At 34.6% G+C, this 45299-nt stretch carries 42 protein-coding genes; 12 read left to right on the top strand and 30 right to left on the bottom strand.

Translation table 11 applies throughout. The features are described 5' to 3' along the window. Positions 1–88 precede the first annotated feature (88 nt). The 4 genes from IJE13_RS07540 to IJE13_RS07525 all read left to right on the top strand — a co-directional run bounded on the left by IJE13_RS07540 (position 89) and on the right by IJE13_RS07525 (position 3888). Positions 89–565 carry a gamma carbonic anhydrase family protein gene (locus IJE13_RS07540; protein WP_292778896.1) on the top strand — a complete coding sequence of 159 codons (477 nt, stop codon included), beginning with the start codon at positions 89–91 and terminating at the stop codon, positions 563–565. Between the two features lie 106 nt (positions 566–671). Next, positions 672–1796: a histidinol-phosphate transaminase gene (gene hisC / locus IJE13_RS07535; protein WP_292778894.1), complete on the top strand. Its 1125-nt coding sequence runs from the start codon at positions 672–674 to the stop codon at positions 1794–1796. Between the two features lie 59 nt (positions 1797–1855). Beyond that, complete coding sequence (locus IJE13_RS07530) at positions 1856–2566, top strand: anaerobic ribonucleoside-triphosphate reductase activating protein (RefSeq protein ID WP_292778892.1); 711 nt, start codon at positions 1856–1858, stop codon at positions 2564–2566. Between the two features lie 185 nt (positions 2567–2751). After that, positions 2752–3888 (top strand): tetratricopeptide repeat protein, encoded by a 1137-nt coding sequence (locus tag IJE13_RS07525; RefSeq protein WP_292778889.1) that lies wholly within the window; start codon positions 2752–2754, stop codon positions 3886–3888. A gap of 289 nt (positions 3889–4177) precedes the next feature. Here the strand turns inward: IJE13_RS07525 and IJE13_RS07520 are convergent, their stop codons facing one another. The 5 genes from IJE13_RS07520 to thiC form a co-directional block, all read right to left on the bottom strand. After that, a complete protein-coding gene (locus IJE13_RS07520) occupies positions 4178–4975 on the bottom strand; it encodes an adhesin (protein WP_292778887.1) in 798 nt (265 codons plus the stop codon). A gap of 61 nt (positions 4976–5036) precedes the next feature. Then, complete coding sequence (gene glmM / locus IJE13_RS07515) at positions 5037–6398, bottom strand: phosphoglucosamine mutase (RefSeq protein ID WP_292778885.1); 1362 nt, start codon at positions 6396–6398, stop codon at positions 5037–5039. 126 nt (positions 6399–6524) lie between these two features. Next, entirely contained in the window at positions 6525–6923 is a 399-nt protein-coding gene (locus IJE13_RS07510) for an exodeoxyribonuclease VII large subunit (RefSeq protein WP_292778883.1), read from the bottom strand. 231 nt (positions 6924–7154) lie between these two features. Further along, positions 7155–8810: an ATP-dependent DNA ligase gene (locus IJE13_RS07505; protein WP_292778881.1), complete on the bottom strand. Its 1656-nt coding sequence runs from the start codon at positions 8808–8810 to the stop codon at positions 7155–7157. Between the two features lie 21 nt (positions 8811–8831). Beyond that, on the bottom strand, positions 8832–10106 hold the full coding sequence (gene thiC, locus IJE13_RS07500) for a phosphomethylpyrimidine synthase (protein WP_292778879.1): 1275 nt from the start codon (positions 10104–10106) through the stop codon (positions 8832–8834). 537 nt (positions 10107–10643) lie between these two features. On the opposite strand from thiC, the gene IJE13_RS07495 reads away from it, so the two are divergent. Continuing rightward, positions 10644–11414, top strand: a complete 771-nt coding sequence (locus IJE13_RS07495) for an SDR family oxidoreductase (protein WP_292778876.1) — start codon at positions 10644–10646, stop codon at positions 11412–11414. Between the two features lie 257 nt (positions 11415–11671). Here IJE13_RS07495 and IJE13_RS07490 read toward each other — a convergent pair whose 3' ends face one another. After that, a complete protein-coding gene (locus IJE13_RS07490) occupies positions 11672–12772 on the bottom strand; it encodes a cation diffusion facilitator family transporter (RefSeq protein WP_292778874.1) in 1101 nt (366 codons plus the stop codon). Positions 12773–12933: 161 nt separating this feature from the next. Between IJE13_RS07490 and IJE13_RS07485 the strand changes: the two genes are divergently transcribed. Further along, positions 12934–13386 carry a MarR family transcriptional regulator gene (locus IJE13_RS07485; RefSeq protein WP_292778872.1) on the top strand — a complete coding sequence of 151 codons (453 nt, stop codon included), beginning with the start codon at positions 12934–12936 and terminating at the stop codon, positions 13384–13386. 154 nt (positions 13387–13540) lie between these two features. On the opposite strand, the gene mtrA is transcribed toward IJE13_RS07485, so the two are convergent. The 10 genes from mtrA to IJE13_RS07435 all read right to left on the bottom strand — a co-directional run bounded on the left by mtrA (position 13541) and on the right by IJE13_RS07435 (position 24035). Then, positions 13541–14113 carry a tetrahydromethanopterin S-methyltransferase subunit A gene (gene mtrA, locus IJE13_RS07480; protein ID WP_292778870.1) on the bottom strand — a complete coding sequence of 191 codons (573 nt, stop codon included), beginning with the start codon at positions 14111–14113 and terminating at the stop codon, positions 13541–13543. Positions 14114–14515: 402 nt separating this feature from the next. Beyond that, a complete protein-coding gene (locus IJE13_RS07475; RefSeq protein ID WP_292778868.1) occupies positions 14516–14938 on the bottom strand; it encodes a universal stress protein in 423 nt (140 codons plus the stop codon). Between the two features lie 136 nt (positions 14939–15074). Continuing rightward, positions 15075–15683: a 7-carboxy-7-deazaguanine synthase QueE gene (locus IJE13_RS07470; protein ID WP_292778865.1), complete on the bottom strand. Its 609-nt coding sequence runs from the start codon at positions 15681–15683 to the stop codon at positions 15075–15077. 62 nt (positions 15684–15745) lie between these two features. After that, positions 15746–16105, bottom strand: coding sequence for a 6-carboxytetrahydropterin synthase (locus IJE13_RS07465; protein ID WP_292778863.1), 360 nt, complete (start codon positions 16103–16105; stop codon positions 15746–15748). Between the two features lie 57 nt (positions 16106–16162). Then, complete coding sequence (queC, locus tag IJE13_RS07460) at positions 16163–16804, bottom strand: 7-cyano-7-deazaguanine synthase QueC (RefSeq protein WP_292778861.1); 642 nt, start codon at positions 16802–16804, stop codon at positions 16163–16165. Positions 16805–17051: 247 nt separating this feature from the next. Further along, the gene (locus tag IJE13_RS07455) at positions 17052–17885 is read right to left on the bottom strand and encodes a methanogenesis marker 8 protein (RefSeq protein WP_292778859.1); all 834 of its coding nucleotides are present in this window, start codon (positions 17883–17885) and stop codon (positions 17052–17054) included. 372 nt (positions 17886–18257) lie between these two features. Further along, positions 18258–20468 (bottom strand): CDC48 family AAA ATPase, encoded by a 2211-nt coding sequence (locus tag IJE13_RS07450; protein WP_292778857.1) that lies wholly within the window; start codon positions 20466–20468, stop codon positions 18258–18260. An 884-nt stretch (positions 20469–21352) separates the two neighbouring features. Beyond that, complete coding sequence (locus IJE13_RS07445) at positions 21353–22042, bottom strand: phosphatidate cytidylyltransferase (protein ID WP_292778855.1); 690 nt, start codon at positions 22040–22042, stop codon at positions 21353–21355. Between the two features lie 155 nt (positions 22043–22197). Next, complete coding sequence (locus tag IJE13_RS07440; protein WP_292778853.1) at positions 22198–23346, bottom strand: tocopherol cyclase family protein; 1149 nt, start codon at positions 23344–23346, stop codon at positions 22198–22200. 389 nt (positions 23347–23735) lie between these two features. Further along, positions 23736–24035, bottom strand: coding sequence for a DNA-binding protein (locus IJE13_RS07435; RefSeq protein ID WP_292778850.1), 300 nt, complete (start codon positions 24033–24035; stop codon positions 23736–23738). A 236-nt stretch (positions 24036–24271) separates the two neighbouring features. Here IJE13_RS07435 and IJE13_RS07430 point away from each other — a divergent pair, with 236 nt between their 5' ends. After that, complete coding sequence (locus tag IJE13_RS07430) at positions 24272–24466, top strand: helix-turn-helix transcriptional regulator (RefSeq protein WP_292778848.1); 195 nt, start codon at positions 24272–24274, stop codon at positions 24464–24466. 53 nt (positions 24467–24519) lie between these two features. Here the strand turns inward: IJE13_RS07430 and IJE13_RS07425 are convergent, their stop codons facing one another. The 4 genes from IJE13_RS07425 to IJE13_RS07410 form a co-directional block, all read right to left on the bottom strand. Continuing rightward, a complete protein-coding gene (locus tag IJE13_RS07425) occupies positions 24520–25224 on the bottom strand; it encodes a hypothetical protein (RefSeq protein WP_292778846.1) in 705 nt (234 codons plus the stop codon). Positions 25225–25758: 534 nt separating this feature from the next. Continuing rightward, positions 25759–26529, bottom strand: a complete 771-nt coding sequence (gene mtnP, locus IJE13_RS07420; protein WP_292778844.1) for an S-methyl-5'-thioadenosine phosphorylase — start codon at positions 26527–26529, stop codon at positions 25759–25761. An 83-nt stretch (positions 26530–26612) separates the two neighbouring features. After that, a complete protein-coding gene (locus IJE13_RS07415; protein ID WP_292778842.1) occupies positions 26613–28061 on the bottom strand; it encodes an RtcB family protein in 1449 nt (482 codons plus the stop codon). A gap of 476 nt (positions 28062–28537) precedes the next feature. Continuing rightward, positions 28538–28726, bottom strand: a complete 189-nt coding sequence (locus tag IJE13_RS07410) for a hypothetical protein (RefSeq protein ID WP_292778840.1) — start codon at positions 28724–28726, stop codon at positions 28538–28540. Positions 28727–28950: 224 nt separating this feature from the next. Here IJE13_RS07410 and IJE13_RS07405 point away from each other — a divergent pair, with 224 nt between their 5' ends. Then, the gene (locus IJE13_RS07405) at positions 28951–29418 is read left to right on the top strand and encodes an archease (protein ID WP_292778838.1); all 468 of its coding nucleotides are present in this window, start codon (positions 28951–28953) and stop codon (positions 29416–29418) included. Positions 29419–29511: 93 nt separating this feature from the next. Here IJE13_RS07405 and IJE13_RS07400 read toward each other — a convergent pair whose 3' ends face one another. The 5 genes from IJE13_RS07400 to IJE13_RS07380 form a co-directional block, all read right to left on the bottom strand. Further along, a complete protein-coding gene (locus IJE13_RS07400; RefSeq protein ID WP_292778898.1) occupies positions 29512–30639 on the bottom strand; it encodes an ORC1-type DNA replication protein in 1128 nt (375 codons plus the stop codon). A gap of 155 nt (positions 30640–30794) precedes the next feature. Then, positions 30795–31532, bottom strand: coding sequence for a 6-hydroxymethylpterin diphosphokinase MptE-like protein (locus IJE13_RS07395; RefSeq protein WP_292778836.1), 738 nt, complete (start codon positions 31530–31532; stop codon positions 30795–30797). A gap of 83 nt (positions 31533–31615) precedes the next feature. Then, positions 31616–32404 (bottom strand): 5'/3'-nucleotidase SurE, encoded by a 789-nt coding sequence (surE, locus tag IJE13_RS07390; protein ID WP_292778834.1) that lies wholly within the window; start codon positions 32402–32404, stop codon positions 31616–31618. Between the two features lie 121 nt (positions 32405–32525). After that, a complete protein-coding gene (locus IJE13_RS07385) occupies positions 32526–33791 on the bottom strand; it encodes an aldo/keto reductase (protein WP_292778832.1) in 1266 nt (421 codons plus the stop codon). A 16-nt stretch (positions 33792–33807) separates the two neighbouring features. Further along, on the bottom strand, positions 33808–34881 hold the full coding sequence (locus IJE13_RS07380; protein WP_292778830.1) for a metallophosphoesterase: 1074 nt from the start codon (positions 34879–34881) through the stop codon (positions 33808–33810). A 253-nt stretch (positions 34882–35134) separates the two neighbouring features. On the opposite strand from IJE13_RS07380, the gene IJE13_RS07375 reads away from it, so the two are divergent. The 4 genes from IJE13_RS07375 to IJE13_RS07360 all read left to right on the top strand — a co-directional run bounded on the left by IJE13_RS07375 (position 35135) and on the right by IJE13_RS07360 (position 38100). Continuing rightward, positions 35135–36277, top strand: coding sequence for an alanine--glyoxylate aminotransferase family protein (locus IJE13_RS07375; protein ID WP_292778828.1), 1143 nt, complete (start codon positions 35135–35137; stop codon positions 36275–36277). Between the two features lie 255 nt (positions 36278–36532). Further along, on the top strand, positions 36533–37015 hold the full coding sequence (locus IJE13_RS07370) for a spore germination protein GerW family protein (protein ID WP_292778826.1): 483 nt from the start codon (positions 36533–36535) through the stop codon (positions 37013–37015). 51 nt (positions 37016–37066) lie between these two features. After that, positions 37067–37690, top strand: a complete 624-nt coding sequence (locus IJE13_RS07365; protein WP_292778824.1) for a hypothetical protein — start codon at positions 37067–37069, stop codon at positions 37688–37690. 62 nt (positions 37691–37752) lie between these two features. Beyond that, the gene (locus IJE13_RS07360; protein WP_292778822.1) at positions 37753–38100 is read left to right on the top strand and encodes a hypothetical protein; all 348 of its coding nucleotides are present in this window, start codon (positions 37753–37755) and stop codon (positions 38098–38100) included. Positions 38101–38121: 21 nt separating this feature from the next. On the opposite strand, the gene IJE13_RS07355 is transcribed toward IJE13_RS07360, so the two are convergent. From IJE13_RS07355 to IJE13_RS08735, 5 genes are all read right to left on the bottom strand, one after another. Then, positions 38122–39915, bottom strand: a complete 1794-nt coding sequence (locus IJE13_RS07355) for a thiamine pyrophosphate-binding protein (RefSeq protein ID WP_292778820.1) — start codon at positions 39913–39915, stop codon at positions 38122–38124. 88 nt (positions 39916–40003) lie between these two features. Further along, on the bottom strand, positions 40004–40534 hold the full coding sequence (locus tag IJE13_RS07350) for a hypothetical protein (RefSeq protein WP_292778819.1): 531 nt from the start codon (positions 40532–40534) through the stop codon (positions 40004–40006). Between the two features lie 240 nt (positions 40535–40774). Further along, the gene (locus IJE13_RS07345) at positions 40775–43138 is read right to left on the bottom strand and encodes a hypothetical protein (protein ID WP_292778817.1); all 2364 of its coding nucleotides are present in this window, start codon (positions 43136–43138) and stop codon (positions 40775–40777) included. Between the two features lie 305 nt (positions 43139–43443). Continuing rightward, the gene (locus IJE13_RS07340; RefSeq protein WP_292778815.1) at positions 43444–44931 is read right to left on the bottom strand and encodes a sodium-dependent transporter; all 1488 of its coding nucleotides are present in this window, start codon (positions 44929–44931) and stop codon (positions 43444–43446) included. 199 nt (positions 44932–45130) lie between these two features. Further along, the gene (locus IJE13_RS08735; RefSeq protein ID WP_366514854.1) at positions 45131–45253 is read right to left on the bottom strand and encodes a hypothetical protein; all 123 of its coding nucleotides are present in this window, start codon (positions 45251–45253) and stop codon (positions 45131–45133) included. Between the last annotated feature and the right edge of the window lie 46 nt (positions 45254–45299).

Here is a 45299-nt window from a genome sequence, read left to right as displayed (position 1 = left end):
ATTAATTTGAAAAATTAAGCAATTAAAAAAATAGCTTAATTGATTTAAAGAAATTAATTAATTAAAAAAACTAAAAGAGGAGTATATTATGAAACTCAATGAACCCGTAAAAATATTCCCTGGTGCACAAGTAATCGGCGATGTTGAAATTGGTGAAAACTGTTCCATCTGGCATGGAGCAATTATTCGAGGAGATGTGGGACCTATAAGAATTGGTAAAGGCTCAAATGTTCAGGACAACTGTGTTTTGCACACTTCAGCAAACTTGACCCTTAAGATAGGGGACAATGTCTCCATTGGACATGGCGCTGTAGTTCACGGCTGTGAAATTGATGACAATGTTCTTATAGGAATGAATGCCACTGTATTGAATGGTGCCAAGATTGGAAAGAATTCAATTGTAGGTGCAGGTGCGGTGGTAAGTGAAAATAAGGAATTTCCAGAAAACAGCCTAATCTTAGGAGTTCCTGGAAAACTTGTTAAGGAAACTACACAAGAACAAAGAGACCATATCCTTTGGAATGCAAAACATTATGTCGAACTTGCAAATGAATACGATGATTAAATCATCTATTCATCAACTTTTTTTAAATTATTAATAAAACCATATTAATTACTATTAACTATCAAAGACTAATCATAAAAATCATTTTCAAAAAGAAGGTAAAATAATGAAAGCACGTAAAGCAGTAGAGGAATTGGACCCTTATGTTCCTGGAAGATCCAAAGAGGAAATTGCACAGGAATTTGGAGTGAAAAAAGAGGATATCATCAAATTGGGATCTAATGAAAACCCTTGGGGACCATCTCCAAAAGTAAAGGAAGCGATTGAAAAGGAACTTGCAAACATCAACAGATACCCTGAATCCAACTTGGAAGAACTTAAAAAAGAGTTTGCAAGATACTCCAATGTAAAGCCTGAACAGATCATTGTTGGCGGAGATGGGGCAGATGAAATTCTAGACACATTGGCAAAAACATTTATAGAACCTGGCGATGAGTTTATAGTTCCTTTACCTTCTTACATGTATTATGAATTCTTATTTAAGCCATATGGTGCTGTCCCAAATTATGCAAAGTGGAATCTGGAAACAAACACTTTGGATTTGGATTCCGTACTTGATGCAATCAATGAAAAGACAAAGATGCTCTTCTTATGCACTCCAAACAATCCAACCGGTGCATTAATCTCTCAAGATGACTTAAGGGTAATCTTGGATAAGACAAGCAAATCCAAAGGAGGACCATGTGATGCAGTGGTTGTAATAGACGAAGCATACTTTGAATACTCCCTAACTACCAATGTAAACCTTTTGGATGAATATGACAACATTTTCATTCTCAGAACAATGTCTAAAGTGATGGGACTTGCAGGAATGAGAATAGGCTATGGTATCTCAAGCAAGGAAATCATTGATTACATGCACAGAATAAAACCTGTCTTCTCACTTACAAAGCTTTCATATGTGGCTGCACTCACTACAATCAAAGATACAGAGTACATTGAAAAGTCCATTAAGGATGGAATAGAAAGCAGGGATTTCCTATATGATGAGATATCCAAGATGAAATCCGTAAAAGTCTATAAATCCTATTCCAACTTTATGCTAATCGACATTCACGATACCGGTTACACAGCAGCAGAAATCACAAGAGAATTCATGAAAAGAGGAATGATTGTAAGGGACTGCACTTCATTTAGAGGATTGGATGAGTATTATTTCAGAATAAGCATCTGTACTTTGGAAGAGGATAAGAAATTCCTAGAAGTGATGAGAGAAATCTTAAATGAATAATTTATAATGAAAATCATTTAAAATAGCCATAGCAAAAATAAGATTAAAGGTTTGATAAAATGGAATACAGCGTAACAGTCACATCATCAATTGAATATCCTAAAAATATGTCCTTTGTAATATTTTTAGCAAAATGTCCCCTCAGATGCCCTTACTGCAGCAATAGCGAGATATTGGAAGAGGGAACTGAAATCAGTTTGGAAGAGATTTATGAAAAGATTGATGATTCCGCACTATTCATGGATGCTGTTGTAGTTTCAGGTGGAGAGCCTTTAGTCCAATATGAAGATGTGATTGAAATCTTCAAGTATGTCAGATCAATTGGCCTTAAGACAAAATTGGACACAAGTGGAGTTTATCCGGACAGATTAAGAGAGATTCTGGATTTGGGATTGGTCGACTATGTGGCCATGGATATCAAGGCTCCATTTGACAAGTATGAAGAAGTGATCAATGCAGACATCGGGCAAAAGGTAAAGGAATCAATGGAAATCGTGAATGAATATGATGATATCACTTTAGAATGCAGAACCACATATTGCCCTAAATTGCTAACAGAAGAGGATCTCTTTACAATAGTCGAAGAGGTGGAATGCGACCTATACACAATTCAGCAATTCAGAAACAGATGCGTTTTGGATGAATCACTGGCAGAAGCCGAAGAGCCGAATCCTCATGACATGGAGGATATTGCAAAAAGAATCAAGGAAGCACATCCCGACCAAGACATTAATGTGAAAACTGCTGAATTCGGTCAAAGAAGCATTTAGATTAGACCATTCTAATAATTTTAATATTTTATATTCACTATTAATCCAATAATAAACTTAAAAATTATTTAAAATAAATAGATAAGTTTATTAATTTTTCAATAAAGATAATAATATAATTAAGATTAACTTAATTATTAATTCAAAGACTATTTTTACAAAAAGTCTCCGGAAAGGGTGATATCATGCCAATTATGTCCTTTGGAAGTCAGAACATCAATATAATCACAAATAAAAAGGCAATGACCATAAGGAAATTATGGAAAACCCCCTTAAAAGTTGGAGACAGGCTTCACTGCTATTGGAACTTGGCATCTAAGGAAAAGAAGAAGATTTTTGAAGCTGAAGTTATTGATGTTAAAACCGTACCTTTCAAGGAAATCAAGAATAACGATAAGTTAGCTCAGGAAGAAGGATACGAAGATGCAAGTGACATGGTCAGGGAATTCAAAAAAATGTATCCTAATGGAATCTCTGATGATGATCTCTTCCAAGTAATCTATTTTGAAAAACTGGACATAAACAAATGGAAAGGGGAAAAAATCGACCAGAAAGAGATGATTACCCAAAGGGCAGATATTCTTTTTGATACAGGAAAATATGACAAATCAGCATTATGCTACAATGCTGCATTGAAGATAGACCCTAATGACGTTTATCTTCTAAATAAGAAAGGGGACAATCTAAGCAGGTTAGACCGTTTTGATGAAGCCATTGAATGTTATGACAAGGCTTTGGAGATTGAAAGGGACAATGAGTACATTTGGAACAACAAGGCAATAGCTATGCTCAACTCCGGAAATATAGAAGAGGCTTTGGTTGCAAGTGACGGCGCATTGAATGCAAACCCAAACAATCCAGTTGTCCTTTACTGGAGAGGATTCATTTTAGAGATATTGGCTGAATTCGATAAGGCTTTGGAAGTCTATGACAAACTGATTACCATTGACAATTCCAATCCTGAAGTTTGGAATGCACGTGGAAATGTATTGACTGATATGGAAAGGCCTGAAGAGGCATTGGAATCCTATGATAAAGCATTGGAGCTATGTTTGGAAGATTCCGAAATAGACGCAACAGCACAGAACAGGAAAGGAAACGCACTATTGGACCTTGGTAGGTTTGAAGAGGCCATTGAATGTTATGACAAGGCAATAGAGCTCGAACCAAGAAACACATCATTCCTGCTAAACAAAGGTGTTGTATTGATGGAACTTGACAGATTCGATGAAGCAGAGATTCTCTTTACAAAAGTCCTTGCCATTGACCCATCAAATGATGACGCAAGAGTCCTAAAGATGGAATGTTTGGAAAATATGTAACTTTTTTTTAATTCTAATTTTCGATTAATTTAATCTAATTTTTTACTAATTTTTTACTAATTTTAACTACTTTTATAATTATTAATTGGTTTATGTAGATTATTGAATTAATAATAAATAAAAAATTGATTTGAATTAATTTAATTGAAATTATGATTAATTAAAAATATGTTTACTATCCATAACAATATTTTAATAATGGCTAAAATTAATATAATGAAATGAAAATTTATTGTGAAAAATAGAAAAAAGAAAGGAATTAAAAGAATCAAAAATAAAATTTTTAGAATCAATTAAACTCCAAGCCATCAACAACATCCACAAACTTATTCATCAAATCATAAGTTGTATTGATTGGCTCATAACAGAATGTTTCATAGTTTACTGTAGGAGTTCCAGCTTGTTCAACTGGCAATGTAATATAATGCGGACTTGACTGGGCACTTGGGAAATAATAAACCAGTTCTGGCATCTTATCTAAAATCTTTTGGACAAATACTTCAGACTTTTCATCCTTTCCCACTGCAAAGACAAAATTAGTCTCCTCATAGGTTCCTGAAACTGTTCCCTTATTGCTGTGAACATCTACAAAAAGATCATAATCATTGTTTATTATATGTGGAGCCACAAACTCTTGAGCAAGCAATTGCCCATCCATTCTACCTTCATCATCAGTGTTGTAATTAGTCACATTGATCTTGTAAATGTAATAACAATAATTTAAAGACTTATCCTTGGACTTTACAGTATCAAACAAAGCCTTATGGGCTTTGCTTTCCAATGGATGCATGCCTATTGAATAAGCTATCTTAATCTCTGAATTTGGATTCCCGAATGGCCCTAATAATTCTACAGACCCTAAATCATTCTCACCAAGCAACTGAGAATTTACACCAGAGGTATCAATCTTAGCCTCAGCGGTTGGCCCATCAGGATATGATTGATTGATGACAACACTATCATCATTAACTGCAATAAGACCTTCATTAGAATTATGCACAGATATTGCATAACCGAAGAAAACAATAGCTATCGCTAAGACAATCACTAAAATAAGAATTAATTTTGATTTCTTATCAGACAACATGTTTTAAAAAAAAAATAGTGATTAAAGAATCACCGAATGACTCTTTAATAAATAGATTCAATTATCCTTTATACTTCTCCACCAAACTGATTCCCCAATTGGCCATTTCATCAGCCTTTTCCTGAGAATCGGATTCAGCAAAACATCTAAAGATCGGTTCGGTACCGGAAGGTCTGATGATTACCCAACCGTCATCTTTCAAGATTTTAACTCCATCGGTTGTATCAAGCTCGAAATCAGTGGTCTCCTTGATTTCATCAGCTATCTTTGCCATGACTTCCTGTTTCAATCCATCAGGACATTCCACTTTAAGCTTTTCCTGGTAATAGACTGGAAGCTCTGCCACAAGTTCGGACAATGGCTTGTCTTCCTTAACAAGAATCTCAAGAATCTTAGCCACAGTCATGGCTGCATCTCTTCCATAGATAAAATCTGGGAAGATTAATCCGCCGTTTTCCTCTCCACCGAATAATCCATCGGTGTCCTTAAGCTTTCTTGCAACAAGGAGGTCTCCAACAGCAGTTGCTATCACTTCACCGCCGAACTCCTCTGCAATGTCATAAATGGCTTGGGAAGTGGCCACAGTGGTTACAATAATGCCTCCGCCATTTTCCTTTAACATATGCTTTTCAACAAGTGCAAAGGTCTTGTCACCTAAAATGAAGTTTCCTTTCTCATCAATGCAGATGGTTCTGTCGGCATCTCCATCATGAGCAAGGCCAATGTCTGCACCAAGGTTCTTAACGGTAGCAATGAGGTCCTGGAGGTTCGGTTCAATTGGTTCAGGGTCTCTTCCTGGGAAGAAACCGTCTGCCTGACAGTTGATGGTTGTCACTTCACATCCCAATTCCTTTAGGATATAAGGAGCTGTATAGGAACCTGCTCCTGAACCGCAATCGACAACAACCTTAATCTTTCTGTTTCTAATGGCTTCTGCATCAACCCTTTTTATGGTTTCTGCAATATACTCCTTGATTATGGTATCATTGGTAAAGCATTCACCGATTTTATCCCAAGATGCACGGTTTGGTTCTGAGTCAAAGTAGAGTTTTTCAACTTCAATTTCCATATCATCTGGAGTTCCTATACCGAACTCATCCACAAATTTCAAACCATTGTATTTTGGAGGATTGTGTGAAGCGGTTACAATGATTCCTCCATCGTAATAATTCCTTACGGCATATTGGATAGCAGGAGTTGGAAGGATTCCCAAATCCACAACATCACAGCCAGATGAAAGCAAACCTGCAGTGATTGCATACTTAAGCATTGGAGTGCTTGTTCTTGTATCTCCTCCAATGGCTACAGTACCTTGAACAATTGATCCGTAACTAGCAGCAAGACGTGATGCAAATTCCGGAGTCAATACATCATTTGCAGTTCTTCTTACACCAAATGTACCAAATAATCTTTTTTCCACCATTTTATGACCTTTTATAAAATTAATAAATAAATAATTAAATTGAATATAATTGAAAAAGCAATCAAATTACTTTAAATCTAAATATATTTTTGTTTATAAAGTTTAAATATTTTATTAAAAATTAACTTAAGAAACCAGTTTAATAGAATTTGAATTAGACAAAATCAATTCCATAGATGATTTATATTCAGTTATGCTTCCGATTACCTTAACCTTATGATTCTTGAAACTGTCCAAATCGTTTCCAGCGTCCTTAAGTTCCACCAACGTCGATTCAAAGATTATTAAATTTATTTTCCCTGTCCCATCATTCAGTTCCATAAAGCAAGAGCTTCCGCTTGAGGATTCCTTTATGGATTCGACCACTCCCGTAACGGCTACAGTCTCTCCAATATTGTTTCTTGTAATGTCCTTTATCTGGATTTCCTTTGGTTCAATATAGGAAGCAAAAACCAGCAGTCCAATGATTCCTATAAGGGATGTGATCAATGCCACCTTAAAAATTATTCTATCATTCAATTCCATAAAATCACCAATTTTAATTTTTAAATACTTAAAATGATTTATTCTTTAAATAACATATAAATATTGCTTAAAATTGAAAAATGAATTATAAAATGATTATAATATTGTTTTAAACTTGTTATAATTATTTAAAATAATAATAAAAATGAAAAAAAGAAAAATAGGCAAAAATAGTTTTAAAAAATAAAGAGATAAAAGAATAAAAAATAAAAAAAGAAAATAAATTAAAGATTATTGACCATTATACATTGATTCCAATCTTTCAATTGTATCAATATCTGCCACTCCCTTATCTGTCCTTATCCTTTTTACAATTGGGAAACGCAATGAATATCCTGCAGGATATTCTGGACTTGTTACGATTTCACTGTAGGATATTTCAAAAATAATCTTTGGATGAACAGTTATGTGAGTTCCCTTCTCAGTAATCTTAAGCTCTTCCATTTGCTTGGTGAGATTTGCCAAGTCATCATCTGAAAGTCCTGAACCAATACGGCTGATGATTTGAAGGTCATCGTTTTCATCACGAAGGGCTATCTCATAAGATCCTATGAATTCCCCTCTTTTACCTATTCCTTTGACTCCACCTACAACAACCACATCCAATGTCTCCGGTTCTGCCTTGAATTTCAGCATCTTCTTTCCACGAATTCCTGGAATATAAGGTTCAGAGCAGTTCTTAATCATTATCCCCTCATGTCCACCTTCAATTGACTTATTGAAGAGGATTATTGCATCATCAATGTTTTCAGGGCCGACCTTAACAATGTCACTGAGGTTCAATTCCTCACTTGAGCAGTCCACAGCATTTTCCAAGATTTCCCTACGCTTGATGATAGGCTCATCGACTATCGGTTCCTTGAAGTATAAGAGGTCATACAGGAATATTTTTATAGGCACATTCTTCATGGCTTCCCCAATGTCATATTTTCTTCTAACCCTCTGCAATACGGTTTGGAATGGTTGAGGCTTGCCGTTCTTAAATCCTATGATTTCCCCTTCAGCAATGAAGTCCTCATCTGGAAAACCTTCTCTAATGAACTTTACAGCATCAGGGAACGCTTCTGTCACATTTTCCAAACGACGGGTGAATAAAGTGATCTCATCACCATTCTTATGGAATTGAGTACGGAAACCGTCATATTTGGTTTCACAAAGGGCACAGCCCATCTCTTCAATGCTTATGTCAATGCCTTCAGACAATTGTGCAAGCATTGGCTTTACAGGCCTTCCAGGAATCAATGTAAGTTTTTTAAGTCCCTCTTCACCATCAATCTTTGCCACTTTTGCAACAAGCCCTAAGTCATTTGTAAGCATATGGGCTCTCTCAGCAACAGCCTTGTCAACATCAAAGGCCTGGGATATCGCATCACGGATAATTCCTTCACCTACACCAATTCTAAGCTCTTCCAAAATGGTTCTGCAGATATATTTTGCTTCCTTTCCAGAAGCGGAGGATAAAAGTTCAAGAATATTTGAAATCTTACGGGCAGTTGATCTGCTTCCAGATATTGTTGCCAATTTTCTAAGTTGATTATAAACAAACTTTACAGTCAATGGCTGTGAGAAAAATGTCATTTGAGCCTTTTTGGCATATAATTTTTCTGCTGCGGCCCCAATGTCTCCCTCATCACGGATGGCATCTTCAACCACATCTACGGAAACTCCTACAGCATCTCCAACAGCCTTCATGACCAGTTTATCACCAATTCCCTGTTCCTCTTCACTCCAGGACGGGAAAACGCTTCCTAAAGCCATCAAAGTGATTTTCTCCAAATCTTCCTCTTCAACTGTCTTTAGAAAATCCGCTAGAATATCTGTTTTTTCCAGCCTTTTTGTAGTGGCTCCCAATGCTTCATAAACATTAACAAGTTCCTGATATTTCATCTTTAATCCCCTAATACCTAACTAAAAGTCTCCTTTAGCTATCTTAACTGCACAATACTCTCCACACATTGAGCACATCTCATCGTCTTCAAGCTCACATTTGTTTCTGTAATGTCTTGGCTTGAATTTGTCAAAAGCCAAATTGAATTGGCTTTCCCAATCGAAGTTTCTCCTTGCAGTTGCCATTTCAACTTCCTTTTCCCATGCGGTTTCCAATCCCAATGCAACATCTGCAGCTTGAGCTGCTATCTTGCTTGCAATGACTCCTTCCCTAACATCTTCTAAAGATGGAAGTGACAAATGCTCCGCAGGTGTTACATAGCATAGGAAATCGGCGCCGCTTGAAGCTGCAATTGCTCCTCCAATAGCTGATGTGATATGATCATAACCAGGTGCCAAATCTGTAACGATTGGACCTAAGACATAGAATGGAGCTCCATGACATAATGTCTTTTGAATTTCCATATTGGACCTGATTTGGTTCAATGGAACATGTCCAGGACCTTCAACCATGGTTTGAACTCCTGCTTCCTGAGCCCTTTTCACAAGTGTTCCCAAGGTAACCAATTCCTGAATTTGGGAAGTGTCTGTCGCATCAGACAAGCAGCCTGGACGCAATCCATCTCCCAATGAAAGTGTGATGTCATATTCCAAGGCAATTTCAAGAAGATAATCATAATTTTCATACAGTGGGTTTTCATGCTCATTATGCAAGATCCATGAAGCGAGGAAAGTTCCGCCTCTGCTTACAATACCCATCATCCTTTTTGCTTTTTGAAGCTTGTCGACAAGGTCCCTGTTTATGCCACAGTGCAAGGTCATGAAGTCTACGCCATCCTTTGCTTGATGGATTATTGATTCCCATATGTCGTCCTCATCCATCTCGATGATTTCCTTGCCCTTGTTTAATGTAATTACCCCTGCCTCATAAATTGGAACGGTACCAATAGGAACATCTACAGAGTCCATGATCTTTTCCCTGAACTCCAATAATTTGGGACCGGTGCTTAAGTCCATAACCGCATCCGCACCGAAATCCACAGCCAGTTTAGCTTTCTTTACTTCCAAATCGATATCCTCGATTTTGCTTGATGATCCTATATTCGCATTGATCTTAGTGGATAATCCCTGACCGATACCGCAAGCCTTTGTATCTCTTCCCACATTCTTTGGTATTACAATGGTCCCATTTGCAAGTCCCTTTAGGATCTTATCCACATCCACTCTTTCCTCTTGAGCGACAGCTTCCATTTCAGGAGTGACATTTCCTTTCTTTGCTTCAGTCATTTGTGTCATTAAAGCACCTTTAATAATTTAAATCAATTTAAGTTTTAATAATATTTTAATAATATTTTTATAATCATAGTACAATCATATTAACAAATCTATAACATATAAAATTATGTAATTTATTATTTAATTAATTTGTCATAATTGAATGATTTAAGTAAAAAAATAATTTGAAATTCATTATGGATAAATAAAAAATAAGATTATACAATGTATACTTAACTGAATAAAGTAATGAAAAATGAATAGTTCCAAAGATATTGAACTAAATAAAATACTAAAAAAATCAATAAAATTTTTACAAGTTTAATTTAAAGATATATAAAAAATCATAAGTGGATAAATTATAGAAATAAAAATGAACAAAACAATATTAAAACTAAACAAAATAATATATTTAACTATGTTAAATCTAAAAAAATTGAATAAACAATATTTAAATAATTGAAATGCTAAATAATTATATAACCAATAAAAGTTGGAAAACTAAATTAAATAATTAGATTTACAACATTGGTTGGAAAATTTTTAGGAGAATAAAAAATGAAAAACTATTTCGACATTAAAGACAAAGTAGCAGTTATTACTGGTGCTTCCTCTGGATTAGGCTGGCAAATCGCTAAAGCATACGCAAGCCAAGGTGCAAAATTAGCATTATTCGCTAGAAGAGAAGAAAGATTACAAGAAAATGTTAAAGAAATAGAAGAAGAATTTGGAACTGAAGTAATTTACGCTGTAACCGACGTAGGTGACTACGACAGCATTACCGAATCCGTTAAAAAAGTAGTTGACCACTACGGAAGAATTGACATTCTCGTAAACGCAGCAGGTATGGGTAACAACAAGATGGTTGTTGACCAATCCAACGAAGAATGGGCAAGACATATCCACATTGACTTGACTGGTGTATACTACATGTGTAAAGCTGTCGGAGAAGTCATGATCAAACAAGAATATGGTAAGATCATCAACATCGGTTCCATCCACAGTAGAGTTATCTTCCCTGGTGGAGGTATCAGCGCATACTCCTCCGCAAAAGGTGCAGTAATGAACTTAACCAAAAACTTAGCTGTAGAATGGGCTAAATACAACATTACCGTAAATGCAATAGGTCCTGCAGTATTCAGAACCGAATTAACCGAAGAATCCCTTGGATTACCTGGATTCATGGACTTAATTGCAGCATACTGCCCAGCTGGCAGATTAGGTGAACCTGGTGAATTAGACGGTATCGCAATTTACTTAGCATCCGATGCATCCAGCTTCTGTACCGGTCAATTAATCTGTATTGACGGTGGATGGACTGCAATATAATTAAAAAACACGTAATGAATAATAAAGGGAGAGTTATTAAAACTCCCCCATAATTATTATTCTAATAAAAACTCTTTTTCTAAAATATTTATTCAAAATTAAACTGCTTTTTTAAAATAATTTAAAAATAAATTGTTTTATTGTTTACGAATTAAATTAATGCTTAAAAAAATAATTATAGTGAGTTAGTCACTATAATTTACAACTATCATTAAACTTTATAAAAAATTTTGATCAAACTTTTTCTAAAAGTTTGGTTAGTCACTATAGTCAGCATCCAAGATTGCATCAAAATGATAATTCGGATATTTATTTCTAATTTCCTCTAAAACCTTTTCTTTTACATCACTACGGTCTGCATCAAAATCAACGATTAAATCAAAGGTGACCAGATTGATGGTATCATCCACGTAGAATCCATGCATTTGCAAGATTTCTGGATATTTTCCAACAATCTCATTAAGGCTGTTTCTAATTTCCTTATACTCCTCATTGTCAGTATTTGATGCATAGATTCCAACAGTGAGTATGATTCCAAACTCTTCATAAACAGTATATAAGATCTTTCTGGTCAATTTATGAATCTCACGGGCAGTCAAATCATCATTCACTTCAATATGTACAGATCCCATCAATTGTGTTGGACCGTAATTATGCAAGGTCAAGTCATATGCACCTTTCACTTCATCGAATTGATTGATTCTTTCCTTAAGCTTATCTGTTATTTCACTGTCAACACGGGTACCGATCATGCTGCTTAAAGTTTCAGAGAGCATTTCAATGGCTGCCTTGATGATGACAAATGCGATTATGGTTCCCAAAATGCCTTCCAAACTGATATGCCAGATTAGGCTCACAATAGCTGCAACCACTGTAGACAATGATAGGATTGCATCAAACAATGCATCGCTTCCTGAAGCAACCAATGATTGGGAATTTATTTCCTTACCCTTTCCTTTCACATATCTTCCCAAAAGGAACTTGACAACCACAGCGACAGCAATTATGAAGATTGAAACAAAAGTGTAATCTGCAAGAACCGGATTGAATATCTTTGGAACGGATTCCTCCAAAGCGGTTATACCTGCAAGTAGAACAATCACTGAAATGATTACAGATGAGAAATATTCAATCCTTCCATAACCGTAAGGATGCTCCTTATCTGGAGCTTTCCCTGCCAATTTTGTTCCAATAATTGTAATGATGGATGATAATGCATCAGTTAAATTATTTACTGCATCCAATGTGATTGCAATACTGTTTACCATTATCCCAATAGTTGCCTTAAATGCAACAAGAATCAAATTCACAAGTATTCCGATGACACTTGTCCTTACTATAATCCTATCCCTATCCATTGCAATACCCCAATTATAAAAAATACTTAATTACAATTATATTTTTTAACTAAATATAATTTACCATTGAAATCTTAACTGAGTTCATATCATTATTCAACATCAATATGCTTATATATATTAAAAAGTATAATATTTAACAGAGTAAAGTGAGGTATGCTATGAGAAAAAATTCCGTATTCAATCAGGAAAACAGTTATCTGAATTCATGGTATGGCATTACCAAGGGATTTGGAGAATTCTTTAAGGAAAGAAGCGAAGGTTTGGAAATCAATCCTGCTGAAGCGATGTTCCTATCAAAAATCTATTATAAGGATGGAATCAGCCAAAGGGAAATTGCACATGACTTAATGGTTTCCGAAGCGAACATTGCAAAGACATTCAAGAAATTGGAACAGAAGGAATTGGCTTATAAGACCATTGATAAGGAAAGCAATGCCCGTCGAAATCTTCATTTGACTGAAAAGGGAGAAAAGACATTTGAAGAGTGCATAATTATATTTGATGAATATGATAAGATTCTCTTTGAAGGATTAAGTGAAGAACAAATAGAAAAAATGGAAAACCAACTTAAGGAAGTTGCGGATAGATCCATCAATATCATAAAAGAATAATCAATGAAAAAATAGCATATCCTTTAAAAACACCATATTTAATCATTTTATAAAACTAATTTTAAGACTAAATAAAAAAAGAATAAAGAAAAAATGAAAAAAGTCTTAAGAACTAAATAAAAAAATAAAAAAAGAATCAAGAAAAATAATAAAATTACACTTCTGCATCCATTAGATCTTTAGAAAATGCAAGCACTTTTGCACTTTCACTATTTTCCTCATCCAAGTCGATGACTAAAGCATCTTCCTCTAAAGCACCAGGATCCTTTTCAATGCATTCCTTTACTTTAGCTGTGATTGCTCCACCGTCTTCGTTGTCGATCATGTCAACAAGTTCAACTTGTTGTTGGAATCTTTCCACTCCTTCCATTGGAATGTTTTCTACGAAAGGAATAGCACCGGTAGCACCAGTGATTTTCTTTTTCTCAGGGTCGCAACCATTTTCGTGTAATGCTTGGATACTTTGACCAGTAATGTGACCTTGCACTTCAGCTCCACAAAGGATCAGGAATCTGATGTTTGGGTTTGAAATGATGTTTGCTACAACTTTTTCAATACCTAAGTTTTCAGTCTTACAAGGTCCAGCAATAGCTGCTCCAGCAGCAGCTGGAATGTCCTCATTGTGAGAAGCCAAAGTAGTTACAGCAACAGGACTTTCAGGGTCCCCTACAATATAGTCTCCACTTACAACAGGCCAATTATCCGCAGTTGGTTTTTTATCTGCCATAATATCACTCCTTTAATTTTATCTAAGCTAGTTTTTTTATTTTATTAAAACCATCAAACCCTAATAATGAAATTGTAATAATGACAAATTAAATTTCATTTAAATAAACTACAAATAGATTTATACTTAAATTAATATTTAAATATTTGCTCATTTATGGTTTATAAAAAATCCAATAGACTTTAAAAAGGAATATAACTAATTAATATCCATTAAAAATAAAAAATAAGTATTTTACAATTGTTTTTAATAAAATAAAGTAAAAATTGAGGAATATTTTGAAAAATAAGGATTTTTAGGATAGTAAAAAATAGCTAAAAAATTGAAGAAAAAATAGGATAGTGATAAAAAAATAATTTTGAAAAATAAATAAAAAAAGAAAAAAATGAAATGATGCATTGATTAATTATGAATTAATAAAACATCCCTTTCACATTCTTTAAGCACGTTTTCTGCAACGCTTCCAATAACAAACTTATGAATTCCACTTACTCCTGAAGATGCAATGATGATCAAATCACAGTCTTCCTCTTCTGCAACCTTATTGATTGTTTCTGAAGGGAAACCTACCTTTACCATGGTTCTTAAATTAATGCTATCGTCAAAGCATTCTGCCATGGCATTAACATTATCTTCAGCTTCTTTCATAGCTTCCTTGTTCATTTTCCTAACATCTTTAGTCCTATGGAAAGCTGTTTTTCTTATTTTTATGGCAACTGAGAGAATGATGATTTCCCCATCGTCAGCCAATAAGTGTTTAGCTCTCGCAACTTCACGTAAAGAGTATTCGGATCCGTCAGTTGGTAATAAGATTCTTTTATACATAATTCCACACTTAATTTTAAGATACAATTTAATTTTTAATTTCAATAACAGATAACTATCTTTATTAATATATTTGTTTTAATAATATAAGTATATTATCAAACTAATTAAAAAAAGATTAACATATAAACATGCATCATCTTTGATTTAAATACTTATGAGTTTGAACAGATAATTTAATATTTTTTAAACGAGGGAAATTCTCCCTAATCAAATCGGCCATTTCAGCATCCTTGCTGAATTCACCCTGCAGCCAGATTGGTTTTTCATAATCATATTTTTCCTTAAGTGCAATCACCTCATCCAAATCCTCTTGAGAAGTGATTACAAACTTAAAGAAAGTGTTTTCATAATTATAATAATTCTTGAAGACCCTTTCCTTATCTTCCTTCGGACTGATCACATATTCTATTTCAGGAATGTATTCAAAGATGGAACCGTTTGTTTCAATTTGAATCTTAATGTCATCTGGAATTTCCTTTATCAAACGCTTTAGCTCTTCCATCTGCAAAGTAGGCTCTCCTCCGGTTATGATCAATGTCTTGATATTGTTGAATTCCATCTGGGTAATCAGGATTTCTGCAACATCATCTACAGACAATATTTCATAAGTGGAAATATCCGTATCACACCACTCACAGTCAAGATTGCAGCCATACAATCTTAAAAAGGTTGCAGGAGTTCCTACATATGGTCCTTCCCCTTGAAATGATGTGAATATTTCACTGACTTTAATTTCAATCACCTACTTTAAATCCTTCTTTTGTTCAAACTATTTTAAATTTATTATATTCTATTCAAATGAACTTATTCCATAGGTTCGTAAGTTACACCGGTTTCAGGAGTCTCATAAACTCCCACACTTGTCAAGCATTCGATTTTAGGTTTCAATCCATCATAGAAGAACTTGCTCATCTCTTCCATGGTAGGGTCTTCTGAATCCATGAATTCATTCAAGTTCAAATGGTCCACACCAATGAATTCATTGAAGATCGCTTCAATGTCATAGGTGTCCATGATCATGTTTCTGTAATCCAAATCCTTATAAGGTGCCTTAAGGGTTAAGATGACCTTATATTGGTGTCCATGCCACTGAGTGCATTTTCCCCCTTGATTCTTTAATTTGTGACATCCATAAATCCTATGTTCTGATACTAATGTTAACATAATATTCCTCCATAATTACAATAATTCAATCAGTTTTAATCAGTTTAATTTCATTAATCAATCCATTCCCAATTCCTTTTTAGCCTCTTCAATGGCCTTTATTCTTGACTTGCAGCTGAAGCATTCGCCACATGGAGTTCCATCATTGTTCACATAACAGCTCCATGTCTTTTCTATTGGCACTCCCAATTTCAATGCAAGCTTGACAACATCCTTCTTGTCTGTATCAATGAATGGAGCACGTACTGGAATGTATTCATAATTATTTACCTTATTTAGCTCGTTTATTTGATGCAGGAACTCTGGAGTGGTGTCCGGATAATCTCCGACATCTGCCTTGATTGCACCATAATAGACTTCCTCCTTGTCATTGCTGATTGCAAAGGCAGTTGCAAGTTCAAGCAATATTGTATTTCTGCTTGGAACGACTGTATTTCTTGGCTCTTCCACATTGTCATTATCCTTATCGGTTAAACTGCTACTGAGCAAATCAACAATATTCGCTATATCGAATACAAAATGAGGCACACCATTCATTTTACAGATTTCTGCTGCTCTTTCAATTTCAATGCTTGCCTTTTGACCATAATTGAAACTGAGTGCAGTTACATCTTTTCCTTCATCCAATAATTTGTATAATAATGTGGAGGAGTCCAATCCTCCAGATAATATGAGAACTACTTCTTTTTTTGAATCCATATAATTGCTCCATAATCCAAGTGAATTGATAAGTTGATAAATTGCTTAATTTTTATAGAAAAATTAATAAAAATAAATAATTTTAAAAAAAATTAAAAAGAAAATACTTAAAAAAAGTTAATATTAAGTCTTATTAAAAGAAATATGTTTTAAAAATTATATAAACTTAACTAATATTTATATAATAATTAGTTAAAATTATAGAAAATTAAAATAATTAATTGTTTAAAATAATGAATAGAATAAATTAAATTAAAGGATAAGGATGCTTGGAATTTCCTGTTTTCTTTTTAGGTCCTCCAATCTTATCCAATCTTAATTTAATGAATTCTTCTCCCTTTTCACTTCCTGCATAAATTGGAATGGAAGTGCCTACAGAGAATATATTCTCTTCATCTGCAATGTCTCTAAGATGTTTATTGGCACATGCAGTCACCACATCACTTACATCGAATATAAGCTCTGACTCTTCTCTGGAAAGTCCGGTTGTATGAACTGCAAACAAGTAAGCGTTTACATCAGGATATTCCTTTTCCAATTCCCTAATGATGATTCCATCTTCTGGAAACGCAATTGTCACTGCAATGTTCTTATAGCCATTTTCAATAGCTAACTTGAATCCTTCCACCTGATCAATTGTTGCATTCTCATCATCAAAAATGTGATTTGGTGAGAATTCTTCAATGAGCTCTGGAATTGGACTGGTTTCTACAAGCCCTGAAACCCTTCCGCCGACTCCCTGAGCAAGTTCGCTTTCTGTGACAATGACTGTTCCACAGCCTTCACAAACCATTACAGCACAATCGATTATATCATCAGCAAGTAATGTAGACAATATTTCAGAGATTCCAAATGATAAGAAGTCCTTCAATCTTAATTGGCGATTGGCCTTGCACATTCCGAAATCATCTATTCTAAATTGAATATTTTCCTCTATTTTATCTTCTGTTAATTTTTCAATTCCCCTATGCTTATGAAATAATGGGCAGTATTCAATCATAGGTTCTCCCACATCTACAACCTTTCCATCCTTAATTGTTATCTTAGCCCTTCCTAAAGCTTCTATCACATGCTTATCCATAATAATCCCAACGATAAAATCTATTAACAATTGTTAAATTTTTAAACTTAATAATCATTTTATCTGTTCTTAAATAAATAGATTTTTAAAAAATAAAGATTTGAATAAAATTTTAAAAAAAGAATGAAAAATAATCGAGTAAAAAGAATAATAAAAAAGAGGTGAATGAATTAAAGATAGATAAAAAAGGCAGAGATATCTATTCTTTAATTCATACAATATATTAGGTGTTTTTAGTGTTTTTTTTAGGTTTTAATATATGATATATTAAATGTACTTTGATTTTATAGTGTGTTTTTGATTTGTGTTCAATATGAATTTAATAGCAAAAATGATTAATATAGGAGGAAAAAGTGATGGGAATTGACCCAATTAGTAGTATTGGATCAATTCTTCCACATCACTTATGGTTTTTGGCTTCACTTTTTCCATAGCTTCATCGAAGTATTTTGCTTCGACTTCACTTGCTTCTATGTTGTCTCTTAAGGCGAGCATTGCAGCTTCACGACATACAGCTTCAATGTCTGCCCCGACATATCCTTCTGTGTTTTTAGCCAATTTCTTAAGCTTGACATCTTTTGCAAGAGGCATGTCTTTGGTGTGTACCTTGAATATGGCAAGTCTTGCCTCTTCGTTAGGAGCATCAACCTTAATGTGTCTGTCGAATCTTCCTGGTCTCATGAGACCTGGATCGATGATATCCGGTCTGTTGGTTGCCGCAATGATTGCAACATCCTCTAATTCTTCAAGACCGTCGATTTCAGTAAGCAATTGATTTACGACACGTTTGGTTACTCCAGAATCCCCGGATTCCGCACCTCTTGAACTTGCGATTGAATCGATTTCATCAAAGAATATGACGGTAGGAGCGGTCTGTCTTGCTTTTCTAAAGACTTCCCTTACACCTTTTTCAGACTCACCGACCCATTTGGACAAGAGTTCAGGTCCTTTGATTGCGATGAAGTTGGCTTCACTTTCGTTTGCCACAGCCTTTGCAAGCATGGTCTTACCGGTACCTGGAATACCATACAGCAATGTACCTTTAGGTGGCCTTACACCAAATTCCTTGAATTTGTCTGGGTATTTGAGAGGCCATTCAACAGCTTCCTTCAATTCCTGTTTTGCATCATCCAATCCACCGACATCATCCCAAGTCACATTTGGCACTTGCACGAGAACTTCTCTTAATGCTGAAGGTTGAATTTCCCTAAGTGCATTCTTAAAGTCATCCTTGGTTACCACAAGTTTTTCCAAGACTTCAGGAGGAATCTCATCATCGGCACCTAAATCAGGTATGATCCTTCTTACAACCCTCATAGCAGCTTCCTTAGCCAATGCCTCAAGATCAGCACCTACGAATCCATGGGTTGTATCTGCCAAATCATCCAAGTCCACATCCTCTGCAAGAGGCATTCCTCTTGTGTGGATTTCCATGATTTCCTTACGTTCGACCTTATCAGGGACACCGATTTCAATTTCACGGTCAAACCTACCAGGTCTTCTAAGTGCACCATCAAGGGAATCAGGCCTGTTTGTTGCACCGATTACAACCACTTGACCTCTTGAATTAAGTCCATCCATCAAGGTCAATAGCTGTGCAACGGTTCTTCTTTCCACTTCACCTTGAGTTTCTTCACGTTTAGGTGCAATTGCATCCAACTCATCAATGAAGATGATTGATGGAGCATTCTCTTCAGCTTCCTCGAAGAATTCCCTAAGGTTTTCCTCAGATCCGCCAACATATTTGCTCATGATCTCAGGGCCGTTGATTACAATGAAGTGAGCGTCACTTTCGTTTGCTACCGCCTTTGCAAGCAATGTCTTACCGGTACCTGGAGGACCGTGCATCAATACCCCTTTTGGAGGAGCAATTCCTAACTTATCAAATAATTCCGGCTTCTTAAGAGGAATCTCAATCATTTCCCTGACCTTTTTGACTTCCTCTTTCAAACCTCCGATATCATCGTAACTTATATCTACAAGGTTGGATACACCTTCCAATTTTGAAACATCCACAGGCTCGTCAGTGATTTCAACCTTGGTGTTCGCACCGACCTTTACCACTCCACCAGGATTGGTGCTGATTACCGCCAACTTGATTTGGCTCATTGCTCCAATGCCTGGAACATTCATGATGTCATCAAATATGTCATCAAAGAATCCGCTGCCTACAGATCTTCTTTGTGGAGCCTTGACCCTTGTATTCACCAAGTCTCCTTTAACCATTACCTGGTTTCTGAATGCGCTGTTCAAGTCTCCGCTGATTCTAATCCTTGCATCAATAGGAGCGAGAACAATCTTTTTGGCTTCCTTTGCCTCTGCCCTTTTGATGGTTACTTCCTCACCTATTGAGGCACCGGAATTCTTACGGGTGGTACCGTCTATCCTAATGATTGTTTCCATGTCAGATTGAGAAGCGACTGCGACAGCTGCAGTATTTTTAGATCCGATAATCTCAATCAAGTCTCCATCCTTAAGGCCTAATTTAAACATGGATTCCATATCCAGTTTAGCTATATTCTTACCTACATCCTTTTGAGATAATATTTCTGCAACTTTGATTTTAAGTTCCATATCAGCCATAATCTTCATCTCCTTTTCTGTTTAGTGAATAGTTAATTAATAAATAACTCCTTTTCTGTTTAGTGAATAATTAATGAATAAATAAATATGACGGTCACACTAAGATTCTTGATTCGCAAGCTACACTAATAAGATCATTAGTGTCACCGAGTTACAATAAATAAAAGACCATTAATAACCATTGATGGCACAGAAATATCAATTTTTAGAATTAATTTTAAAATCATTTATCCAATGCTTGAATTTAATCAATAATCCAAATCAAGAGATCGGTCAAATACAAACAAATGAAATCCGAAGATTTCGGCAAATACATTAAAATTAAACTAAAGATTTAAAGACCATCAATTCATTCAAATAACTAATATGAATCCAAATTAATCATCAATAAATAATTAAAGAATTAATTCCATTTAAATTCACTTAATTCGTTTAATCAATCGCTTTAAATTGAATTGCTTCAATTTAATTAACCAAATAAAGAATTAAAAGAATTTACTAAAAATTTATCAACAATTATTAATGTAAATCTTTTAGTTAGTTTTTGTAACTAAATAATACTTGCACTTCATAGTATATAAAGGTTTCGATTTTATTAACAAAAAGTTATTTTAATCTAAAAATTATTAAAACTAAAAAAATCAACTTAAAATAGCTTAAATAATTAAAAATGGAATAAAAATTAAAATTATGATAAGAAACTTGATTATATTTGTTTAAAATGAAAATAAATCAGTAAAATTAAAAATAAATTTAAGTTATTTAAGTAGGAAAAATCAGAAAAAATAAAATATAATTTGAATATATAAAAACAAAATGAAAAAACGATTCAAAAAATAGATAAAAAATTAAGAAAATAAAAAAGTTATCACAATATGTGATAACTAGAGCACTGTAGCAACAAGGAAGTACAAGATTGAAGTTACGGAAGGTACGGTAAGGTTGTCGATACCACCATAACTGATAGCTTCACAGATTGTTGCAAGTGCGGAAATGATCAATATGTACCAGAAGTTAAGCTCTGGAAGAGTGTATCCCATTGCACTGTAGAACACCCATACGAATACGGAAAGCACTGCTGTTACAGCAAGCATTGCAAGGGAACCCATAAGGGTCTTTTCTCCACCAAATACATGATATTTGATATTACCCCATTTTCCTCCAACAAGAGCTGCAAATCCATCACCGTATACTAAAGGAACAATAGCCATCGCTACAATCCAGAGTAAGTTAGGATCAATCAATATTGGATAAATCAAGAGCAAAATTGACCAAATCAATGCATAGAAGAACAATCCTAATGCATGGCCAGATTCAGTTACACTGTTTTTGATTGTAATAGGGGAATATTCTGTAAGGAAGAATAGTGCAACTGTAACAGGCAAGGTAATGAATATGAGCATGATCCATGGATCTGAGAAGAAAGGCATGGCAAAGATCATATTACCTACCATAATGTGTAAAAACTTACGAGATACTTCAGGTTTACTCTTTAAAACCTTTTCCGCTAATATAAAGACTACAATAACATAGAGATAAACTATGATTAAAGCAATCATGTCTGTCCATAACATAATATCTACTCTTTAAATTCCAAATAATAATTAAAATCAAATTAATAAAATAATAATAAAATTTTAGAATAATAATTAAATCAAATTATTAAATAATAATGAAAGTTAAATTAATTAAGAAGCTGATGAATAAAAAAAATAATATTATAGATAACTTATCTGTCATCTATAACATTATGGGTTCTGTCATCATCATATTCTCCGTATTCACAACCTGCATTTTCTATTTTCACATGGTCAATAAGGGTTCCGTCCTTCTTCATCAACTTGATTTCACCGTAACCGTTTCCACCATTCCAAAGACGGGTGTGTAACTTTTTACCGGTAGGTGCTTCATAATTGAAAAGGAGCATCTCATCACGTTTGCAGTATAATTTGAGTTCAAGCTTGCTGTTCCAATTGCTGCAGTTGATGAACCATTCGTTTACGTCTTCTCCTTCTTTGAAACCGAATTTGACTCTTACATTATTCCAGAATCTTGCAAAGTTGTATTCATACATCTTTCCTTCATAATAGAAACCTATCAATAATTTACGAGGAAGGGAAATACCGAATGCCTTAGGCTTTCCACCACCAGCTTCAAAAGCAGAATTATTAAGTTTCTTGCCGGTAATCAAACTTGTCAGATTACAGGAGGATATCCATAGCCAAGGGCTTGTAAAGTCTCCACCCCAATTCTTGTCAGCATATCCGAAGGACTTTTCAGGAATGACCTCATACTCAACGCCATCCATTTCAATGGTTCCGCTGTATTGGGTCTTTATTCCTTCAGCGTGCCAGAACATTTCAAATGCATTCAATTTTCTAAAGAAACTGTTTGCACCATATCCTACATTAAAAGTGATTTGCTTGTCAATATCCAAGTCCCATTTCATTTCTCCTGCATCACACATATATTCCGGATGTTCGCGGGCTTCCTCTTCAGTAACCTTACAGTATCCAGTCATATGGGTTTCAGTCAAGCTGTATTCTCCAACCTTAATGTCCAGCTTATCATCAGGACATGAGAAATCCTTCATGGAATAGTAATTATGGATCTGTTTAGGTTCTTTTCCCCATGCTCCCACTTTCAACATGCAGTAGGAAGGTCTTTTGCCTGCTTCAATGTTCTTAGGGTCTTGACCTAAGGTAGGCTCATCTTCAGCCAAGTCAGGGTTACACACAAAGTATTCAATGAAGAATGGTCTTGGTTCACCTGTTTCCTTATTGTAAGCGGTTAAGGAATGCCACCACCAGTCATAACCTTGCTTGGCAAGGGGACCTTTCAACATATAATGGTCTCTTTTCAAATCACTTTTATTCATCAAAATCCTCCAAAAAGAAATAATTTAAATTATTTAATAATTCCAATAAGTCTAATAAGTTAATTCAGTTAATTATAACCTATTTTAAAGAATAAGATAATTAAATTAAATATCTTATGTTTTAATTTATATTATCTTTATAATAAATATTTTATTATTTAAATTAGAAAAAAATAGAAAAAAACAGATAAAATAAGGAATTTAATAAATGAAAGACGAGAAAATAAAAGTTTTATTAAAAATTAGAAAAGAAAAAATTGGTCGAGATGGATAATTAATACCCAATAGCAATAGGAGGTATTAAAAAGGAAAAATAAAAACTGGCTATTGAATACTAATTATCCATTTTAGTTTTTAAGGGTAAAATCATTAAATCAACGAATAATTAATTATTCATTGTAACCGCAACAGGTTCTCTTGTCATGCCTATGATGTGGGATATTAGGATTGGCATGATCAGGCATTGGTTTTCCACAAGTTAAAGGACCTTTTCCCCTTGCAGACCCGCAGCATCCTCCTCTTCTTTTGTTATGAGCAAGGATTGAATCAATATCCAAACCTTTCACTTCATCTAGGAATTCAATGTTCTCACTGTGACATTTAGGACAGATTGAGTGTTCACCATTTAAAGTAATCCAAGTGAATCCGCAATCTTTGCAAGTATATTTTAAAGTTAAAGCTTTTTCCATATTATCAACTACCTTATTTTTTAAATCATTTAGAAATGCTAAAATTCAATGAACATTTTTAAATAATTTAATTAAACTTATCAAATTACATTTTGAATATATATTCATAATCATATATAAATACATAAGAATAGTAAATAATATTAAACATAAAGTAGATATAATTATACAATTAGTAAAGATAACTTTACATAAAACTTAAGAATTTTAATCAATTTATAAAAAAGAGGGAGAATATGAGAAATAATCTAAGAATTTACAGGGCCATCGAAAATATTACCCAAGAGGAATTGGCAAATGAACTAGGAGTCAGCAGACAAACCATTGTGGCTATTGAAAATGATAAATACAATCCATCCCTTGAGCTTGCCTTTAAGATAGCCCACAAGTTTGATGTGAAAATAGAGGACATTTTCATTAGTGAATTATAAAAAATTAGAAATAATTAAAAAATAGAGAATAATGATTTAAATGATTTTAATTATTAAAAATCATCATTATCATCAATCAAACCAAATCTCATGCCTTCTGTGGAAGTGTGATCAATGAGGTGTGCAATGAATTCCTCCAATGAAACTTCATCCTCCTCACTTAGGATATCCGCCTCATCAGGAAATGTTTCAGGATTTAAGGTGAAGCTGAACTCTTCTTGATTTTGGCTAAGAATCTCTATCAAATCCTCTACAGATATTTCACGGGACTCTCCAGGTTTCATGTCAAATATGTCCAAAAATGGATTTTCATTGCTGATTTCCAATTCGATCTCTTCAGGAAGCTCAACAATCTCCCCTTCGAGCATAGGCCCATTTTCATAAGTCTCATCATCAATCACTGCAAAGGACTTATCTTCAATGAACGGATTTGCAAATCTGAGATTTATCTCATTTTCATCCTCATGGGAGAAATCCAAGTGAACCTCCTCATTTTCAAAAGCATCTATCTGTTCATAAAAATGTTGGAATAAGACCATTTCAACTTCATCAACTATTTTGGAAATGTTTCTGACATCACTCCAATTCTGGGAATTGATTACAAATGCACAAAAGTCATCAATAGCTGAGATAACAGATTTATATCTATTCAAATCCCTTTTTGATAAGCTGTTGCATTCAATCAAAGTATTTATCCTGCTTGTTTCACTTACTAACCTTTTAATCCAAATCAATTGCACTAAACCAAAATCATTCATTAAAACACCTCTCCAGATGAAAATTCGACAACAGAATACGTAAAAAAAACCCAATCGGGCAATGAAATAATTAATGAACATTCCCACCCAAACCCAAATACGCCCCCTTCGAACATATTCAGGCAACCCCTGCCAAGTTCATTAAGTACCCAATAAATTATCTTAAACGAAATACAAGAAATGATACAGCGAACAAAAAACTGTGAGTTGATACTATGAACAAACAAAATATAAGGAGTGAAATACATGATGATAATTTATTGGTGTCCATCAACCATATAAATAGATTTATACCCCTTCATTAAATCTATAATCCAAAGGTGATTGAAAATTTTAGATCATGTGGTTGATGTGGTAACAATTATATAAACTTGGTTGCATATAAAGGTTTTGAATTTAGTAAAAAAAGTGAAAATGAGATGAAAAAGATGGAAAAATATTGGAAGCAAAATTAGAAAATAAAAAATTAGAAAAAATAATAGAAAAAAGAATAAAAAAGTGAAAATCAGAAGAATTATTCAATGCAATACTCACTTAAAGTAGACCATCTAAAGTGTGATGGCAATCGCAATCACAGTCTTTTGATAGATCCTTGATTGTATTTAAGAGCAAGGCAATCAATTCCTCTTTCTTTTGAGCCATTATCTCAATGACTTCCTCCATAGTCAATTTGGTAGGAGAGATTGATGTGGAATAATTGGAAACAACAGCTATCGGAGCATAGCATATGCCCTTTTCCCTTGCAAGAACCGCTTCAGGCAAGGTGGTCATGCCAACAATTGTTCCCCCAAGTATGCTGAACATCTTAATCTCAGCAGGAGTTTCAAATCTTGGCCCTTCCACACAGACAATGGTTCCTCCATCCACCACAGGCCCGTTAACACATTGGGAATTTGATAAGATGGCTCCTCTTAATCTATTGCAGAAAGGTTCGGTCATGTCAATGTGGACAACCTTATCGTCATAGAAAGTCTTGTCCCTATTTACAGTGAAATCTATAAAGTCATCTGGGAGAACAATGGATCCAGGACCAATATCCAAATCAAGTGAGCCTACGGCATTTGTAGCTATGATCTGATTGACACCCAATTCCTTAAGGGCCATAATGTTTGCCTTAAAATTGATTTTATGTGGAGGGCATGTGTGACCTTCAGAGTGTCTTGGCAAGAATGCAACTGTCTCATCTCCAATGCTTAAAAGGGAAACTTGAACAGAGCCATATTCTGTATCAACTGTTTTCTTTTCAATTGAATCCGCCAATTCACCGATTTCCTCTACTCCGCTTCCACCAATAATTCCAATCATAAAATAACCTCATGAAAATAAAAAATTAATTATCATTAATAGATTAATTAAAAAATTTAAAAAATAAAAAATAAGGATAATATTTATCCTTTTGTAACTGCCAAAGGAACAACTTTAGCCACTAATTTAGCAATTCCTGCATCGTGAGATGTCTTGACGACTGAATCAACATTCTTGTATGCGCCAGGTGCCTCTTCAGCCAAGACAGGAGCGGAATTTGCCTTTACATGAATTCCTTTTGCATTCAATTCCTTCTCGATTCCTTCTGCAGTGAACTGCTTTTTGGCAGCAGTTCTTGATAGGACTCTTCCGGCACCATGAGCGGTTGAACCGAAGGTCTCTTCCATAGCAACATCGGTACCATGCAAGATGTAAGAAGCGGTACCCATGGTTCCAGGAATCAATACAGGCTGTCCGACATCTCGGTATTCCTTAGGAATTTCACGTCTTCCAGGACCGAATGCACGGGTAGCTCCCTTTCTGTGAACAAGAACTTCCATGTGGGAACCTTTTACCTTATGAACTTCCTTTTTAGCGATATTGTGCGCAACGTCATAAATGGTGGTCATGGCCATATCATCAGCGCTGCGTGAGAACACTTCCTCAAAGGATTGTCTGACCCAATGGGACATCATCTGACGGTTTGCCCATGCATAATTGGCTCCAGCGGCCATAGCCTTCAAGTAGCCTTGTGCCTCTTTGGAATCGATAGGTGCACATGCCAATTGCCTGTCTGGAATGTTTATTTTATAATTTCTGTAAGCCTTATCCATTTTTCTCAAGTAATCGGAACAGATTTGGTGTCCGCATCCCCTTGAACCGCTGTGAATCATGATGGCTATTGATCCCGCTTCAAGACCGAATGCCTTTGCTACGGTTTCATCATAGATCTCTTCAATCTTTTGAACTTCAAGGAAGTGGTTTCCGGAACCTAATGAACCTAATTGTGGAATTCCTCTTTTTTTAGCCTTATCACTTACAATAGCTGATTCAGCCTCTTTCATTCTACCGTTTTCTTCCAGGAATTTAAGGTCATCTTCCCAACCGAATCCTCTCTCAACAGCCCACCAAGCGCCGTAGTCCAAGACTTCATTGATTTCATTATCCTTAAGTCTGATTTGACCTTTGCTTCCCACACCTGATGGAATGTTCTTGAACAAGGTTTCAGTAAGTTCCTTAAGCTTAGGCTTGATTTCATCTTCAGTCAAGTTGGTTCTAAGCATTCTGACTCCACAGTTAATGTCAAAGCCTACTCCTCCAGGACTTACAACACCATTATTATAATTAAAAGCTCCTACACCACCAATGCTGAAACCGTATCCGAAGTGGATGTCCGGCATAGCTATTGATGCTCCTTGAATACCTGGCATGCAAGCTACATTCGCCACTTGCTCAACTGCCCCTTCTTCAATGTTTTCAACAGCTTCATCATCAAGATACAATCTTCCAGGAACTCTCATTTCCTTTTTATAACTGCTTGGAAGTTCCCATACATTATCTCTTACCTTTTCAAGACTTTCTTTAATTGACATAATTACCACTGATTAATTAAAAATGAATATATTTAGTTTTATAAAAAATTGTAAGTTTCAATTCATATGTTTTAATATAATATTATAGTTATGTTCTATTAAACATTTAAAATTAATTGTTGAAATTGAAACTAACAAATCTGGAAAAATGAATGTCCCCATATGTTAAAAAAAGAATTTATATAATTCAATGCCTAAAAAAAGTAAAAATTGATGTATGGTGTAAAGGAGTGAATGATGGTTATTGAGTTTTCAGTGTTTAAAAAATGATAAAATAAAAATTAAATGAACGATAATCTGAATCCATAAACACATTGCTTAAAGGATGTAAACAAAATGTAATTTATAAAAATCTAAATATTTATGAGATGTTTCTTTTAAGAAATTGCACGATAATATTCATAAATCTTTAGCATTTTTTTATCCTATATGGTTACATCCTTTAATAAACAATGGGTTTGGTTTTTATTGTTTAATTATACCCAAGCCAACATGTCTGGGCTTGGAGCTGCGCTAACAGCTAAAATAGATAAAAGCAATACTGTAAGAACTACAAATATTACCATGCAATCTTTAAAGTCTATTCTAAGGTTACGGAAAGTCATAGGATCCGCAATGCTGGTTTTTCTTCTTAAGTCACAAGTAGTGTTAGTACGATTTATCATTTTTTTCACCTCATTTTTTAATTTAAAATTTCATATAAATTTTCTCTCTGTACTATTAGTAAGTTGAAAAACATATATAAAAAAAGAGAAAGAGAGCATTTGAAAACTAATGGGGTTGGATTTCAAGTGTATTTATCTTGAGTGCAGCCACTATTTTCCAAACTTGTTTTTCAAGTAATTTATATAAGATTAAAATTAAATATTTAATAAAAGAGAGGCATATTATGGAACTTAACGATGAACCAGCATTAAATAAATATGATTATTTTGATGTTACCGCAGACATTGGATTTCATGCTTACGGCAAGTCTTTGGAAGAGGCATATGAAAATGCGGGGCTCGCTATGTTTAATGTCATAACTGATATTGAGAATGTGAAAAAAGAAGAGCATAGAGAGTTTGAAATAGTTTCAGAGGATTTGGTTTCTCTCTTATATGATTATTTAGAGGAACTTCTGTTTCTGCAAGATACAGAATTTTTGTTCTTCTCTGATTTTAAAGTAAATATTGAAAAAATAGATGATGAATCTTCCAATTTGGAAAATTATAAATTAACTTGTTTTGCTCGTGGTGAGGAAATAGATTGGAACATTCATACTCCAAAATCTGAAGTCAAGGCCATCACTTTTCATAAGATGTGTGTAAAAGAAGATGATGGTGTCTTTAAGCTTAGAGCCATTTTAGATTTATAACTTTATATTTTTTAGAAATAGCTTTTAAAAAATATGAAAATAATAAAAATAGATTAAAAAAGTTAAAAAAAAGTTAAAAAAGGAATATTAAACTTAGAGGTTACAACGTTTAATATCCTCTGGATCAAATCTTAAAATGATTTCCCTTGAATTTCCCTTAACTCCTTTTCCAGTGAACTTGGTATCCACCAGTCTTAGGAATTCAAGTTTTTCAAGTGTTCTATTGAAAGTGGCATAACTCAATCCGACCTCTTCCTTGAATCGCTTGGACAAGTCCCCGGCAGTCAATATCTCATCACTTTCAACAACCGCTCTGAGAAGCGCCCTTTCAATGTCATTCAAGGAATTGATGGTTTCCCTTAAGTTAACTGATCCTTGCTTGGATACTGCCTCTTCCACATGTTCCAAAGTGATTGTTCTTGAAGCATTGGCTTCTGCAATATTACCGCAGACCCTGAGAAGGTCAATTCCTACCCTCAAGTCTCCAAGTTCAATGGCATGATTGGAAATTTCCTCAATGACTTCGTCTGAAATCACTCCTGGGAAAAATCCTGCATTGGCCCTATCTTTAAGAATGCTGAATATTTCAGAATATGTGTAAGGCTGGAATGTGATGTCTTGAGGAATGAATACTGTATTCACATTCTTGTCAAGGGCATATCTGAATTCCAAATCTGAAAGGATTGCAAAAATCCCTGTTCTTACTCCTTCAAACTCTTCATAAGCCCTTAGGATATCATAGAATATCTTATTTGCATGCTGGGTTTGGAACAAGTAATTGACATCATCAAAAGCAACGATCAATGCCTTGTTTTGGTCTGAAAGATATTTCATGACCTTTTCATATACCCTTGAAAATGGAACTCCAGTCTCTGGAGGCTGATGACCGAATATCTTTTTATGAATTTGAGAAAAGATTCCAAAACGAGTTGTGTGTAATTGACAGTTGATGTAACAGCAAACAACCTTGTCAGTAGTGTTTTCCACCAATTCAAAAACCTTTTTAAGTGCTGTTGTCTTTCCTGTAGCACATGATCCCATAATGACTGAATTGGTAGGACGTCCCCCTTGAATGGCCGGTCTGATGCACATAGCCATTCCTTCCATTTGGCTATCCCTAAAATTAAAGTTATCCGGCATATAATCAGGATTAAATGCATTTATGTTATTGAATAGTGTTTCATCACCCATTAAAATATCTTCTATTGCCATATAGTTTATTATATGTTAACTTATATAAAAAAGTTCTTTATTTTAAAAATTGTATAGGAATTTAAGAAAAAATTCAATGAAATTATAAAAAATAAAATAAGAAAAAATAAGAAGAAAGGAAAGTGAAAAAAGATTTTGATCAAACTTTTTTTTAAAAGTTTGGATTATTTGACCTCATCAACCAGATTAATCACTTTCACATCAGTGTTTTCCTTTATCCAATTAAGCAATCTTTCCGCAAAGATAAGCTTTTTGGTTTTGATCTCATCTGCAGGACCTGTTTCCCCTTCGATGTTAGGCCTTGAATATCTGGTGACGATTGTTCCAAAGTCCATTCCTGCAAGAACCATTTCCTTGCAGCCCAATGCCACCGCCAAATACATGGCCCTGTCACCATCGGTAAAACCGCCAAAGTTATACAAGTGACCTATTGGTTTTGATTGGGTGGTTCCCAATATTTTATTGAAGCTTGTTGTCCATTTCTCAATGACTTCCTCATTGTTACCATGGGCATGAATGACAAAGTAGGACCCTTTATCATTTGCGACTAATAAATCGGAAAGTGTGCCATCCAAATCGGTAGCAACGATATCAGGCACTACATCCTCTTCCAGAAGTGCAGTGGTTGCACCATCTGAGGATACGAGAATATACTCCTCCAAATCATAAGTCTTTATCTCTTCAATATGCTTCTTAATTGAAGGACCTGCACCAAAAACAATGAACTTAGTGGTATCATTCTTTTTATGAACAGTTTCATTATAGAGGTCTTCAAGGGTTAAGAAACCATGTTCCTCAAGAATCTTGTCCAATAAGACAGCGGTCTTTTCATCTCCTTCCCTTGAAAATCCAAGAGTTTCCAAGATTTCCTCATACCATCCTTCCCATTCATCAAAATCCATTTTTCACACCTTTAATAAATTGAGTAAATATAATCTTCTATTTTTAATATTTTTATCATTCATAAAAAAAAAAAGTTTAATAATTAAAACTCCCAATTATCCAATCCGGTAATTCTGCCACCATAATCAAGACTTAAAGGAGTCAAGCTAGGCCTTCTTTCAACGAGCACACAATATCCGTCTGTTCCCTCTTCATAATCCTCAACCAATTGAGGAACATTCATGACTGTATCATTGCCATCATCGTCAACTCTCTCCAGAATATTAAAGTCCAACATCCTATCTGCAAGAGTGGTTACCTTAATCCGGTCAGACAACGGCTTGGATGGAATGTTCAAATTGAATAAGTCAACTCCCTCTGGAAGACCTTCATCCAAGACTTTTTTAACCACTTTGGCAAGAATCTCTTGAGCAAAGCTGTAATCAGTATCAACATACCAATTCCCTTCCTCATCCTGCTTGAAGCAATCATCATCCAAAAATAGAGAGCATGCAATGGCAGGAACTCCCAATCCAACAGCCTCCACTGCTGCACAAACGGTTCCAGAGGTTGTAATCTGCAGTCTGCTGATATTGATTCCAGGATTGATTCCGGTTACAACAAGATCGGGCTTCTCATCACAAACATAATTAATACCTACATTGACGGAATCCGCAGGAGTTCCAGACAATCCATAGGCCATGCTTCCATCAGCCAATTCATATTCATCCAGATACATATGCTTCATAATGTTGACCTTACGTCCTACGGCACTGTTATTCTCCTGAGGAGCCACAACAGTAACGTTGGCAAAGCCCTCCAGTGCCTGTTTGGTAGCTAAAATGCCCGGTCCAAGAACACCATCATCATTGGATATTAAAATGTTTTTCATAGAGAACCCTCATTAATTTTCTTCTTGAATTATATTCTGTTTTTAATAATACTTATAAATTCTTAAAATAATTTTTAATAATTATAAATGCCAAATAATTTTAGATAATGCAATAATATTGTTAAAAATGCTTAAAGAAATCAAACACTTTGGAAATCTTGTTTATTGAAGGCATTGCAATGTTTCTAATGAACTTGATGTGATAATTGAATCCGATGAGTTCAAATTCTGACTTTACCCTATCCAACTCATTTGGAATGTCAAGGGACTGCGGACATAATCGCTTGCACCTTCCACAATGATTGCAAAGCCCCGCACTTGATTGCTTATTGGTTATTCCTCCCACAACCATGTAATAATTGACCATGGCATGTGGAATTATACCAAATGCCTTCTTATTGAACAGATACTTTTCATTGTAGACATTAAAGCAATCTGGAATGTTCACTCCTTTAGGGCAAGGCAGACAGTAGCCGCAGCCAGTGCAGTTAATCTTCATCATGGAATCAAAGATGGCCTGGGCCTTATCCAATACATCCAACTCATCATCACTTAATGAATCAACTTCAACTCTTTCTGCAATGGATATGTTTTCCTTTATTTGATCTAATGAGCCCATTCCAGACAACACACAAGTGATTTCCTTTTGATTCAAGACCCAACTTAAGGCCCAATCAACTGAAGACTTATTGGAATCAACACCTTTAAAGAGATCATCAACAGCTTCAGGTATCTCTCCAGCAAGAAGTCCCCCCTTTAAAGGTTCCATGATGAATATTGCCACATCATTTTCATACGCATGTCTGATTCCTCTAATCCCTGCCTGTGCATTGACATCAACATAATTATACTGAACAAGGGCCATATCCCAATTGAAATCATCAATCACATCATTGAACTCATTAGGAGCCCCATGATATGAAAATCCAATATTCCTGATTTTACCCTCTGATCTTGCTTTCTCTAAAAATTCATAAGCCCCTAATTTCTTAAGTCTTCCAAGTGTGCTTAAATCAATGCTATGAAGGTAATAATAATCAATACAATCTGTTTGAAGTCTTCTTAACTGTTCATTTAGAAATGCATCGAAATCCTCTCTGGACCTTACCATCCAAGAAGGTGATTTTGTGGACAATTTAACCTTATCCCTGTATTTGACTCCATTTGAATCTGTTAAACTCAAGATTTCCCCTAAAAATGATTCACTTTCTCCAGCATGATAGGCATAAGCGGTATCAATGTAATTCACCCCATTGTCAATTGCGTATAGAATAAATTCCTGAGCCTTTTCCCTATCAATTGAATTGTTTTTAGTGGGAAGGCGCATAGCTCCGATACCAAGTGGAAATATCTCATCCCCATTCTTTTTAACTGTTCTTTTTACCATACAAGCACCAATAATCCTATTTCTTTCTCAACTTCAATAGAACAAGTTCACTGTCAGTACCCCATCTGAATGGGTAATCCATTGAACCTACACCAGTTGTTACATGCAAATATCTCTCTTTCTCCCCTATTCTATTTTTAAAAAGTCCCATATTATAGAAAAGAAGATTTCCTATCCAAGTGACCGGATAAAACTGTCCTCCATGGGTATGGCCAGACAATTGAATGTCAAAGCCCAATCTTGAAAACTCCTCCCAATTTCGAGGGACATGAAAATTGATTATATTTACCTTATCTTCCTTGATGAATGATTTCAATTCATCTGCACCAACCAAATCAACATTATCAAAACTGAATGGAATTCCAAAAATGTTCAAGTCCTTGAATTCCATTCCTTCATTATCCAAAACAATAATTCCTGCCTTCCTGCAAGCCTTATGAACATTTTCAATCCCAGGATAGTAATCATGATTTCCTGATGTAAAAATGATAGGCACATTAACATCCCTAAATGCCAGAAAATCATCTTCTTCAACCACACAAGACCCATCTGCCAAATCTCCGGAAATTATGGCCAAATCACAAGGAATCTGATTAATCTTATCCCTAATGTCATTGATGATTTCCTTATGTCTGATGGAACCGAAATGAACGTCTGAAAGATGGGCAATATTCATATCCTGATTGATATTATCCAATTCTATGATTTTCTCATGAACAATAATCTTATGAGCATGACAATAGCTATAAATTGTGATTAAAGGAACAATCATAAGCAAGAGAACTATAATATAGATTGGGAGTTCGATATAAGCCCCAATAGCGTAAATCAAAAGCAAGTCAAAGAATGTGAATAGGGACATAAAAATCCAAAATGCAGATATGTGATCTAGGAATCGTGTTATCCTTCTTGATTTCCTCTCTTCAAATAACATAGGAACTATCTTCAATATGGCAAAGAGAACAGTCAACAAAAGCAAATATATGTCCTCCAAGCCGCCAAACAACAAAAAGAGATATTTCATAAGAAAGAATTCATATAACATCATAAATGGAGTGGACATAATCACTCTTCGTGTTCTAAAGCTCATAAGAAAAACCTCTATTATTATTCTTTATAAAGTCACTTATAAAAATTGCCCCGTGAAAACTTAAGCCAATAAAGAAAACGAATTGCCGACAAAATATTTAATAAATATAAAAGGAATAATTTATATATAGCTTGAATTATTTAATAAATTTAAATTAAATATATAAACAATTTTAATATTTAATCAATTAACATTATAAAAATTAAATTATTCATCAAGCATATAATTCTTATTATATATCGGAGGAAACCAAATGAACGAAATATTATTAATGCTCCCAGGTCCAACAACCGCTGACCCAAGAGTATTGCAAGCAATGGGAAAAGCTGTTGTAAACCACAGAGGAGACGAATTCGGAGAAATTTACACTGAAACCACTCAATTGATGTCAAAGACTTTCCAAACCCAAAATGATTCTTACATCCTTACAGGTTCCGGAACTTCTGCAATGGAAGCTGCAGTATCCAACCTTGTAAACAGAGGAGATAAAATATTAAACATTGTAGGTGGAAAATTCGGAGAAAGGTTCGCAGACATTTCCAAAATGCATGGAATTGAATCCATACCTTTAAACGTCGAATGGGGAACTGCTGTAACTCCAGACCTCGTGGAAGAAGCATTGGAAGCAAATGAAGACATCAAAGCTGTAACCATGATCCACAACGAAACTTCCACCGGTGTGGCTGCACCTATTCAGGAAGTGGGAGAAGTAATGAAAAACTACGATGCATTATTCATTGTAGACACCGTATCCTCCTTAGGTGGAGACTATGTTGATGTGGACAAGTTCCATATTGACGCATGTGTAACCGGATCTCAAAAATGTCTCGCTGCACCACCAGGCCTTGCAGCAATTACCTTTAACGATGACGCATGGGCAGCATGTGAAAAGGTTGAAGACAACAACTACTACTTGAACATGCCTAAATACAGAGCAAACGGTAATAAGGACCCTGCTCAAACTCCTTACACTCCATCAGTCTCATTGATTTACGCATTGAAGGAAGCTCTTGAAATCGTTCAGGAAGAAGGACTTGAAAACAGAGTGGCAAGACACCACCAAGCAGCAGCTGCAACCAGAGACGCAGTCAAAGCATTAGGCCTTGAACTCTTCCCTGATGAAGCAGTTTCATCTGCAACTGTAACTGCAGTGAAAATGCCTGAAGGAGCAACTGATGCCCAAATCAGAGGAACCATGCTAGACAAATACTTTGTTCAATTAGCTGGTGGACAAGACCACCTTAAAGGAAACATTATTAGAATTGGACATATGGGTGTAATCAGCTACAAGGAATTGGCTATCACTTTCACCGCATTAGGATTAACCTTGAAAGGATTAGGATTAGTCGAAGATGCAGGTGCAGGTGTTGCAGCTCTTGCTGACCATTACATCTAAGCCCAAGCTTTTTGACCTTCGGTCAAAAACCTTGACCAAAACTCTTTTCACTGGTTGAGAGCGAATACTCTTAACTTTACTTTTTTTTATTTTACTTATTTTAATTTAATTAACTTATCCACTATGACTTTTTTTAAAAAATTTTTGAATACCAAAATATAAACAAAAGTATATAAAGAATCTAAAGAAAATATAAGTATGATTATTAAGTAAATGATATTTCTATAAAAATCCAAAAAGATAAGGAGCTAAAAAATGATAGATGATGCACCAATTAAAACTACTGTAGAAGAATTGAGAAAGCTTGTTAACATCAGCAACTACATTGGAGAGCCAATCGAAACCGAAGATAAGATATTGATTCCAGTATCCAAGGCTGCAGTAGGCTTTGGAATAGGTGAACACAAAAAGGAAAATGAAATAACCGGAACCGGTGCAGGTGTAAGCGTTGAGCCTACCACCATGGTTGTTGTAACAAAAGGCAAAACCGGAGCAGAAGGAATCAGGACAATCAACTTAACAAAAGGCAGTGAAGGCAATAAGGCATTGAATGAATTAGGATTGATAATAACCGATATAATAAAGGATTTGATTCCATCCCAAAACAGTGAAGATGATTACATAAATGTTGATGATATTACTGAAGTTGAAATCAAGGATGGGGAAATAAGAGAAAAGGCTGAAGATATAGTGGATGATGCTGAAGAGAAATTGGACATTGAAATAGATGATGAATAATCTATAAATCCATAAAATAAAAAAAATTAATAAATATGAAAAGGCGATGAAATGAACTTCAATCTTTTTTTAACCATAATAATCGCCTTGATTATCCTATTTTCAATAATCCTATACAACGGCTTGAGAATATTATTAACCGTTGAAAAGGATAAGAGTATGGTTGAATATGAATTAAAGGCAACTATACTTAAGATACCTATTTTTACAAGAACAGGCACTAATGGAAATGATGACAAGACCGAAAATGATGATACTGAAGATTCAGCTGATGATTTGGATGAGACTTTAGATGAAGACAAAGGCCTGAAAGAAAAATACGAAGAGATCAAGCCAATCATAAACGGATTAATAAAATCCAAGGAAGAGCTTAAGGACTATTTGAATAAGCTTTTAAAGACCATCGATTTAAAGAAATTGGAAGGAAACCTAGTAATCGGCCTTGGCAATCATACAACCACCGTTAAGATAGCAAGTTGGATTTGGTCAATAGGAGCCATTCTAAATAGCACAAACCCAAGTCTGCTAACTGTAGAACCTAAGTTTACAGAAGAAATAATTGATTTTGAGGGAAAGCTCGAATTGAAAATAAATCTCTTGTTTCTATTGGCCTACAGCATGATTTTATTGACTGAAAAGAACATTAGAGAATTGATTAAAGAAATCATAGGATAAGAAGAATAAAAAGAATAGAAAGAATATAAAAAGACTGAAATTGACCAATGGGAAGTGATGGTATGGATGGATATGAAATATTGAATAAATTCAAAAAGGGAACATTTTATGAATTCAGTGAAGCCATCCCCATATTCAATGATGAAATCTATTTAATCTTCAAAGTGGAAGTGATTTCAATTGAATCAAATCCATCTGAAATTAAAGATAACGGCTTAAGGAAACTGATAAGGAGAATTAAAATTCAATCTGAACCAATTCTATCCCATTTGGAAATAGAGCCTATAGCTTACCTATTAAAAGATATTGGAAATGAATACACCATTGAAGCTATTGATGAAAAATATGAAAAAACTGTTAAAGATAATGAAAATAAATTGATAAAACAATTTTTAGAGGAAAAACCGTGATTGTTTTATTAAAAAAGAAATTCATTTAGGCAATGGAATGTTCTCTTGGCAAACGCAAACATCAGCCAAGAATGCATGGCTGGAACTGAAAGCATTGTCAATGGCCAATTCAAGGTCTTCCTTTGACTCAACCTTTACAGAGTCAATTCCATAAGCATCTGCTAATTTTACAAAATCAGGATTTTTCAAATCTATCTGATACCTATCCATATCATAGACTGTCTCTTCCCATTGGCGAATGATGCCCAATTGGGAATTGTCTATAATGAAAACATTCACATTCAAGTCATATTCAATGATTGTAGCCAATTCCTGAATGACCATTTGAATGTCACCATCACCGCAGATAACAACAACAGGGTCATCCGGATGTGCAATGGCTACACCGACGGAAGCAGCCAAACCATAGCCCATTGGACCGAATCCGCCGGAGAACAATAGCTTTCCGAACTTGTCATTCTTGGAGAGCAATGTTGTCCAAGTGGTATGGGTGCCGGCATCTGATAGGAAATAGCTTCCTTTGAATGCATTTACAATCTTATTGATTGCATAAGGAGGCCTTAATGTAATGTAATTATCCTCAATGTCATCAATGCCATCAACAACCAACTCTTCATAATTGGAATAGATCTCATTGATCCAATCCTGATATAAAATAAAGTCCTTATCCTTATAGTCTTTGGATTCAATTTCATCCAACAATAAATCCAGGAAGTCTGATGCATCCATAGGAAGATTGATATTGCCTTCAAGACAGGTTTCATCAATGTTTACATGAATGACCTTATCGCAAACACTATCATAATCACAGGAAGCAATGGTTCGCTCAGACAATCTTGCACCTAAAACCAGAATGCAATCTGAATTCTCATATGCATAATTTGCAAGTGAAGTTCCCCTAAGTCCGAGAAGTCCAAGGTTCAATTTATCGCTTTCACTTATGATTCCCTTGGAGTGAAAAGTAGTTGCAATAGGAACCCATGTTTTACTTACAAAAGTGCTTAATTTTTTTATAGCTTTCCCCCAAACTATACCATTTCCTACAACGACTAATGGTTTTCGTGAAACTTTAACTTTTTCGATGGCTAAGTTGATATTGTTATCTACATCAGTCATTGTATTTTCTAAAGAATCTTCAATAAATACCAATTTGCCATCAAAATATCTAAAGTATTTATCAAAAATTTCCACTAATTCATAAAGATTATCAACATTGGGAATCTTTTCATTAAATATATCCAAATCAGAATCAATGTCACTAAAAATAGCATGATCAAAAGAATCAACCATATCCTTGAAATCAATATCCCCCAAATCGACATCTTCAAGCAGAATGTCTCTGGAAAGATTGATATGAACCGGTCCCTTCGGATATTTCTTAAGTATGACCAAAGCTTCAATCAAATTAAAAATAGCTGATTTGGCAGAATATGGGTGAAAGCTCTTGACAGTTATGTTTTCAAAAACACCATTTATTGGGGAATTTTGAAAAAAGTCCTCATCTTTTATATGATAATCGTTATCTCCTGTAAATACGAGAAGAGGCACTGAATCCTTAAATGCAGTTGCGAGTCCCATAACCAGATTCATGGCACCTGGACCTGCAGTGGAAACGCATAGGCCATAATCGCCTGATGAACGGGCATACGCATCTGCAGCATGAGCGGCCCCCTGTTCATGTCTTGTTAAGATATGCTCAATTGAAGAATCCTTCAAGGCCTTATAGAAAGGAAGTATCTGTTCTCCAGGGTGTCCGAATATATGCTTGACACCATCCTCTTCAAGCAATCTGATCAATGCTTCTGCAGTATTCATATTATCACAATTAAAAATAAAATCTAATAAAACTAATAAACTGGACAAAATTAAAAATTTAAATAAAAAATTAAAAGATTAATAAGTCCTAATAATAATGAGATGAATTATTGGCAGAATTGTTGGAATACATCTGTTGCAATTCATAATCATCCACAACTATTCTTGCCTCTAAACTATTATAAACCGTATTCAAAATTGTCAAATCCTTTGAAGACATTAGAATAAAGTTATTTGACATCTTATCTTCAACAAAGACAGTATAAGTTCCCAGTTTATTGTTTTTATAATAAGTGAAATTGCCGTTACTTGCTTTCTCAGTGCCTAAAACCTCTTTCTTAATATTATTGAATCTTAGAAGTCCCTGTGATCCAGTAACAGGAGATCCGTTATTGAAACTGGTAATGTTAAGACCATAATCATAATCACAATAGTAATGAATATTCAGATTATCCTCATATTCGGATACCTTATCTGTTAATGGAACTTTAGCTGAACAGGAATTTGTTAAATTAACTTGATGATAGGTAACATCTCTGCCAGGTTCAAAGATCAAATAGGAACCTAGACATAATAAACAAAATACAGCAACTATTAGAATAGCCATTTTTTTATCCATATGATACACCTTTTTAAGATAATATTAATTATGTTTTTATCTTTATATATATTATTATAAAAAAACATGAAAAATAGAATAAATTTTACAAAAATATTGAAAAAAATGAAAAATTAAAATTTTAAAAAATGAAAAAGAATTAATTAAAAATTTAGAAAATAAAAAATTAAAAAATAGAAAAAATTAAAAAAATAGAAAAGAAAAAAGGGAAAATCTTAATCAAGTTTTTTAAAGTTTAACTCACTCATCTAAATTGAAAACAGAATCTGCCCCTTTTCTTTCATAATCATAAATCTTATCTTCATCTTTTTTAGACTTGGATTTTGATTTGGACTTGGATTTAGGTTCAACATAATCGTCCAAAAGGGATTCGTATCCCTCATCGCCAAATACTCCATCATCAAAGAAATCATCACTGAAGTCTTCATACTCCTCTTCAACAGGCTCTTCAACCTTAGGTTTTTTAGAAGATTTGGCCTTAGCCTTCGGTTTGGATTTTGCTTTTGATTTGGCTTTAGGTTTTGCCTTAGGCCTTTCAGCATAATCATCCAGATTATCAAAAATCTCTGCATCCTTAGAGCTCTTGAAGCTAGGGCCTGACCTTTTAGCACTTTGACTTTCATCCTTAATAGGGGAAATGTAATCAAAATCGTTATCAAAGCTTATATCCTCATCGAAATCATCCTCTAAGTCCTCACCATCATCCCTATTGAAGACGTTCAGTTTACCGAATAATGATTTTGATTTTCTTTTATCCTGAGGGGAATCATTAGATTCGGAATAGGAATCACCATAAACATCCCTATTATACTTGTCATCGAAATCCTCATCATAAGGGGAATCAAATTCTTCAGAAGACATGTCAACATTTCTCAATACATTCTTTCCTGATTTGGATTTGGAATTGCCGAATCTGTTCAATCTTCTTGATTTGGATTTGTCTTCCTCTTCAATATGATCAAGTTCTTCATCCTCGTTATCATCCTTTTTAAACCTATTCCTTAAAGACTTATATGGACTAACGAATGATCCATTTTTGTCAAATAAAGGATTATGACTTTCTTCTTCTGCATAATCGTCAATGGTCTTCTCGACATATTCCTTTTCCTTAAAGTAGTTTACTCCAGATTTACTGTCTGATAGGTCAAGGGAGTAATCTGTCTTATAAGGAATAATGGTTAAAGCCAAAGGAACAATCACAAATATTGAAGCAATGACTGACTGAACAAGCAAGCTTTGCCTATCTCCGGCAAGAATTAAGCTATAGACTCCTAAAATCCAAATGACAGCTAAAATGATTGGGATAATGAATTTGATGGTAATTATCCAAGATTGATCCACCTTGATATAGGAATTGTCATTCAATACTGAACGAAGGTCTTCAATGTCATATACCCATCCTAAAACAAGGAGTTCAAGGAGAACCCCCAATATAATCGCAAATTGGCTTATGAATGAATCAGTGATTCTTAAAAGGTATTCTCCCATACCGGTTGCAAATATGAATGATAGGAACAGGCCCACTAGAACAAGCTGTCTGACAGCTCTGTCCCTTGACCATGCAAATTTTTCACTTATTGCATTGGACAATGGTTCAATCAAAGCTAAAATGGTGCTTAAGCTTCCAACAAACAAAAGCAGGAAGAATGCCGGAGCAACCATATAAACCCATGGATCCATTATATTGAATACATTAGGGAAAACAACAAATATCAATGAGAATCCGTCACTTACCAAACTGGTGATTGGAATGTTCCTTCCTAATGCCATATAACCCATAATCGCAAAGAGGAGAACTGAAACCAAGACTTCAAAGACCAGACTCACCAATACAATGATCCATGCATTGTCGATCAGTTTGGCATCCCCTGGTATATAAGATGAATATGTGCTTGCAACTGCATATCCTAAACCGTATGAGAATATCAATTGGCCAAATGCGGCAAGCCAAACATTCACATCCAGTAAGACCCCCCAATTCGGATTGAACAGTGCCATTATTCCTGTACGGGAGCCAGGCAATTGAAGAGCGAATATCAGCATGCCAATCAATAATACAAAGGACAATATCAAAGAGATTTTGCTGATAGTAAGTATTCCCTTGTTGATTTCCTTGCGGGAGAATAAATATATCAAACCCCATATGAATATAAGCCCCACTCCAATAGGAACCACAAGATAAGTCAGCCCATATGGATTAGAGGTGCTGTGTAATAGTGTAGTTGTAAAGAAAACACTAGGATTATTGCCCCATCCTTTAAATAAACTAAGGATAATGTAGATAAGGTCCCAAGACATTATGCAGGTATAATAGATTAGGACTATAAAAATCAGGAATACAATAAACCAAGCTATTATCTCAAACTCCGATTTGATATTGTAGAATACCTTAGGCAGACTTGATTTGAACTTAAAACCTACTGCAAACTCCAATACCAAAATAGGAATGGCCATGACTACAATAGCTAAAATATATGGTATGAGGAAAGTTCCTCCACCATTCTCATACATAAGATAAGAGAATTTCCAAATTCCAGACAATCCGATAATGGCTCCTATCATAGCAATCAGGAAGCCAGTTGAACTGCCCCATCTATTTTCCATAATTTTATCACCCATTACATCACATCAATAAGAATAATCAATCAATTTATTTTTATTCATTCTATTTATTCTATTAAATTAATAATTTCAGAACATCATATATTTTCTTAAATTGAATCTCATAAATAATTTGATTTTAGAATTTCATTATTATATAATATATTGAAGTTTTAATTATTTAAAAAATTTGCTTATTTTGGAAAAAATTGTAAAAAATAGATAAGAATATGAAAAAATAAAAAATAGATAGGAATATTTAAAAATAAAAAATAGAAAAGAATATGAAAAAATAAAAAGTTGAAAAATTATTTGTCATCAAGTGGCTTATAGTATTCCTCGTTTTTGGCAGGCAATAGAGTGAATATTATTGGAACAACTATGAGGACAACAGCTAAAGCCAACATAACCATATGGCTTGTGAACTCTCCAGTCAAGATAGTGCTGTAAACTCCTTGAGCCCATAAGACAAAGATACAAACAGGTAAGACATACTTGATGATAATCTTCCAGAATGGATCCATTTGAATGGATGAATGAGTGTTCAAGACTTCAACAAGCTCATCAAAATTATATATCCAACCGAATATTATACATTCAAGGAACACTCCAAATAGCAATGCAAAGTTATTTAGGAATGCATCAAAGATTCCTAAGAGGTAGCTTCCTGCAGCAGTTGAGAATAAACATGATATGCAGAATCCGACAATGCATACAACAGTAGCGGATTTTCTTCTTGAAAAGCCAAATTTTTCAGAAATTGCAAATGAAGCCACTTCAAGCAGAGCCATTAAAGAGGTTAAGCCTGCAAATAAGATGCATAAGAAGAATAATGGTCCAATGACAGATGCCCAAGGACCCATTACATTAAATACCTTCGGGAAAACAACAAACGCCAAACCTGTTCCTTCAGTAACCAACTCATCGAATGGAATGCCACTGGTTAAAGTCATGAATCCTAAGATTGAGAAGATCCCAATAGCATTGAACACTTCAAATCCGGAGTTGGAAAATGCTACAATCAAAGCATTGTCAGTTAATTTGGAGTCTTCTGGAAGATAACTTGCATAGGTAAGTGCAATGGACATTCCTAAACTAAGGGAAAACACGATCTGACCAAATGCGGCCAGCCATACATCCATATTGGTCAATGCAGACCAATCCGGAGTGAATATCTGGGTATAGCCTATTGAAGCGCCAGGCAAAGTCAAGGAAAATGCAACAATAATGACAACAATCACAAGCAAAACAGGCAATAATATTTTGCTTACTTTACCGATACCTTCATTCAAGTCCTTTTGGACAATGAACCATGAACTTAACCAAATAAGAAGAATTGAAATGAAAACCCATGGAACAATAGTGAAAATACCTGAAAGGGAATCAGAGGCATGCAAAACACTAACTGTAAAGAACAAATCAGGATTTGCACCCCATGCCTTGGTAAGGCTCAAAGCGACATATATCAAATCCCAAGCAACTACACAAACATAATATGTTGTGATTAGGAATACAACCAATATGATAAACCAAGCGACAGGTTCCAATCGGGATTTGATGGTGAAGAATATCTTTGATAAAGATGTCTTGAACTTAAATCCTACTGCATATTCCACCAAAACAAATGAGATTCCTAAAATAAATAGAGACACTATATAAGGAATCATGAATGATCCTCCACCATTTGAATAAAGGACATTCGGGAAACGCCAAATATTTCCTAAACCAACAGCAGAACCAATCATTGCCAAAACAAAAGCAATATTACTATCCCACACAGACTTTTCAGACGCCATAAAAATCACTACAAAAACAATTAAAATACAATAAGAATATATTAATTGAAACTAGTAAATAAAATTTGTTAAAATAATTAAGTATCTAAACTAAAAAAATTCTGGACTGAAAAAGCATCTGAACTAGAAATAGGGTTTAAATGGAATTTTTAAAAAATAATGTATTTAAAAATAATATGGCAACAAATGGAGCAGTAATCTATTCTGGAGCAGAACACATTACATACATCATAGAAGAGAATAATTTTTCAAAGCTAAGCTTATTATGCGCATAATCTACAATTGCAAGAATCTCATTATCTTTACTTGCGTACAATTCCATTCTTCCGCTTGAACGAGCACGAAGAAGTCCAGAATGAATATATTCT

The organism is Methanobrevibacter sp., assembly GCF_017410345.1.
Lineage (GTDB): Archaea > Methanobacteriota > Methanobacteria > Methanobacteriales > Methanobacteriaceae > Methanobrevibacter.
Note: the sequence above shows the minus strand (reverse complement) of the source record. Positions and strands in the feature narration are given on the sequence as shown.

Bases quoted from the DNA above. Each gene is read 5' to 3' on its own strand.
- IJE13_RS07540 (WP_292778896.1), top strand. From the start codon at position 89: ATGAAACTCAATGAACCCGTAAAAATATTCCCTGGTGCACAAGTAATC.
- hisC (WP_292778894.1), top strand. From the start codon at position 672: ATGAAAGCACGTAAAGCAGTAGAGGAATTGGACCCTTATGTTCCTGGA.
- IJE13_RS07530 (WP_292778892.1), top strand. From the start codon at position 1,856: ATGGAATACAGCGTAACAGTCACATCATCAATTGAATATCCTAAAAAT.
- IJE13_RS07525 (WP_292778889.1), top strand. From the start codon at position 2,752: ATGCCAATTATGTCCTTTGGAAGTCAGAACATCAATATAATCACAAAT.
- IJE13_RS07520 (WP_292778887.1), bottom strand. From the start codon at position 4,975: ATGTTGTCTGATAAGAAATCAAAATTAATTCTTATTTTAGTGATTGTC.
- glmM (WP_292778885.1), bottom strand. From the start codon at position 6,398: ATGGTGGAAAAAAGATTATTTGGTACATTTGGTGTAAGAAGAACTGCA.
- IJE13_RS07510 (WP_292778883.1), bottom strand. From the start codon at position 6,923: ATGGAATTGAATGATAGAATAATTTTTAAGGTGGCATTGATCACATCC.
- IJE13_RS07505 (WP_292778881.1), bottom strand. From the start codon at position 8,810: ATGAAATATCAGGAACTTGTTAATGTTTATGAAGCATTGGGAGCCACT.
- thiC (WP_292778879.1), bottom strand. From the start codon at position 10,106: ATGACACAAATGACTGAAGCAAAGAAAGGAAATGTCACTCCTGAAATG.
- IJE13_RS07495 (WP_292778876.1), top strand. From the start codon at position 10,644: ATGAAAAACTATTTCGACATTAAAGACAAAGTAGCAGTTATTACTGGT.
- IJE13_RS07490 (WP_292778874.1), bottom strand. From the start codon at position 12,772: ATGGATAGGGATAGGATTATAGTAAGGACAAGTGTCATCGGAATACTT.
- IJE13_RS07485 (WP_292778872.1), top strand. From the start codon at position 12,934: ATGAGAAAAAATTCCGTATTCAATCAGGAAAACAGTTATCTGAATTCA.
- mtrA (WP_292778870.1), bottom strand. From the start codon at position 14,113: ATGGCAGATAAAAAACCAACTGCGGATAATTGGCCTGTTGTAAGTGGA.
- IJE13_RS07475 (WP_292778868.1), bottom strand. From the start codon at position 14,938: ATGTATAAAAGAATCTTATTACCAACTGACGGATCCGAATACTCTTTA.
- IJE13_RS07465 (WP_292778863.1), bottom strand. From the start codon at position 16,105: ATGTTAACATTAGTATCAGAACATAGGATTTATGGATGTCACAAATTA.
- queC (WP_292778861.1), bottom strand. From the start codon at position 16,804: ATGGATTCAAAAAAAGAAGTAGTTCTCATATTATCTGGAGGATTGGAC.
- IJE13_RS07455 (WP_292778859.1), bottom strand. From the start codon at position 17,885: ATGGATAAGCATGTGATAGAAGCTTTAGGAAGGGCTAAGATAACAATT.
- IJE13_RS07450 (WP_292778857.1), bottom strand. From the start codon at position 20,468: ATGGCTGATATGGAACTTAAAATCAAAGTTGCAGAAATATTATCTCAA.
- IJE13_RS07445 (WP_292778855.1), bottom strand. From the start codon at position 22,042: ATGTTATGGACAGACATGATTGCTTTAATCATAGTTTATCTCTATGTT.
- IJE13_RS07440 (WP_292778853.1), bottom strand. From the start codon at position 23,346: ATGAATAAAAGTGATTTGAAAAGAGACCATTATATGTTGAAAGGTCCC.
- IJE13_RS07435 (WP_292778850.1), bottom strand. From the start codon at position 24,035: ATGGAAAAAGCTTTAACTTTAAAATATACTTGCAAAGATTGCGGATTC.
- IJE13_RS07430 (WP_292778848.1), top strand. From the start codon at position 24,272: ATGAGAAATAATCTAAGAATTTACAGGGCCATCGAAAATATTACCCAA.
- IJE13_RS07425 (WP_292778846.1), bottom strand. From the start codon at position 25,224: ATGAATGATTTTGGTTTAGTGCAATTGATTTGGATTAAAAGGTTAGTA.
- mtnP (WP_292778844.1), bottom strand. From the start codon at position 26,529: ATGATTGGAATTATTGGTGGAAGCGGAGTAGAGGAAATCGGTGAATTG.
- IJE13_RS07415 (WP_292778842.1), bottom strand. From the start codon at position 28,061: ATGTCAATTAAAGAAAGTCTTGAAAAGGTAAGAGATAATGTATGGGAA.
- IJE13_RS07410 (WP_292778840.1), bottom strand. From the start codon at position 28,726: ATGATAAATCGTACTAACACTACTTGTGACTTAAGAAGAAAAACCAGC.
- IJE13_RS07405 (WP_292778838.1), top strand. From the start codon at position 28,951: ATGGAACTTAACGATGAACCAGCATTAAATAAATATGATTATTTTGAT.
- IJE13_RS07395 (WP_292778836.1), bottom strand. From the start codon at position 31,532: ATGGATTTTGATGAATGGGAAGGATGGTATGAGGAAATCTTGGAAACT.
- surE (WP_292778834.1), bottom strand. From the start codon at position 32,404: ATGAAAAACATTTTAATATCCAATGATGATGGTGTTCTTGGACCGGGC.
- IJE13_RS07385 (WP_292778832.1), bottom strand. From the start codon at position 33,791: ATGGTAAAAAGAACAGTTAAAAAGAATGGGGATGAGATATTTCCACTT.
- IJE13_RS07380 (WP_292778830.1), bottom strand. From the start codon at position 34,881: ATGAGCTTTAGAACACGAAGAGTGATTATGTCCACTCCATTTATGATG.
- IJE13_RS07375 (WP_292778828.1), top strand. From the start codon at position 35,135: ATGAACGAAATATTATTAATGCTCCCAGGTCCAACAACCGCTGACCCA.
- IJE13_RS07370 (WP_292778826.1), top strand. From the start codon at position 36,533: ATGATAGATGATGCACCAATTAAAACTACTGTAGAAGAATTGAGAAAG.
- IJE13_RS07365 (WP_292778824.1), top strand. From the start codon at position 37,067: ATGAACTTCAATCTTTTTTTAACCATAATAATCGCCTTGATTATCCTA.
- IJE13_RS07360 (WP_292778822.1), top strand. From the start codon at position 37,753: ATGGATGGATATGAAATATTGAATAAATTCAAAAAGGGAACATTTTAT.
- IJE13_RS07355 (WP_292778820.1), bottom strand. From the start codon at position 39,915: ATGAATACTGCAGAAGCATTGATCAGATTGCTTGAAGAGGATGGTGTC.
- IJE13_RS07350 (WP_292778819.1), bottom strand. From the start codon at position 40,534: ATGGATAAAAAAATGGCTATTCTAATAGTTGCTGTATTTTGTTTATTA.
- IJE13_RS07345 (WP_292778817.1), bottom strand. From the start codon at position 43,138: ATGGAAAATAGATGGGGCAGTTCAACTGGCTTCCTGATTGCTATGATA.
- IJE13_RS07340 (WP_292778815.1), bottom strand. From the start codon at position 44,931: ATGGCGTCTGAAAAGTCTGTGTGGGATAGTAATATTGCTTTTGTTTTG.
- IJE13_RS08735 (WP_366514854.1), bottom strand. From the start codon at position 45,253: ATGGAATTGTACGCAAGTAAAGATAATGAGATTCTTGCAATTGTAGAT.